The sequence below is a fragment of the Streptomyces sp. SD15 genome (assembly GCF_054462255.1).
Genome location: NZ_JBTLMO010000048.1, coordinates 1 through 55,406 on the forward strand (window position 1 = coordinate 1; position 55,406 = coordinate 55,406).

General features: G+C 67.8%; 53 protein-coding genes, 2 tRNA genes and 2 pseudogenes (1 of these 57 running past the window's edge). 30 read left to right on the forward strand and 27 right to left on the reverse strand.

Annotation, left to right across the window (positions count from 1 at the left end; all coding sequences use genetic code 11):
• Positions 1-76 precede the first annotated feature (76 nt).
• The 8 genes from ACX28W_RS34205 to ACX28W_RS34240 form a co-directional block, all read right to left on the reverse strand.
• Positions 77-634: a hypothetical protein gene (locus ACX28W_RS34205; RefSeq protein ID WP_459003890.1), complete on the reverse strand. Its 558-nt coding sequence runs from the start codon at positions 632-634 to the stop codon at positions 77-79.
• A 41-nt stretch (positions 635-675) separates the two neighbouring features.
• Complete coding sequence (locus tag ACX28W_RS34210) at positions 676-945, reverse strand: hypothetical protein (RefSeq protein WP_459003891.1); 270 nt, start codon at positions 943-945, stop codon at positions 676-678.
• Positions 946-1,187: 242 nt separating this feature from the next.
• A complete protein-coding gene (locus ACX28W_RS34215) occupies positions 1,188-1,790 on the reverse strand; it encodes a sugar O-acetyltransferase (RefSeq protein ID WP_459003892.1) in 603 nt (200 codons plus the stop codon).
• 19 nt (positions 1,791-1,809) lie between these two features.
• Positions 1,810-2,322, reverse strand: coding sequence for a nucleoside deaminase (locus tag ACX28W_RS34220; RefSeq protein ID WP_459003893.1), 513 nt, complete (start codon positions 2,320-2,322; stop codon positions 1,810-1,812).
• Positions 2,323-2,362: 40 nt separating this feature from the next.
• Positions 2,363-2,908, reverse strand: a complete 546-nt coding sequence (locus tag ACX28W_RS34225) for a hypothetical protein (RefSeq protein WP_459003894.1) — start codon at positions 2,906-2,908, stop codon at positions 2,363-2,365.
• Positions 2,905-4,530, reverse strand: a complete 1,626-nt coding sequence (locus ACX28W_RS34230) for a hypothetical protein (RefSeq protein WP_459003895.1) — start codon at positions 4,528-4,530, stop codon at positions 2,905-2,907. The genes ACX28W_RS34225 and ACX28W_RS34230 overlap by 4 nt, the downstream gene beginning before the upstream one ends.
• Positions 4,531-4,804: 274 nt before the next feature.
• Positions 4,805-5,002, reverse strand: a complete 198-nt coding sequence (locus tag ACX28W_RS34235; RefSeq protein ID WP_459003896.1) for a DUF397 domain-containing protein — start codon at positions 5,000-5,002, stop codon at positions 4,805-4,807.
• Positions 5,003-5,848, reverse strand: a complete 846-nt coding sequence (locus tag ACX28W_RS34240) for a helix-turn-helix domain-containing protein (protein WP_459003897.1) — start codon at positions 5,846-5,848, stop codon at positions 5,003-5,005.
• Between the two features lie 219 nt (positions 5,849-6,067).
• Between ACX28W_RS34240 and ACX28W_RS34245 the strand changes: the two genes are divergently transcribed.
• A complete protein-coding gene (locus tag ACX28W_RS34245) occupies positions 6,068-6,700 on the forward strand; it encodes an ATP-binding protein (RefSeq protein WP_459003898.1) in 633 nt (210 codons plus the stop codon).
• A gap of 60 nt (positions 6,701-6,760) precedes the next feature.
• Here the strand turns inward: ACX28W_RS34245 and ACX28W_RS34250 are convergent, their stop codons facing one another.
• On the reverse strand, positions 6,761-7,672 hold the full coding sequence (locus ACX28W_RS34250; protein WP_459003899.1) for a helix-turn-helix domain-containing protein: 912 nt from the start codon (positions 7,670-7,672) through the stop codon (positions 6,761-6,763).
• A 256-nt stretch (positions 7,673-7,928) separates the two neighbouring features.
• Here ACX28W_RS34250 and ACX28W_RS34255 point away from each other — a divergent pair, with 256 nt between their 5' ends.
• The 4 genes from ACX28W_RS34255 (at position 7,929) to ACX28W_RS34270 (ending at position 13,407) form a co-directional block, all read left to right on the forward strand.
• The gene (locus tag ACX28W_RS34255; protein ID WP_459003900.1) at positions 7,929-8,624 is read left to right on the forward strand and encodes a hypothetical protein; all 696 of its coding nucleotides are present in this window, start codon (positions 7,929-7,931) and stop codon (positions 8,622-8,624) included.
• 27 nt (positions 8,625-8,651) lie between these two features.
• Positions 8,652-10,085, forward strand: a complete 1,434-nt coding sequence (locus tag ACX28W_RS34260; RefSeq protein ID WP_459003901.1) for a ParB N-terminal domain-containing protein — start codon at positions 8,652-8,654, stop codon at positions 10,083-10,085.
• On the forward strand, positions 10,082-11,899 hold the full coding sequence (locus ACX28W_RS34265; RefSeq protein ID WP_459003902.1) for a DEAD/DEAH box helicase: 1,818 nt from the start codon (positions 10,082-10,084) through the stop codon (positions 11,897-11,899). Before ACX28W_RS34260 ends, ACX28W_RS34265 begins: the two co-directional genes overlap by 4 nt.
• A 155-nt stretch (positions 11,900-12,054) precedes the next feature.
• Positions 12,055-13,407: a DNA cytosine methyltransferase gene (locus tag ACX28W_RS34270; RefSeq protein ID WP_459003903.1), complete on the forward strand. Its 1,353-nt coding sequence runs from the start codon at positions 12,055-12,057 to the stop codon at positions 13,405-13,407.
• Here the strand turns inward: ACX28W_RS34270 and ACX28W_RS34275 are convergent.
• The 5 genes from ACX28W_RS34275 to ACX28W_RS34295 form a co-directional block, all read right to left on the reverse strand.
• Positions 13,336-13,800 carry a very short patch repair endonuclease gene (locus ACX28W_RS34275; protein WP_459003904.1) on the reverse strand — a complete coding sequence of 155 codons (465 nt, stop codon included), beginning with the start codon at positions 13,798-13,800 and terminating at the stop codon, positions 13,336-13,338. The two genes, ACX28W_RS34270 and ACX28W_RS34275, sit on opposite strands and share 72 nt — an antisense overlap.
• Before the next feature lie 137 nt (positions 13,801-13,937).
• Positions 13,938-16,934, reverse strand: coding sequence for a Z1 domain-containing protein (locus tag ACX28W_RS34280; protein WP_459003905.1), 2,997 nt, complete (start codon positions 16,932-16,934; stop codon positions 13,938-13,940).
• A 54-nt stretch (positions 16,935-16,988) separates the two neighbouring features.
• Positions 16,989-18,542, reverse strand: coding sequence for an ATP-binding protein (locus ACX28W_RS34285; RefSeq protein ID WP_459003906.1), 1,554 nt, complete (start codon positions 18,540-18,542; stop codon positions 16,989-16,991).
• A 498-nt stretch (positions 18,543-19,040) separates the two neighbouring features.
• Positions 19,041-19,460, reverse strand: a complete 420-nt coding sequence (locus ACX28W_RS34290) for a DUF3592 domain-containing protein (protein ID WP_459003907.1) — start codon at positions 19,458-19,460, stop codon at positions 19,041-19,043.
• Between the two features lie 40 nt (positions 19,461-19,500).
• Positions 19,501-20,517, reverse strand: a complete 1,017-nt coding sequence (locus ACX28W_RS34295) for an SEC-C metal-binding domain-containing protein (protein ID WP_459003908.1) — start codon at positions 20,515-20,517, stop codon at positions 19,501-19,503.
• Between the two features lie 258 nt (positions 20,518-20,775).
• On the opposite strand from ACX28W_RS34295, the gene ACX28W_RS34300 reads away from it, so the two are divergent.
• The gene (locus ACX28W_RS34300; RefSeq protein WP_459003946.1) at positions 20,776-21,594 is read left to right on the forward strand and encodes a class E sortase; all 819 of its coding nucleotides are present in this window, start codon (positions 20,776-20,778) and stop codon (positions 21,592-21,594) included.
• Between the two features lie 37 nt (positions 21,595-21,631).
• Here the strand turns inward: ACX28W_RS34300 and ACX28W_RS34305 are convergent, their stop codons facing one another.
• Positions 21,632-23,038: an MFS transporter gene (locus tag ACX28W_RS34305; RefSeq protein WP_459003909.1), complete on the reverse strand. Its 1,407-nt coding sequence runs from the start codon at positions 23,036-23,038 to the stop codon at positions 21,632-21,634.
• Positions 23,039-23,158: 120 nt separating this feature from the next.
• Here ACX28W_RS34305 and ACX28W_RS34310 point away from each other — a divergent pair, with 120 nt between their 5' ends.
• The 10 genes and pseudogenes from ACX28W_RS34310 (at position 23,159) to ACX28W_RS34355 (ending at position 29,602) form a co-directional block, all read left to right on the forward strand.
• The gene (locus ACX28W_RS34310; protein WP_459003910.1) at positions 23,159-23,686 is read left to right on the forward strand and encodes a winged helix-turn-helix transcriptional regulator; all 528 of its coding nucleotides are present in this window, start codon (positions 23,159-23,161) and stop codon (positions 23,684-23,686) included.
• A gap of 26 nt (positions 23,687-23,712) precedes the next feature.
• Positions 23,713-24,030 carry a DUF6412 domain-containing protein gene (locus tag ACX28W_RS34315; protein ID WP_459003911.1) on the forward strand — a complete coding sequence of 106 codons (318 nt, stop codon included), beginning with the start codon at positions 23,713-23,715 and terminating at the stop codon, positions 24,028-24,030.
• Positions 24,031-24,174: 144 nt separating this feature from the next.
• Complete coding sequence (locus ACX28W_RS34320; RefSeq protein WP_459003947.1) at positions 24,175-24,882, forward strand: YidC/Oxa1 family membrane protein insertase; 708 nt, start codon at positions 24,175-24,177, stop codon at positions 24,880-24,882.
• A gap of 798 nt (positions 24,883-25,680) precedes the next feature.
• The gene (locus ACX28W_RS34325) at positions 25,681-26,019 is read left to right on the forward strand and encodes a MerR family transcriptional regulator (RefSeq protein WP_459003912.1); all 339 of its coding nucleotides are present in this window, start codon (positions 25,681-25,683) and stop codon (positions 26,017-26,019) included.
• An 82-nt stretch (positions 26,020-26,101) separates the two neighbouring features.
• On the forward strand, positions 26,102-26,254 hold the full coding sequence (locus tag ACX28W_RS34330; protein WP_459003913.1) for a hypothetical protein: 153 nt from the start codon (positions 26,102-26,104) through the stop codon (positions 26,252-26,254).
• Positions 26,255-26,257: 3 nt separating this feature from the next.
• A pseudogene (locus tag ACX28W_RS34335) lies at positions 26,258-26,505 on the forward strand (cold-shock protein).
• 249 nt (positions 26,506-26,754) lie between these two features.
• Positions 26,755-26,958 carry a cold-shock protein gene (locus ACX28W_RS34340; protein WP_459003914.1) on the forward strand — a complete coding sequence of 68 codons (204 nt, stop codon included), beginning with the start codon at positions 26,755-26,757 and terminating at the stop codon, positions 26,956-26,958.
• Positions 26,959-27,279: 321 nt separating this feature from the next.
• Positions 27,280-28,794 carry a DEAD/DEAH box helicase gene (locus ACX28W_RS34345; protein WP_459003915.1) on the forward strand — a complete coding sequence of 505 codons (1,515 nt, stop codon included), beginning with the start codon at positions 27,280-27,282 and terminating at the stop codon, positions 28,792-28,794.
• Positions 28,795-28,836: 42 nt separating this feature from the next.
• The gene (locus ACX28W_RS34350; protein ID WP_459003916.1) at positions 28,837-29,241 is read left to right on the forward strand and encodes a CBS domain-containing protein; all 405 of its coding nucleotides are present in this window, start codon (positions 28,837-28,839) and stop codon (positions 29,239-29,241) included.
• Between the two features lie 49 nt (positions 29,242-29,290).
• Complete coding sequence (locus ACX28W_RS34355; protein ID WP_459003917.1) at positions 29,291-29,602, forward strand: SCO5918 family protein; 312 nt, start codon at positions 29,291-29,293, stop codon at positions 29,600-29,602.
• A gap of 110 nt (positions 29,603-29,712) precedes the next feature.
• On the opposite strand, the gene ACX28W_RS34360 is transcribed toward ACX28W_RS34355, so the two are convergent.
• Positions 29,713-30,072 (reverse strand): hypothetical protein, encoded by a 360-nt coding sequence (locus ACX28W_RS34360; RefSeq protein WP_459003918.1) that lies wholly within the window; start codon positions 30,070-30,072, stop codon positions 29,713-29,715.
• 389 nt (positions 30,073-30,461) lie between these two features.
• On the opposite strand from ACX28W_RS34360, the gene ACX28W_RS34365 reads away from it, so the two are divergent.
• Complete coding sequence (locus tag ACX28W_RS34365; RefSeq protein ID WP_459003919.1) at positions 30,462-31,109, forward strand: dihydrofolate reductase family protein; 648 nt, start codon at positions 30,462-30,464, stop codon at positions 31,107-31,109.
• 19 nt (positions 31,110-31,128) lie between these two features.
• Here ACX28W_RS34365 and ACX28W_RS34370 read toward each other — a convergent pair.
• Positions 31,129-31,420 (reverse strand): annotated as a pseudogene (locus tag ACX28W_RS34370) (IS630 family transposase); the annotation flags it as partial.
• 504 nt (positions 31,421-31,924) lie between these two features.
• On the opposite strand from ACX28W_RS34370, the gene ACX28W_RS34375 reads away from it, so the two are divergent.
• A complete protein-coding gene (locus ACX28W_RS34375; protein WP_362075989.1) occupies positions 31,925-32,800 on the forward strand; it encodes a fumarylacetoacetate hydrolase family protein in 876 nt (291 codons plus the stop codon).
• A 204-nt stretch (positions 32,801-33,004) separates the two neighbouring features.
• On the opposite strand, the gene ACX28W_RS34380 is transcribed toward ACX28W_RS34375, so the two are convergent.
• Both ACX28W_RS34380 and ACX28W_RS34385 read right to left on the reverse strand, forming a co-directional pair.
• Positions 33,005-33,469, reverse strand: a complete 465-nt coding sequence (locus tag ACX28W_RS34380; RefSeq protein ID WP_459003920.1) for a heme-degrading domain-containing protein — start codon at positions 33,467-33,469, stop codon at positions 33,005-33,007.
• Positions 33,466-34,560, reverse strand: a complete 1,095-nt coding sequence (locus ACX28W_RS34385) for a Gfo/Idh/MocA family oxidoreductase (protein ID WP_459003921.1) — start codon at positions 34,558-34,560, stop codon at positions 33,466-33,468. Before ACX28W_RS34385 ends, ACX28W_RS34380 begins: the two co-directional genes overlap by 4 nt.
• Before the next feature lie 59 nt (positions 34,561-34,619).
• On the opposite strand from ACX28W_RS34385, the gene ACX28W_RS34390 reads away from it, so the two are divergent.
• Entirely contained in the window at positions 34,620-35,801 is a 1,182-nt protein-coding gene (locus ACX28W_RS34390) for an ROK family transcriptional regulator (RefSeq protein WP_459003922.1), read from the forward strand.
• A gap of 100 nt (positions 35,802-35,901) precedes the next feature.
• Here ACX28W_RS34390 and ACX28W_RS34395 read toward each other — a convergent pair whose 3' ends face one another.
• Positions 35,902-36,828, reverse strand: a complete 927-nt coding sequence (locus ACX28W_RS34395; protein ID WP_459003923.1) for an RNA polymerase sigma-70 factor — start codon at positions 36,826-36,828, stop codon at positions 35,902-35,904.
• A 180-nt stretch (positions 36,829-37,008) separates the two neighbouring features.
• Between ACX28W_RS34395 and ACX28W_RS34400 the strand changes: the two genes are divergently transcribed.
• From ACX28W_RS34400 to ACX28W_RS34425, 6 genes are all read left to right on the forward strand, one after another.
• Positions 37,009-37,485 (forward strand): carboxymuconolactone decarboxylase family protein, encoded by a 477-nt coding sequence (locus tag ACX28W_RS34400; protein ID WP_459003924.1) that lies wholly within the window; start codon positions 37,009-37,011, stop codon positions 37,483-37,485.
• A gap of 262 nt (positions 37,486-37,747) precedes the next feature.
• Positions 37,748-38,626, forward strand: a complete 879-nt coding sequence (locus ACX28W_RS34405; protein WP_459003925.1) for a hypothetical protein — start codon at positions 37,748-37,750, stop codon at positions 38,624-38,626.
• A gap of 144 nt (positions 38,627-38,770) precedes the next feature.
• Positions 38,771-39,550 (forward strand): HAD-IIA family hydrolase, encoded by a 780-nt coding sequence (locus ACX28W_RS34410; protein WP_459003926.1) that lies wholly within the window; start codon positions 38,771-38,773, stop codon positions 39,548-39,550.
• 141 nt (positions 39,551-39,691) lie between these two features.
• Positions 39,692-40,276, forward strand: a complete 585-nt coding sequence (locus ACX28W_RS34415) for a hypothetical protein (RefSeq protein ID WP_459003927.1) — start codon at positions 39,692-39,694, stop codon at positions 40,274-40,276.
• 1 nt (position 40,277) lies between these two features.
• A complete protein-coding gene (locus tag ACX28W_RS34420) occupies positions 40,278-40,943 on the forward strand; it encodes a class F sortase (RefSeq protein ID WP_459003928.1) in 666 nt (221 codons plus the stop codon).
• Between the two features lie 492 nt (positions 40,944-41,435).
• A complete protein-coding gene (locus tag ACX28W_RS34425; RefSeq protein WP_459003929.1) occupies positions 41,436-42,470 on the forward strand; it encodes a glycoside hydrolase family 6 protein in 1,035 nt (344 codons plus the stop codon).
• A gap of 154 nt (positions 42,471-42,624) precedes the next feature.
• Here ACX28W_RS34425 and glxA read toward each other — a convergent pair whose 3' ends face one another.
• The 3 genes from glxA to ACX28W_RS34440 all read right to left on the reverse strand — a co-directional run bounded on the left by glxA (position 42,625) and on the right by ACX28W_RS34440 (position 47,204).
• Positions 42,625-44,562 carry a radical copper oxidase GlxA gene (glxA, locus tag ACX28W_RS34430; RefSeq protein ID WP_459003930.1) on the reverse strand — a complete coding sequence of 646 codons (1,938 nt, stop codon included), beginning with the start codon at positions 44,560-44,562 and terminating at the stop codon, positions 42,625-42,627.
• A complete protein-coding gene (locus tag ACX28W_RS34435; protein WP_459003931.1) occupies positions 44,559-46,580 on the reverse strand; it encodes a glycosyltransferase family 2 protein in 2,022 nt (673 codons plus the stop codon). The genes glxA and ACX28W_RS34435 overlap by 4 nt, the downstream gene beginning before the upstream one ends.
• Before the next feature lie 550 nt (positions 46,581-47,130).
• Positions 47,131-47,204, reverse strand: a tRNA-Lys gene (locus tag ACX28W_RS34440).
• Between the two features lie 383 nt (positions 47,205-47,587).
• Between ACX28W_RS34440 and ACX28W_RS34445 the strand changes: the two genes are divergently transcribed.
• From ACX28W_RS34445 to ACX28W_RS34465, 5 genes are all read left to right on the forward strand, one after another.
• A complete protein-coding gene (locus ACX28W_RS34445; protein WP_459003932.1) occupies positions 47,588-48,259 on the forward strand; it encodes an NlpC/P60 family protein in 672 nt (223 codons plus the stop codon).
• Positions 48,260-48,469: 210 nt separating this feature from the next.
• Positions 48,470-49,657, forward strand: a complete 1,188-nt coding sequence (locus ACX28W_RS34450) for an SPFH domain-containing protein (RefSeq protein ID WP_459003933.1) — start codon at positions 48,470-48,472, stop codon at positions 49,655-49,657.
• Between the two features lie 179 nt (positions 49,658-49,836).
• Positions 49,837-50,451 carry a lytic polysaccharide monooxygenase auxiliary activity family 9 protein gene (locus ACX28W_RS34455; RefSeq protein WP_459003934.1) on the forward strand — a complete coding sequence of 205 codons (615 nt, stop codon included), beginning with the start codon at positions 49,837-49,839 and terminating at the stop codon, positions 50,449-50,451.
• 162 nt (positions 50,452-50,613) lie between these two features.
• Positions 50,614-51,087, forward strand: a complete 474-nt coding sequence (locus ACX28W_RS34460) for a DUF3592 domain-containing protein (protein ID WP_459003935.1) — start codon at positions 50,614-50,616, stop codon at positions 51,085-51,087.
• Between the two features lie 75 nt (positions 51,088-51,162).
• Complete coding sequence (locus ACX28W_RS34465; protein ID WP_459003936.1) at positions 51,163-52,821, forward strand: AMP-binding protein; 1,659 nt, start codon at positions 51,163-51,165, stop codon at positions 52,819-52,821.
• 147 nt (positions 52,822-52,968) lie between these two features.
• Here ACX28W_RS34465 and ACX28W_RS34470 read toward each other — a convergent pair.
• From ACX28W_RS34470 to ehuD, 4 genes are all read right to left on the reverse strand, one after another.
• Positions 52,969-53,042, reverse strand: a tRNA-Lys gene (locus ACX28W_RS34470).
• Between the two features lie 89 nt (positions 53,043-53,131).
• Positions 53,132-53,890: an IclR family transcriptional regulator gene (locus ACX28W_RS34475; protein ID WP_459003937.1), complete on the reverse strand. Its 759-nt coding sequence runs from the start codon at positions 53,888-53,890 to the stop codon at positions 53,132-53,134.
• Between the two features lie 227 nt (positions 53,891-54,117).
• On the reverse strand, positions 54,118-54,894 hold the full coding sequence (gene ehuA / locus ACX28W_RS34480) for an ectoine/hydroxyectoine ABC transporter ATP-binding protein EhuA (RefSeq protein WP_459003938.1): 777 nt from the start codon (positions 54,892-54,894) through the stop codon (positions 54,118-54,120).
• A gap of 10 nt (positions 54,895-54,904) precedes the next feature.
• Positions 54,905-55,406: the 3' portion of an ectoine/hydroxyectoine ABC transporter permease subunit EhuD gene (gene ehuD, locus ACX28W_RS34485; RefSeq protein ID WP_459003939.1), read on the reverse strand. Its footprint extends 149 nt past the window's final position; only the last 502 of its 651 coding nucleotides appear in the window; its start codon lies beyond the right edge, outside the window; the stop codon is at positions 54,905-54,907.

The window sequence follows — 55,406 nt, forward strand, 5'->3', positions numbered from 1 at the left end:
GCCAGCTCCCACCCGCCGGCAAGATCTGCACCTGACAGAACCCCACCCGCCCGACCGCCGGCATGCCGCCCCGGCATTAGTGGGACAGGAGTGCGTCGACGGGGTCCAGGAACCAGTCCAGGGGGGATTGCGCTCCCGTGCCGAAGGCCGCCGCAAGGGCGTAGCCGATCGCCGCGTCCTGTGGCAGCACCTTCCCGCCGCGCTTCCACTCGGCTTCCGCCGAGCCGTCGCCACTCGAGGTCAGCACCCCGATCCGGCGCCTGTCCTTCAGCAGCTTGCTGTCGGCCGGGGAGCATGGCACCAGGCGGTAGGCGGCACCGCCGTACGCCACGTCCACGCGGTAGGAGCGGCGCGAGATCCATCCCCTGGCTGGCGTGATGCGGGCGTCCTCACCGGCCACGGTCAGCACCAGCCGGTCGGCGTCCCGTGTCCCGATGGGGACGTGTTCGTTGACCTTCGCCCCCGCAAGGCGGCGCAGTTCGGCCCGTGGAATCTCCTCCCCTTCGACCGTTAGCGTGCCGTCCTCGGCGTCCAGGCGGATGCGGATCTCTCCGTAGACGGCATCCTGAGCGGGGCCGGAGCGAGGACTGGGGGAGGGGACGGGCTCGGGACTGGGGAAGGACGGGTCGTCCATCAGAGGTCAAATCTTTCGGTATTGACGGCTCACAGCCATGGTCACATGCTGACGAGCACGTCCGCCGTTTTCGGAGTCCGGGGGACGGGTTCATATCCGCGCCCTATTTCTCCGAAGGTGACCTCACGGTCCTCCGCGTCCCACCAGTAGCGGTTGCGTACTAAACCGTTGTCGGCGGTGCGGATCCTCCGGAAGCGGACGCTGTGGTCTTCGGTCGCGCTCAGGACCGTGATCGGGACGCTGACGAGCCCGAACGAGATAGCGCCGTGAAGATGCTCGCGGGCATGGCACACCTCCGGTGCCCCGAGCACTACCAGCCTAGGAGCTTTGTCACGGCCCGGCACGAGCACGGCCAGGCGCTCGCCGCGGGCCTAGTAGGGGCGGCTCCGGTGGACGACGTCCTGGACCTTTATACGGCGGTCAATGCGCGACACTCCCGTATAGATGCCCCGCGCAAGGCAGGGGGCGACCTCGCCGTGGAGGGGCATCCAGGCGCCAGGGGCTGCTTCCCGCCCGCGGCGACTGTGCCACCATCTCGGTCGAAAGCGCGAGGCTAACGCCCGGCGGTACGTGTTGTGAGATCTTCGTCCGTGATGGGGCGGAGCACACGGCAAGGAGTTCCGACCGCGACGGTCATGGGGGGAATACTGCGGCTGACGACGCTGCCGGCGCCGATGACCGATCCGTATCCGATACGGACGCCTGGGAGGACGACCACGTTGCTGCCGATCCAAACCTTGTCCTCGATCACGATCGGTTCCGAGAACCGCCCGTAGTCCACGCGCCGCGAGGGATGCACCGGGTGTCCCGTCGTGGTCAGTGTCACGCTGGGTGCGATCAGCACACCGTTGCCTATACGGATGTCCACGTCATCGACAAACGTGAGGTTCACGTTTCCGAAGAAGTCGTCACCGATGTGGACGTTGCTTCCGAACCCGGCGTGAAACGGCGGCAGCAGCACCGTGCGTTCTCCGACCGACCCGAAGATCGCAACGAGCAGCGATCGACGCTTTTCCGTTTCGCTCGGTGGGGTGTGGTTGTACTCGAAGATCTGCTCCGTGCGGCGCTGAGGGGCCTGGAAGGCTGCTTCCGACTCGGTATAGACAAGCCCCTTACCGATCCGGGCCAGGACTTCTTCCTCATGAGCTTGCGACACAGCAGAACACTCCGGTTGCTCAGAGTTTAGGTTCGACGGGGGAGGGGAGTTTGTTTGCCCAGCTCGCGAGAGCCATGGTCGCGAGCTCACGGATTTCACCGCCGAAAGCGGTCTCCGTGAGGAGGGTCCGTTCGGCGTTGGGGAGCGCGAGCTGGCGGTAGAACTGGAGGTCTTCGAATCCGTTGACGGCAACGTCATGGCTGGTGGCAGCGTAGACGAGGCGAGGAACGCGGGCCCAGTAGCAGGCGACCAGGCACATGGGGCAGGGCTCGCTGCTTGCGTACATCACAGCGTCTTCCATGAGATGGCGCCCGAGTTTGGTACCGGCGTTGCGCAGGGCCATGACTTCAGCGTGGGCGGTGGGGTCACGGAGCTCGACGACTGAGCTCGTGCCGGTGGCGATGACTTCCCCTTCGATGACGATAAGGGCCCCGAAGGGGGTCTTGCCTTCGTCTTCGAGGGCGTGACGGGACAGGTCGATGGCCTGAGTGAGGAAGATGTGGTCCTGGGGGGCCTCGGGGGTGTCGGGCACCTTGTCTCCAAGTATCCAATTGAGCTGGTTGCGGGTGCACTTACATGTATATGGAGGGATCAGCGTCGCCGAACGGGCCATCCAGATCCATGTCGTAGCCGGTGAGGGGGGTAGTGGCGCCGTCGGTGTCCACGGTGTGCAGCGCCATTCCGGCTTGGTGGCGGTCGGTCCAGTCGCCGTTTCTTAGCAATTCGACCATATCCGGGATAGGGGGCCCGGACTGGTCTCCGCGGAGGATGAGGCGATGGATGCGGGGTGCGGATGGGCTGGCGGAGCAGAGCAGGAGGTTGGTGGCGGACAGGCGGTGGTGCCATTCGTTGAACGCCCGGTCGATGCCAGCCGGCCGGTAGTTGGCGTCGGGGGTGAGGGGAAGGTTGTGCAGGATGATGCGAGTGACGGTGATTCGGTCTCCGCGGCGCAACTGGGCAGTCATGAGGACCTGGTCGACTTCGTTGCGGAACGCCGTGAGTTCGGGCTGGAGCCAAGCCTGGTCGCATTGCACGACCACGGCGGCGGTCACCTCGGCGGCCTCAAGGTCGGCCAGGCGTTCGCGCCAGGCAGTCACGTCTATGGCGGGAGTGGTCACGTCCCCTCCCGAGTGTGGGCGCCCACCAGCTGAAGAACGTTCAGGCCGATGGTGATGGCCTCGACGGGGTCGGTTTCCGCGGCGGCTCCCGGCAGGACACGGGCGGCGAGGCCAGCGGCGGCAGTCAGGACCGGGAGGGGGAGTGCGTTGAGGAAGGCACGCAACTCCGCGTCGCTGTCGCCGGGGGCGAGCGGCGCCAGGCGACAGGCGATGGCAAGGATCAACGCGGTCGGCCGCTGGTGCGGCTCGACGAGCGGAACGGGCACGCGGTAGGTCCGGTTACTCCGTGACCTGCGTATCTCCGCGGCGGGAGCACCGGGAAGGTCGGCGCGGCTGACGAGGCTCAGAAGGGCTTCGCGGGCTTGCGCGGCGGTGGTGAAGTAGCGGTGGGTGGCGAAGGTGCGCAGGTAGGCCCCCAACAGCTGGTGATCGGGCGTGAATTCGGGACGGATCAGCTCCGGCGGGTGCGGCAGACGAGCGTCGCGCAGGGTGGCGAGTGCGGTCACGGAGACCAGGGCCCAGAAGTGGTCGTACTCCGCTTCGGAGCCGAAGGCGCTCCGGGAGGCGTCCGCTTCGGGCGAGGACACGGCATCCGCGCCGCCGTACAGGGCCTGGCGCAGTTGGGTGAGGATGGAGGCGCCGTCCCAGTAATTCCCCATGAACTTGGTACCGGTGAGGATTTCGTACGCGCCGTACAGAGCGCTGGCCTGGTGAGCGCCATGGAACTCGGTGAAGTCGCCGCTCCACAGGAGCACTTGGAGCGGTCCGGTGAAAATGGTGCCGAGTTCGTCACGCGTAGTGGCCGACTTGGGATCAGGATCGACGCAGCGCAGGATCTTCAGGCGAGCGTCGGTGGTGAGGGCGACGAGTTCACGGGCGGCCCGGTTGGAGGCCACGCCACGTACCGACATCAGCAGCGCGGTGTTGGCGAGCCAGGCCAGGTAGCGGCTGAGCGCGCCCAGGGGCGGAGCGGGGTCGGGCAGCCGACGGCAGTGGCGGATGACCGAGTCGACCAGTGCGTGGGCGCAAGCGCTGACCTGGACAGGGTCGGCGCCGCCGGCCAGCGTGGCGCGTGAAAGACGGTGCAGGACGTCGAGGTGGACGGTGATGGCGTCCTGGGCGGCAGCCGGAGGCACCTCCGACTCCACCAGTTGGTCGACAAGATCCCGGATCGCGGTCGGGTCGTTGCTGGTGCCGGCCTGGCTGACGGTGCCCAGATAGGAGTTGATGACGGGGTCGTTCTTGAGCTCGTAGAAGAAGGAGCCGAAGCCCGTCCCCTGGCGGGCCAGAGCCCCGGCCAGGGTCCGGCGCAGCAACCGATTGCGGCCGCCGATGCTGGCCAGGCCGAAGAGCTGTAGGAAGGAGAAGACCCCGAAGATGTTGGCCAGGAGGAACAGCAGCGCGCCGTAGGTGGCGCTGGCGGGGTTGTCGCCGAGGAGTCCGCAAGCCGTGAACAAGGCCGCGAACCAGCCGATGAGCACCCATTCCCTGAAGGCGATGTGGCTGTCGATCGCGCGTAAGGAGGGCCAGGAGCTGGCCGCGGAGAACGTAAGCGCGAATATGACCGCCTCACCGGTCAGTAGCGTGGCGAAGAAGGCGATGCTGAACTGGGTCGCATCCACGACGTCGTCATGGCTTCGTGGATGGTGGAGTGCGACGAGGCCGAGCGCCACGGCGCACACGAACAGTGCTAACTGTCTCCACGTCTGCACCGCTGCCCCGTTCGACTCCCGGACCTCACCAGCAGTGCCCAACTCTTCCAAGGAACAGTGATGTTGCCAACTGGGCGTCCGGTCCTGGCGTGCAGTGATGGCTGGATGGTGTCTGATCGCCGCGGGGACCCTGTGGCTCCGCCTGAGGGAGAGAGTTACGGGCTGGGGAGTGCTGTCCTTCCGGTCACCTCGCCGATGCGGTAAGGAACTTGTGCCACGCCTCGGCCGACACCGCGACACTGGGACCATCTGGCCGTTTGGAGTCCCGTACAAGGACACCGGCCGATACGAACGCGGCCTCCACACATTCGGTCGCGTTGCCGCCGCTGTACGACGACTTGAACCAGACGGGCTCGGAGACGGGCTGGGGACCGGAGGACATTCACAGCTCCTTGCGGGCGTGATGGATCATGGCGGAGGAAGCCTCCATGTCCAACGCTTGCGCCTGGAGGTACTCGAACGCAAGTCTGTATCGCTCCAGTTCCTCGTCCTTCTCCAGGAAGAGCGAACCGGTGTGGAAGTCGACGTACACCACATCGAGGGCCGGTTCGGTCCCGCCGACGATGACGAAGCTTCCCAGTGCGGCAGCATGGGCTCCCTTGGCGAAAGGCAGCACCTGAAGCGTGATGTGCGGAGACTCGTTCGCTTCCAGCAAGCGGTCGAGCTGCTCCTGCATAATCTGGGGTGACCCGACGACGCGGCGGATCACGGACTCGTCGAGGATCGCCCAGAGGCGGAGCGGCTTCGGGCGGTCGAGAATCTGCTGCCGCTTCATGCGGATGTCGACCAGGCGCTCGATCTCTGTTGCTTCCAGGGGTACTTCGTTGGCCTTCTGCAGCGCTGTGCTGTACGCGCGCGTCTGGAGGAGGCCTGGGACATAGACACACGCGAAGTGACTCTCGCGTACCGCTTCGTCCTCAAGCGTGAGCAGCAGGTTCATGCTCTCCGGGATGGAGTCGGCGAAGGAGCTCCACCAGCCTTGCTGTCTGGCGTTCTTGGCGATCCCGACAACGGCTCTGCGCTCGGCGTCAGTTGCCTCGTACTCACGGCACAACGCATCGATGACGAGCCACTTGACCGGTCCGGCTTGGGTCTCGTACCGGCTTACTGTCGCCTTGGATACGCCGACGAGCAGCCCGGCCTCCTCAAGAGTGAGCCCCTTGCGGGCGCGCAACTTGCGCATCATCGCGCCTAGTTGGCGGCGGCGGGTTGTGGTCCGTTCGGACATGCGGCTCCTTCGCCATGAGCCGGGCGGCAGGCCCGGAGATCCTCAACAGGCTAGGCAGCCGGCAGGCGGCCCCACCATCAGATTCACTCGATGGATTCTCGTGAGAAGTTACACGGCAAGACTTCTCCGTGCCATGCTCCTTTCTTAGATCGCTACGCAGTGCAGCCGTACGGACACGGCAGGCGCAGCATGTGCGTGGCCAGGGAGGGAGGAGTGGCCATGCCTGGCTACGAAGTCACCGAACCTCGACTCCGCTGTGTCCTGCCTTTCGAGGCGGTGCCGGCGGAGGTGCGCCTGCTCCGGAGAGCTGCCGCGCAGCAGCTGGGCCGTTGGGGCGTGCTCGCCGCTACCGACGAAGCAGAGTTGCTCGTTACGGAGCTGGCAACGAACGTCGTCAAGCACGTCGGCGAAGGTGCCTCAGCAACCTTGATCCTTGAGTGGTTGGGGGAGCGGCTCCGGCTTGAAGTCCACGACAAGAGCCCGCTCGTGCCGTCGCTCGGGTCGGTGGACTGTGACAAGGAGTGCGGTCGCGGCCTGCACCTGCTCGCGGCGTTGGCGGTGGAGTGGGGAACGGTCCTGACCGCGGCGGGTAAAGCAGTCTGGTGTGAGATCTCGATCGGTTCCGGGGAAGCTTGTCAGCGCATCGAGCGGGCCGTCCGGACGCTTGAGCACTATCAGGGGCCCAGCGACAGCCATGCGCCTCGCGGTAGGAAGCAGGAAGTGGGCCTTGAGGAGTCGGCGGTTGAGTTGATTGCGGACCTGCTGCACTGGACGGCTGCGTACGGCTTGGACCCGGACGACATCCTCGACCGGGCTCAGATGCACTATGAAGCTGAGGCAGAGGCTGCCTGACGCCCTCAAGGCACCCCGTTCCTTAAGCGGGCGCCACCTTATGGACTCTGGCGCCGGCGGCTATCTCAGCGCTGCTCGCAGTACTGCGCCGGCGTCATCTGAGGCACCCTGCTCATGGAGTTCCAGAGCTACCCGCAGGATGTCCTGATCTCCTTGGTCCCGGCCATAGATATGGATCAAGTTGTCGGCCAGATGGTTCTGCCGCTGTTGCCGGAGTGTGAGCAGGACGAGTGCGGTCTCGGCTGGGCTGAGGACTTCCGTGGTTTGGCGCAGCAGGGTCAGCGCAGCGTCCTGCCTGCCGCGCCTGTCCAGGTCTTCTGCCTGTGCTGCTAGCTGACGTGCCGCCGTCATGTTCTGTTGACTCCGCTGCCGGTCCCCCCTTCGGCGGGGGACCGGCAGCGGAGTTCGGGAAGCTTGAGCCGCCAGACGTGCTTGCAGGCCGGCTTTAGCCGCGTCCAGTTCCGCGACGGCCGCCCGCAACGCTGCGGCTTCGCCCCTCAGTGCATCGAGTTCTGCAAGGTCTTCGCGCCGGTCGCATGCCAAACAGGCGTTGCGGAGCTGCCGTGTGAGCGAATCGATTCTCTTGCTTAGGTCGGCACACGTGCTGCAGCGTCGTCGTTCGGCTGCTGCAACGGCGCGGCGGGTCATCAAGTCATCAAGGGTCACGCTGATGCTCTCGTCACTCCCGGTGTCGGAGCATGCTGCTTTGTGCAGGCTCTCGATGAACTCCCAGTCTGGGACTGTCTGGCCGCTCAGGAACCGGGACAGTGAACTCGGATTGCTGTGCAGACGTTTTGCTACTTCCGCTTGAGTAAGTGCTCTATTTCCCGTTTCAGCTGAAATGCTCGGTTTGAGTCGACGGCATAGGCTCTGGAGGCCCGTGGCGAGTGCCCGCTTGCCAGGGGGAACGTCACTGCGGAACTCCTTGTCTATCCACCCGCGTTCGGCAGAGGTTCCCTCGACTGGCGTCATGCTGCTCTGCCTCTCCGTCCCGTCCCGACCCGTTCCAACTCCCTGCGGTGTCCTGGTAATTGTGCATGACGGGTCAGGAAGGACTCTTGCGCTTGCTATTTCGCGAGCAAGCGTTCTGATGCTGGACTTTCATTCGGCCTGTAGTGCCAAACTGAATGAGCCGCCCGAGAAGCGGGGGACGCTGATCCACGTAAGCGCTACCAGGTGCCTCGTGGTCCAAAGCGGTGCGCTGTACACGACTTGACCGGAGGTGCTCATGGCATTGCCGTCTTATCGGGACGTGAAGGGGAGCAAGGCGCAGGCGGCGCTGTGGCTGATCACGGTGGTGGGGGAGGGGAACATCTTCACCAAGGCTCAGCTGCGTGAGGCCTTCCCGGAGGTCGCGCAGATCGACAGGCGGCTGAGGGACCTCCGGGATCACGGCTGGAGGATCGACACGAGCCGTGACGATCCCTCTCTGCTCCAGCAGGAGCAGCGGTTTGTGACCCGCGGGGGCGACGTATGGATTCCTGGCCAGTCGAAGGCGCCGAAGCACAAGGGGAGTCTGACCGCCGCGCAGCGCGCGAAGGTCCTGCACGATGACAACAATTTGTGCCGGTCGTGTGGCATCGGTGCTGGCGAGGCCTACGAGGACGGCGGAGGCATCGAACTTGCGAAGCTGAACGTGTCTCGCCGTAGCGTGCTGCACGCTGATGCAGCCGAGGAGCATCAGCTTGTGACCGAGTGCAAGCGGTGTGGGGTTGGTGGAGGTCCTGACCGTGAGGTCGACCTCGGGGCGCTCCTGGACCTCGTGGAAGACCTTGCCCCGCTTGAACAGAGGCTCTTCGCCAAGTGGATCGCCGCTGATCAGCGCACGTTCAGCCCGATTGAGAAGGTCTGGGGTATCTACCGGACCCTGCCCCAGGAGTCCCGTGCCGCCGTGACCCAGGCCATCAACGACGTGATCGATTAGTAAGAACAGGCAGAGGACGGGGAAGTCATGCTGCGGGAATTCCCGCCGCCGCCGCGTGCGGCAGAGTTTAGCGAACTGATCAAGAAGAGGCTTGAGGAGGTGAGGGGCGCGGGAGGTACCCGGGAGACCGTCACCGTTGACTGGAACGGACAGCAGACGCATGTCGATGTGATTGACCTTCCGCTCAACGGGCTCTACCTCAATCCTGGTACGCACCGGATCCGTGCCCAGCGCACCCACAACCCTGCGAGGGATGAGGTCCTGGAGAAGGAACCGTTCGGTGACGATGCCCAGGACTACTTGCGTTCACTGCTGCAGGCCCGGCCGACGAACCCGGACTCGCGGGACCCCGAGTTCGACAAGTTGAAGGAAGACCTGCTCAAGTTCGGCCAGAATGACCCCGGGTTGGTCACACACCACGGCGTTCTGGTGAACGGCAACACTCGAGCCGTCGCGTTGAGGGAACTCGGCGCGCAGTCGATGCGTGTGGGAGTGCTGCCGCCGTCGTTTATCCAGGCGGACATCGACGCCGTTGAGCTGGCTCTCCAGCTGCGTCTCGATCAGCGGCGTGCTTACACGTACATCAACCGGCTGATCGCGATGGAGGAGCAGGCGTCGCTGGGGCGGACGCCTGAGCAGATCGCCAAAGAGTTCCGCATCAGGACCTCGACGTACCACCAGGAACGGTGGATCCTCAGCACGATCAAGGAACTGAACGACCGCAGCAAGAGCGGTGGGGGCGTGGCGCTGCGACTGGTCGACTGGGAGGGAGCCCAGGAAAGCCTTAAGGAACTCCAGCGCTTGTACGTGAAGCTGGAGACCCTTGATCGCGACCAGGCGGAGATCCTGAAGGAGTGGCGGCTGGCGGCGATCCTCCTGGACTTCTCGAAGACGGATGTGCGGCACATTGACGAGGAGTTCCTGAACCAGGGGTATCTGAGCCAGGTACTGCCGGCGGATCTGGTCGAGCACGGAGCGGCTGCTCGACCGGAGGCCGTGTCCGTCCCTGGCCTTGGTCTGGACGTGCCGGCGGCGTCGTCGGCGGTATCGACGGCCCGGGCTCTGAACGACCGGATCCTTCGCGCGGCGGCCACCGTTCGAAGCGCGGAATCGGAGCTTTCGGACAGCGACAAGGCCAAGGCGCAGGCGCTGCTCGACGAGGCGAAGAACGCGTTCGACAAGGCCATCGATAGCCATGGCAGGGATGCTCGCGTCCGCAAGCGTAAACAAATGGCCCCGGCTCGCCTCATCGACGCCTGTGCCAACATCGACCAGTGCGTTACCGACCTCGTCCAGGCCCGCACCTCGAACAGCCTGGACGAGGAGGCCTTCGACGAGGCCGTGCTCAAACTCCGGGACAGCCTCCGCAAGCTTGCCCAGCAGGCAGGGCGTGGCATCCCGAACCCTGGTGATGGGGTCTCCTGGCTCCTTGCGGCCGCGGCTGCTGAGGGCCTCCAGTGACGGAGAGCGCAACGGAAACGTCCCTGCACCTGGGGTTCGACGCCGCACGCACGCGTGTGGTCCTGAAGACCACTGATCAGTACAGGCAGGATCTTGTCCAGCTGGCCGCCCGGTTCCGTACCGGCGGCCAGCTGGGCCCGCTCACCGCCTCGGTTGCCCTTGACGAGCTCCTCACAGATCTTGGTGTCCTCAGTAGCTGGCCCCACCACGTGGGTGTCGAATGGGCGCCAGAACTGCGGAGTCTTGTGGCTGGCGTGGTCCAGGACGCCAACACCGTCAAGGGCCGCTTGGCCGGCTCCGAGACGTACCCGGAAGTCGCATCCAACGATGTCCTGAACATGCTCGGCGACACCTGGGAAGCCGAACTCAACACGTTTCAGCGCCGGGACATCGCGAAGCTGCTCTCGCTGGGGCATGGGGCCAACTTCAGCGTGCCCGGAGCGGGCAAGACTCGCGTGGCGCTTGCTGTGTATGCCGCGCAGAAGGTTCAGCGGAAGGTCAGCAGAGTTCTGGTCGTCTGCCCTAAGTCTGCCTATGAGTCCTGGCGTTACGAGACCGCAGTGTGTTTCAGCTACCCACTCCGGACCCATGTGCTCGATGGTTCCTTGGATCAGTGGGCGGAAGTGCTGATCGTCAACTACGAGAGGCTGGATCGATCGCTGTCTTTGCTGGCCGGCTGGTTGAAGTCGGCTCCCTCAATGATCATTCTTGACGAAGCGCACAGGATGAAGCTCGGAGCTCGCGGCACATATGGTGCAGCTTGCATGGCGCTCGGCCCCCTGGCGGAACGCAGGTTGATCCTGACTGGAACGCCGGCGCCGAACGGATCCAAGGATCTGGAGAACCTGCTGGGCTTCGTCTGGCCAGGCCATGGGCAGCGCACGGTGGTACAGGCCGTCGCAGGTGGCGACCTTGCCTACGCGAGCACGGTCCTCAGGCCGCTGTTCACCAGGACAACCAAGCAGGAACTCGGCCTGCCGCCCATGAGACTGCGGACGCGGTACGTCGATATGCCGGACCTGCACGCCGAGATCTACAGCTCGCTGGTGAGTGGCATGAGCGGAGGTGCCGCTCGCGAAGATCTCAGCTCCCTCGGCAAGTCAGCTCTGCGCCTCCTGATGGCGGCGACGAGCCCGGCTCTCCTGGTGGAGGGTGGCAGCCGCTACGAGCCGCTGGTGTACCAGTTGCCCCCACTGGAGATCCCTGCGGGCAGTTCGCTGTACTCACTGATGCAGAACCTGCCTGACCATGAGGTATCGCCCAAGTACAAGGAAGTGGTGGCCATCGTCGCTGAGAACGCCGAGCGGGGCCGCAAGACGCTGGTCTGGACGACGTTCGTACGCAGCTTGACGACCTTGGCGCAGATGCTGGAGAAGTACTGTCCAGCAGTGGTGTACGGGGGGACACCGGACCGGGATGAGCAACTGCGACGCTTCCGTGAGGACCCCAGCAGCATGGTGCTGATCTCCAACCCCGCGACCCTGGGCGAGGGCATCAGCCTTCATCACGTCTGTCACGACGCCGTGTATGTGGACCGCGACTTTATGGCCGGACGTTTCCTCCAGAGTCTCGACCGGATCCATCGCCTCGGCCTGGCTCCCGATACCGAAACACGGGTCACAGTGCTTGCAGCGCGTAACACAATCGATGAGGTAGTTGAGGTACGGCTCGATCAGAAGCTTGAGTTCATGGGCAAGATCCTTGACGATCCTACGGTGCAGCAGCTCGCCGACCTGGAGGAAGAGCCCTCGGTGGCGGCCGGTCTCGCGCCGAGTGACATGGAGGCGCTGCTGCGTCACATGGGTAGCAGATAGCTCTGAGTGACGTAGCTCGTGGCTCCAGACCCGGCGGGAGCCGGAGACCCGGGGGAATGCGAGACTCCTGGGTATCAAGTGTCCAAGAACCGGTGCGTGATCACGGTCTCTGGGACACTTGAGATCTGTTTTGAGTCACTCCCGGAAGGAGCGCCATGCGCGCCAGCGGCCGCCAGCGTCCGCAGTTTGCCCAGCCACTGACCTCTGTGGAGATCTGTGCCGGGGCAGGCGGGCAAGCCGTTGGACTGCACAACGCCGGGTTTGATCACTTGGCCCTTGTTGAGTGGGATCCGCACGCTGTACGGACGCTCAAGGCGAATGTGAGTGGCTGGCCAGGGTGGGATGAGCAGCATACTCAAGCTCTCGAACCCATGGATGTGAAGGAATTCCTCGGGTCTAAGGCGCATGAAGGCCTTGGGCTTAAGAAGGGGCAGCTCGACTTGCTGGCCGGCGGCGTTCCGTGCCCGCCGTTTTCCCTCGCGGGAAAAAGACTGGGGAAGGATGACGAGCGTGATCTATTCCCCGATGCTCTTAGGATCATCAGGGCCCTCATGCCTAAGGCGGTCATGATTGAGAACGTCCGGGGAATTCTCGAGCCCCCCGAGGTTTTCATTGACTACCGTCGGGATATCCTGGATGAACTTCGCGAGCTTGGCTATGTGGTTCCCGAAATTCAAAGCGATCATTCAGCTGACGAGCAGGATCAGGTCATGCGTCAGGTCTGGCGCAGGATGGACGCAAGTAAATTCGGCGTTCCCCAACTCCGGCCCAGGGCTATCTTGGTTGCGATTCACGAAGATGCTCTGAAGCGTTCTGGCGTTGAGTTCTTGTGGCCTACCGAACTTGATGGAAAACAGGCGACAGTCGTCGGTGAACTTGCCGAGAGTATGGAGACGCGCTGCCGAGAGTTCTGGAGCAAGAACGAGTACGGTGAGCGGGCGAAGGCTGGTCAACGCACGGGCAGGCAGGTTTACCGGGACTGGCTCCGCAAGGCCACTGAGGCTGCCGAGGCTGGCAAGGGGGTTGCTCCTACCCTGGTCGGAGGCTCAAAGAAGCACGGTGGTGCCGACCTCGGGCCCACCAGAGCCAAGCGGGCCTGGGAATTTCTGGGGGTTGACGCAATGGGTGTCGCGAACGATCCAATCGAGTGCGACCCGGGGCGTGATCTCTTCCGTCCTGCTGGACCCATGCTGACTGTCGAGCAGGCTGCCATTATCCAGGGGTTCCCGCCCGGATGGAAATTCCAGGGAAAGAAGACGGCCAAGTATCGCCAGGTAGGAAACGCCTTTCCCCCGCCAGTCGCTGAGGCGGTTGGGCGGGCCATTGCTGCTGTTCTGCGGCCAGAGCAACGGGAAGAGTTGCTCAAGAGCTACACGATGGATACCGGTCGTGCCGCGCTCCGCACGCCGCGCTCGGTGCAAACGGCGTTGCCGGTTTCAGCTGTTCCCCAAGTCCGCCGCCCGGCGGCTAATGACCGTCGCGGCAATCTTACTGGCGCAGACGTCTGATGGCTCGTGCTCCCAGAAGCGGAGCACGAGCCATCCGGCCTGCATGAGGCGCTCGTCGGTGTCACGGTCCCGCTCGACGTTGCGTACGACCTTTTCCGACCAGTATCCCGAATTCGTTTTGGGCGGAACGTAGTGTTCGGGGCATCCGTGCCAGTAGCAGCCGTCGATGAACACAGCCACCTTCGCCGGACGGAACACCATGTCGGCCGTTCGGCGAAGGTCTGGCAGGGGCCGGGCAGCAACGCGAAAGCGCAGCCCTTGGGCATGGACGAGTCGCCGGATCAGCCTTTCAGGCTTCGTGTCACGGCTGCGGATCGCCTGCATATTGCGGCGACGAGCCGCGGACGAAGCCCAGGAGCCTGCTGGCGCTTCCCACTGGGGATCATCGGGCACGCCTCAGAGCGTAGACCCAAGCGGGCCGTTGCGGAGCAGGTGCGGCTGTCGGCGACGACCAAGGCCGAGGCCGTCTCACGCAAGCGTTGAGGCCCACCCGGGTAGCGGGTTGGCCTCAACGCTGAGGCAGTCAGAACTCAGGACGAACCAGCTGGGATCGTTGCCGCATCGACGTATCGCGAGCTCTTGGCGCGAAAACGCACAAGACCACGGTCTGCGCTCACTGCTGAGGCCGGCGGGATCAAGGTGAAAGCCATCACGATCTTCGACGGATCGGCGGCACCGCTCCGGACGACCGCCTGCACGTCGCTGTGGCTGTCTCCCTCCACGACGGGGTACAGGAGCATCACTCCCGTCGTCGCCCCGATCCCGGCGCTGTGAACAGGCCGGGTCTCCGGCGGCGAGGACGCCCCGTCGATCAGGCGTTGAGCCGCGGTGCGGTGTTCCACGCTGGCAATGCGGCCGAAGGAGGTCTTGCCGGTCTGCCGGCTTCGGCGGACCAGAGACAACGGCAGCGAACCGAGCACGCTGGCCTCCACGCGCGTGCTCGCGGCCAGACGAGGTGATATGACCAGCCAGTTATCCACCTTGGCGAGCGTGCCGTCAAGCTGCCTGAGATAGGTCAAATGGGGGTCGAAGTGCCCGTCGCGCTCCCATTCGAGCTGAGAAAGCGCGCTGACAAGCTCACTGTGAGAAACCGTGCCCGTCAGTGCCTCGAAACTCCGCGTGAGCGAACTGGAGTCATCCGGTGGATTACTGAACGTCGTCGGGGTTGCGTTGAGCGAGTCCAGCAAGGGGCGCCAGCGCTCAGTGTTCCGCTTCAGCGTCGCGTTGTTCACGGGGTACGACGCGGGCTCGATGGGACGGCCAGGGGAGCGGATCTCCACCAGCTCCGCGTTGAACATCTTGTTGCGGGCCGAAGGCCTGATCCAGGGCAGGTGCTGTGCCACGAGCGGCGGCACCTGCATGGGCGTGATCTGGGGCTGTCCGTCGACTACCACGGCGTACTGGGCCAGCTGCTCCCGGAACGTTTCCTCGTCGCGGCAGATCGCTTCGTAGGCCTCGTACAGATCGGCGTACCGGTTGCGGCCGAATGGCTCCTCCCGCCCGATGTAGAGACGGACCAGGTCTCGGTAGCCAGGCCGGAATCCGAACCAGCGTCCCATCTGCATCAGGGTGTCCGCTTGCTGAGTGGTGCGCCGGTAGTAGGTGGTGGTCAAGCCTTCCACGGTGAAACCGCGAGAGAGCTTCGTTCCGCCCACGAGGATCTTCCAGACGTGCTGCGTCCGGTCGAAGTCGAGGTTCAGCTGATCGAAGTAGCGGTCTGAGTCGCCGTTTACGACGATGACCGGCTGACCGCCCGAGCCGATGCGGTGATGCGCCTCGTATATATAGGCGCGCAGTTCCTCATAGGAGGCAGGAGCGGGTAGGTCTGAGGCGCGTGCCTCACTGACCGGAGCGAAGTCCGAAGCCCACAGTGCGGCAAGGCGTTCGTGGCCGGCGGCCGAGCTGTAGCCCGCCTGATGCCACATGGAGTTGATGAGCAGCGCGAGTTCCGCGTGATCGTCCCTCCGCACCGACTGATGAGCGAGCATCGTGTGATGCCGGAACGGACCGTCTGGCACGCCGTGGTCAGCCCGGTAAAGCTTCAGCGCGCCAGACAGGACGAAGGCGTCCATGGCTTCCTGTAGACGGTCCCCGGTCGACTCGTAGATGTCTCTGATATGCGCCTTCTCCTGAGAGTTGGCGTACGTGCGCTCTTCCCTGGGTATCGCCGAATCCAGATCGTGGAAGTCCTGCGCGCCCATGTACCCAGAGGGACGAGGAAGTGAGATCAGGAAGTCGCTGGGGAAGATGTCTTCGTCGTCACCAGGATCGATGAAGACGTTGGCGAAGGGCGTGGCTGTGTAGCCCACATACTGCGCGCGCGGAAGCAGCTTCAGGAGCTGAGAGATCAGCCCGTTGATGGACGTGCGTTCCGTGCTGCCTTGTTCCCACCTCTTGGGGTCCAGGGTGTTCACGGATGCCTGGTCGGACTCGTCATCGATGATCAGGGCAGGCAGCTCTCCGAGCAGTCCGTGAATCTGCTTGAGGTCCTTGACGAGTTTGGTCAGAACGGACTTGTTCTTCTTCACCACCAGGATGCGGGCGGCCGCGTGGTGGAGGTTCGCCTGATCATGCAGCGGACGGGTCGGTTCACGCTTCTCGAACTCAAGGGCCCGGATACCTTGCGCCAGGCTCTTGTAGTCGTTGTCCCGAGTCGTCAGCCGCTCGATGTCGAACGCGCCGAGCACGGACGGGCGTGCTCCGTGCTGGACGAACTCGTGCCAGTCCGAATCGTCGTCGCCGATGTAGTCCACGCCGACCAGGGAGTCGAGGTCCGTGATATCGGCGCCCCGCAGGATGTTCTCCTGCCCGATCAACTCCATGTCGAGACGGCGCTGGGTCTGAGCGCGCAGCAGGTTAAGGGTGCCGCCCAGCACGATGACGAGGCGGTAGCCGGCGTCGATCGCCTTGGCGGCGACACCAGTGAAGTTGGCAGTCTTCCCTGACTGGACATATCCGACGACCAAGCCCTTCGCCTGCCGGGCCGTCTCTTGCTCTGGATCGGTGAGGCGTTCGACGACTGCCCGGCTTGCCTCGTCGAGGCTTGCGATCGCTGCGTCGGACCAGCCCTTGTCACGGAGTTTCTGCTCGTACGACGTCCAGTAGAAGGAACGGGAGGCTGCCCGCTCCGGGGTGTACCAGGGGGTGAAATCACGCGTGATCACTGTGGGGCCCGGGATCTTCGCCACTGGTACGGCGTCATCCAGCGCCTTCCGCAAGTCACTTCCGAACCGGAGCCGGTCGTACACGGCTGTACGCCGTTCTTCGGTGCGGGCGGGGATGGCGAGTGCCCACTGAGGATCCTCGGCGAAGTCCCAAGCTGTGAGGTGACGACTCCACAGAGCTCTGAGGGCCTCGTCGCCGCCGACGAGATAGGCGCGAAACAGGTCCTCACTCAGGTCAGCGTCCGGATAGTCCTCGTCTGCGGCAAGGGCGGCCCAACGCGCGAAGTGCCGGGGAACACTCCCCATACCGGCCAGGGCATAGGTGTGAATCTCAAGGAGCGCGGTGGCTGGGGTGTCGCTCATCTGAAGTCCTCAGTCCGGATCAGTGGTGAATCAGGAATGGCTGTGCTGCAGGTGTCAGGAGAATGGCTGCGCACGCCGCGTGCGCTGCGCTTCCACTGAGGACAGGAGGATGGTGTTCCAGTAGTCCAGGCGGTCTTGGCGGCTGCGCTCCCAGCGCCCGAGCCCGAAGCAGTCCTCAAGAAGCAGATACAGCAGGGTCTTTGTCACGGGGGCGTCGTTCGCTCCACCACGCCTGCCGTCGTTGAAGTCGTCCCGGTACGCCTTGTTGAGGATCACGGCATTTTGCTCACGGTCTAGGCCGAAGAACTGGTCGGGGGGAAGAGTGCCCCAGGTGAAGGCGATCGGCTCTTCGCCTGGCTTCTCAGGCAGCTCTTCCTTGATGACTCGCTTGACCTTGGGATCCAGGCCCTTTCCTGGGGGAGTGACGGGCTTGCGTACGATCTCGTTACGCCTCGAACCGTCTCTGTAGGCAGTCTCGGCGTCAGCCAGGTAGTTCCGGAAGTGGCTTCCACTGGAGTCCGTCGCCTTGTCGAGGGCATCAGTGAAGGCCGGAGTGACAGTGACTCTCTCCTTCTTCACGTCGAGGCTCAGGACGTTGTTCTCGCGAGACGGAAGATCGACGGCGACCCGCGCTAGAACAAGGTGCCCCTCAGGATTCCGCCAGCCGTTCCACCCTCCCGCCTGTACGAGGCGGTCATTCCGGTAGAAGTAGAAACCTTGTCTCTCGGTGAGCGAGCCGATCTGGCGGAAGCCTGCCTGCTTGGACTTGGCTGGCCAGATGTGGGCGGTCAGGCGGAGGTCTCCCAGCCCTTCCACCGGGGCTGTGAAGTTTCTGGGGTAGCCCGCTTTGCCCGGCACCTTGTACCCGAAGGGGTCCAGGGCTTCAACAGCGATGTGATCCACTTCCTCGCCCAGGCCTTGCTCTCCGCTTCCCACGTCCCATACGGCAATGTCGAGCTTCAGGCCCCGCTGCAGATACCGGTGGAGATAGAGGCCGAGGTGGGTCTCAAGGCGGGCGATGGCCTTCGACAGGAACTGGTCGCTTTGGCCGCGCGCGACTGTCTCGAAGGCCCGCACGCCATCCCAGCGCACGACGGTTCCCTGCCACTCGATGATCCCGTCGTAACGGTCTACGAGCTCCTGCGCGTACCGTGGGTCGACGGTGTCGCAGCGGAAGCTGTCTGCGATGCCCTCAGCCGTGAGGCGGCGCCCCGCAGCGCGGCTTCGCCTTGTGCGGCTGACTATGGTGAGTGAAGAAGCGTGAGAAAGCGAAGCGGCTTTCAGGCCAGTGCCGTACATGCCGAGGGCGCTCTCGCTGTAATCACGGCGGTGCCCCACCGTCATCGCGGCGTCGAGCCCTTCTTCGTCCATGCCCTTGCCGTTGTCGACGATCAGCAGCGTGAGGATCCGATCGCCATCGCGCAGGAAGTGCACGACAATCTTGTCGGCCTTGGCATCAATGGAGTTGTCGATTAGGTCAGCGACAGCGACCTCGAAGCCATAGCCCTGGTTGGTCAGAGCCCTGCCGTAGCCCGCGTCTGGCGGCAAGTGTGTGCTGCCAGTTGTAGGTACGTCGTACTGCCAGTCGGCGCCGGACTTGTAAGGCATGCTTCCTCAAATGCACAGGTCAGGGCCTGCTTCGAAGGTAGCAGCCCCTTACATCCAACAGACGGTGAGTGTGACCGTACTGCAAAGGTTGGACATAGAGGGAGTTGGATGCCGAACAGGGGCGATAAGTCCCTTATTTGTCAAAGGCTTTGGCCGTGGATGCTTCTTATTTATCCCATCTTGTGGGCATCGGTTACCTCTGTCGGATCGTACAGATCTGGTGTGGTTCTGGGGGAGTTGGTGTGCCGTGGTGAGTTCAGGTACATGTTGGGGTCGGCCGCTTCTTGGGCGGTGTCGAGCTCCCGCGGCCCGCCTCCGGCGCTTTACTTCGTTGCGCTGCGTTCCGAGTGGCCTTCGGCGATGGCCCTTCGGGTCACCCTTGACCCGGGCCGCTCCAGTACGGAGGGCAAGCGGGCGGGCGGCTGGGAGTGGGGGGAGTGCTTGAGGCGGTTCGTGGTGGATCGCTCGGTGGGCGTAGGCCCTGGGGCTCGGGGTTCGTCAGATGAGCGCCCACACCGCCAACCCCACCCCGAACAAACAGAGCAGCACCCCGTTCACCACGTACGTTCCGGGGTTGAACGTCTGCTGTGTGCGGACGACGACCACACGGCGGGGGTCCTCCGGGTCGTACCGTGCCACCACCTCGAAGCCCACCCACAGGGAGTGCAGATCCGCGTTGAGTGGAGCCCGGCGATAGGTCTGGTTCCTCGGGCCCGCCTGGTAGCGGATCTGGGGAGGGTGAAAGGTCGGGCCCTCGTGGCGTGGCCCGCGGACGACCTCGCCCTGCGTGCGGGAGCCCCGCACACCGAGCAGCCGTACGCCCCTGCGCTCGCGGAGGCCGCGGCGGACGACGCGGAGGCCGTAGGCCAGCCACCCGGCGGCGAAGAGGAAGGCGAACGTCAGCCACGGCTGGGACATGTCCGCCTCCCCCCGTCGGCGCTCCTGAAGTCAGGTGCTGTTACGCCTCCGCGCCGTGACACTCCCCATAACCCCGCCCCGAGCCACACCAGCACCCGCTCCCCCTCTGCGGCGGCCAAGCCTCCGCTCGTCCCCGTGCCGCCAGCGTCGTCGCGTACTGCGGCAGCAAGTCGGAGTCCCCCGGCGAAGCCCCTTCCGATGCCGCGAAGGCCTCGTACGACGGGGCCGTCCCCGTCACGATGCCCAGATTCGGGGTGCCGGAAGCCGCCAGTTCGCGCAGGGAGGCCTCTATCGTCGCGAGGTGCAGCTCATGGGTGGGGTACTCCTCCGCCAACGAGGGATACGCGGCCACCAGCTCCGTCAGCTCACCCGTCGGCCAGTGCAGGACCGCTACCGGGAAGGGGCGGGAGAGGGCCTCGCGGTGGGTGCTCAGCTCGGCTCGTAGGCGGGAGATTTCCGCCTGCAGTTCCGCCGGGTTGTCGGAGCCGAGGGACCAGACCCGCTTGGGGTCGTGGAGTTCGTCCAGGGAGACCGGGGACGTGTGGAGGGTGTCGGCCTGGGTGTCCCAGTTGTCGTGGGACCGGCCGAGCATGCGGCGGACGCGGTGGCGGCCGAAGAGGACGGGATAGGTGGCGTACGGGGGCTCCGGCACGTCCGTGAGGAGCAGCTGGGCGGCCTCGGTGAACGTCTCCTGCGCCGCTTCCAGCTCGTCGTGGGACTCCAGGGCCTCGGCCACGATCACCCAGGGGGCGGGGTCCCGGGGGGACGCGGCGCGCACGCCGTCGATGATCGCTCGCGCCTCGGCCTCGTGGCCGTACTCCCACAGGTTCGCCGCCTTGAGGGCGCGGACCAGGTGGGGGCGCTCCAGGGGGGCGGAGGACGACAGGAGGCGGTCGTAGAGCGCGGTGGCGCTGGGGCGGTCGCCGGACAGTTCGAGGTGGGCCGCGGCCTGCACGAGCAGGTGTTCGGCGTCCTCGGGATAGAGGCCGGCAGTCCGCTCCAGGCGCGCTGCTTCGGCGTTGTGGTCGACGTGCTCGGCAGACGTGTCGGGGCGCATGGGGGACACCGTACTGCCGATGTCGTACGGGGGAGAGATACCTGCAGGCCAGCGGGTGACCTGAGAGTGGCAGAGCCCGAGGGGAGGCCCGGATTCCGATCGGCCGGCGCCTGGCGGGAGCGGTCGGGTGGGCGGTGGCGCCGGGTGAGGTCAGCCGATCTTGTCGGGGACGGGGCGCTCGTGCTCCGTGTTCGTGGCTGGTGAGTTGAGGACGCAGCCCTTATCGTGCGGGCCCGGTCGAGGAGGCGAGGCGTGCGTATGCGGGCTCCGGGGATCGTGCATCACGGCACTCGGCGGCGGCGGGCCGCGTACCGGCGTGTGCTGTGGGGTGGGGGTGAGGTTCTCGTCACCTTCGGGGTGGTGCTGCTGCTTCTTGTCGTGCATCAGCTGTGGTGGACCAATCGGGAGGCTCGGGAGGGGGCCGAGAGGGAGGTCCAGGCGCTGGAGCGGGAGTGGGGGAGAGGGGATGAGGAGGGGGCGAAGGGGGTCGAGGGAGTGGAGGGAGCGGAGGGGGGTGCGGATGCGGGCCGGCCGTCCGGATCGCCGAGTACGTCCAGCGGTGCGCCTTCGGTCACCGGGTCCGGGGGGTCCGCCTCGGTCGAACAGAGCCGGAATCCGCCCCGTTGGTCCCAGGCCTACGCCATCCTCTCCATCCCCCGGCTCGGCCTCCGCGTTCCCGTCGCCGAGGGTGTCGGCAAGCGGGACGTGCTGAACAAGGGGTACGTCGGCCACTACCCGCACACCCAACAGCCCGGCCAGGCCGGGAACTTCGCGCTCGCGGGGCACCGGAACACGCACGGTGAGCCGTTCCGGTACATCAACCGGCTCCGGCGCGGTGACGAGATCGCCGTCGAGACCGAGGGCGCCCGCTACACGTACGTCGTCGACAAGACCCTGCCACAGACCTCCGCGAGCGACGGCAGCGTCATCCGCGAGGTGCCCCGCAGTACCGTCCGGCCCGCCTACGGGTACAGCGAGCCCGGGTACTACATCACCCTCACCACCTGCACGCCCGAGTACACGTCCAGGTATCGGCTGGTGGTCTGGGGGAAGCTCACGTCCATGCGGCCTCGCTGAGGAGCCCCGTAACCCCGTAGCCCCGTAGCCCGTTGCGTCACCCGCGCTCCCTCAGCGCCAGCACGCTCACCCCCGCCACCACCGCCAGCCCCGCCGAGACGGCGATCGCGATGTCCGCGCCGTGCGCGAGCCCACCGGAGGACGTCACCAGCGCGATGGTCACGGCGACGCCGGCGCACGACCCGATGTAGCGGAACGTCTGCTGCGCGCCCGACCCCATCGCGGCGCGCGTCGCGGGGACGGATTCGACCGCGAGGAGCGGGAGGGCGGCGTTGAGCAGCCCGCTGCCCACGCCGGCGACGATGAAGCCGGGCAGCAGCCGGGTCCACGAACCGGCGCCGACCGCGCCGAGCATGGTCAGAACGCCGACCGCGTGCAGCGCGAAGCCGAGGACGAGTTGGTGGCGCGGCGAGACCCGGCCCGCGAGGCGCCGCACATGCAGGGCGACCACGAAGGCCAGCCCGGCCCAGAGCAGGGTCAGCCACGCCGTGTCCAGCGCGGACAGGCCCAGCGCCTGCTGGAGCAGCGCCGGCAGGAAGCTGAAGAGGCCGATCACCGCGAAGCCCGTGAACAGACCGCCCGCGGAGGAGGCGAGGAAGCGCCGGTGCCGGAGCAGACCGAGGTCGATCATGGGCGTACGGCTACGGCGCTCGACCAGGACGAACACCGACGTCAGCACGAGGAACGCCGCCAGCAGGAGGCCCACCGACGGGCGCAGCCAGCCGTCGCGGCCCAGGGTGAGCGCGGCCACCAGGGCGACGAGTGCCAGGCCGAAGGTGACGGCTCCGGCCAGGTCGGGCCGGCCGCCCCGGGGCGCCTTGGACTCGGTGAGCGCACGGGTGCCGAGTCCGGCGACGGCCAGCGCGACCGTGCCCAGGACGGCGTACGCCGCCCGCCAGTCCAGCGTCGAGGCGAGCGCCCCCGCGAGCAGCGGGCCCGCCGCGATGCCGCCGCTGACGAACGCGCCCCAGACGCCGGTCGCGTGCAGCCTGCCGCGCGGGGTCGGGAAGGCGTGGACGAGCAGGCCCAGGCTGCTCGCGAGGATCGCCGCGCTCGCCGCGCCCTGGGCGACGCGGGCCAGGGTGAAGAGCCAGGTCGAGGTCGCGAGCGCGCCGAGGGCGGTGGTGATGCCGAGTGCGACGGTGCCGGACAGGAAGATCCGGCGGCGGCCGTAGTCGTCGGCGAGGCTGCCCGCGACCAGGAGCAGCGCTGCCAGGCCCAGCGGGGTGCCGTTGAGCAGCCAGGCCTGGGCGGAGAGGGGGGTGTGCAGCGCGGCGGCGGTCTGGGGGAGCGTGACCATCGGGGCGGTGTACGTCATCAGGGCCACGGCGGTGGCGGCGCTGGTGAGGGCGAGGGTGAGGGTCGCGCGAGGGGTGCCGTGCGCGGCAGGCGCGTCGCGTGCCGTGTCGGCGGACGTGACGGCGATGCGATCGAGCTGTGCCATGACCTGCCCTTCAGACTTTGGGGGGGTAGGTTCAGTCATCGAACCTTCTGTGTGGGACGACCGTAGCATCCTAGGTTCGGTCACTGAACCAACAAGTCGGAAAGTGGCTACAGTGGGGTCATGGCTCTCGGCAAGGACTACGCGACGCAGGAGTGCTCGATCGCCCGCGCGCTCGAGATCGTCGGCGAGCGGTGGACGCTCCTCGTCGTGCGCGACGCGCTCTACGGCGTACGGCGCTACAACGACTTCCTCGTCCACCTCGGCATCCCGCGCGCCGTCCTCGCGGCCCGCCTCCACACGCTGACCGCCGAGGGCATCCTCGAGAAGCGCCGCTACCAGGAGTCGCCGCCCCGCGACGAGTACGTCATCACCGACCGCGGCATCGCGCTCTGGCCCACCGTGCGCTCACTGGGCATGTGGGGCCGCCGGCACATCGACGAGACCCGGCTGCGCTACTTCCGCCACGCGACCTGCGGCACGGAACTGGGCCCGTACGGCGAATGCCCCGCCTGCGGAACTCTCGTACCTGTCCCGGACGTTGAGATGGTGCCGGGCCCCGGACTCGATCCGGACCCGGTGGATCCGGTCAGCCGGGCGCTGCTCAGGCCGAAGCGGCTGCTCCAGCCGATCGAAACGGGTCCTGCGTAGCGGAGGGGGAGGGGGAGAAGCGGGCGATGATCCGTGTCTGGGCGACCACGCGCCCCGCCGCCGTGCTGCTCGTACTCCTTCTCGCTGTCGCCGTGCTCGACACCGGCAGCCTCTCCGCCGCGGTCGCCGTGGCGTTCGCCGCGACCGCCGCGGCCGGCTCCGCACTCGCCGCCTGCGCCCTCATCGCCGCGCGCTGCGCGCCCGCCGTCCCGCGTACGCGCATACGGACAGCCATACGAGACCGAGAGCACCGCACGGCCTTCCTGCCCCAACGCGATCCCGACGCGGCGGGGCGTAGGCGCCCCCGGGCGCCGGGGTGTGCCCTCCCGGCGATCACCGCGTAGGTCACCCCCCTTCTCCATCTCCCTGGTGACCTCGCGCGGGTCGTCATGCCGACATCTCCTCGACCCGGCACGACGAGACCCCCGGAGGGCTCACCCATGTCCACATCCATATCCGCACCCATGCCCACATCCATGTCCGCGTTCATGTCCGTCTTCGCAGGTCTGGTCGAGCAACTCGCCGATCTGCTCCAGCCGTTGTTCCATGCCTCCGCGGCAGCCGCCGCGATCGTCCTGTTCACCGCGCTCGTACGACTGCTCGTGCACCCCCTGTCCCGGGCGGCGGCGCGAGGGCAGCGGGCCCGGGCCGAACTCCAGCCGCGGATCGCGGAGTTGCGCAAGAAGCACCGGAAGAATCCCGAGAAGCTGCAGAAGGCGGTGCTGGAGTTGCACGCGCAGGAACGGGTGTCGCCGCTGTCGGGCTGTCTGCCCAGCCTGCTTCAGGCGCCCGCGTTCATCCTCCTCTACCAGCTGTTCTCCAGCGCGACGATCGGCGGCGAGGCCAACGCCCTGCTCGGGCACGAGCTGTTCGCCGCGCCGCTCGGTGACCGGTGGGTGGACGCGCTGGGGAGCGGGGGAGTGTTCGGGGCGCAGGGGCTCGTGTATCTCGGGCTGTTCGCCGTCGTCGCCGCGGTCGCGACCTTCAACTACCGGAGCGGCAAGCGGATGATGGCTGCCGCCGCTCCGGTGGCCGGGGGTGAGCAGGTGCCTGGGCTGGGGACGGTCAGCAAGTTCATGCCGTTCCTGTCCTTCTTCACGCTCGTCACCGTCGCGGTGGTGCCGCTGGCCGCCGCGTTGTATGTGGTCACCAGTTCGACGTGGAGCGCCGTGGAGCGGGTGGTTCTGTATTCGTGAGTGAGTGAGTACCCGTTCAGTGGTCGAGGTCGACTATCTCTCTGCCTGGCTCACGGAAATCTATGTCGGCCAGAGTAGACATTGGACGGTGGTGTGGTTATGGTTTCTCTCGTAGCCGAGATCGAGCAAGGCCCGGCAGAGATGAACTGCCGGGCAGCAGTACCGCAGTTGCGGTTCGCAGGACGGTGCGGTGGTGGAGTTCCGAAGCCAGGGTTGTTGCAGGACGGCGACGGGACTGACGACCGAACCGGGTGGCCCGCAGTGATCAGGGGCCGCCGTGAGCAGTACCGCAGTTCACGCAGTAGCAGTTCGGTAAGTGCAGTTCGCAAGTACCCGGCAGTGAAGTCAGTGAGCAGCACCTCGGTGAAGGCGTCGGCTGCGGACGCGCGCACCGGGAAGTTCGGCAGTGGGGTTCTAAGCCAGAGCAGACGCAGGACGGGCGACGGGGCTGGCTGTCGAAGAGTGGCGCTGTCACAGGCCACTGAGCAGTTCGCATCACCAGCAGTACGCAGTACCCCGCTTGGTAAGTGATTGATCCCAGAGGGAAGAACGGAGGAGCCAGGCGCCATCAGGATCGCCCGGGCGGAAACCTTGAGCCCGGGTACCGCAGGACATCGATAGTGAGGTGGTCTCCGGTCAAGCAACCGCGATCCCCGCGCCCCCGACAGCATCTTGGTCGGGTCTGCGGAAACAGAAGGCCGGCGCAGTATCAGGGTCGGCAGATGGTGTAGCAGTTCCTTCGGGGCCCTGGTGCCATTGGCACCAGGGCCCCTCCACGCGTTCCACAGAGAGGTGCAAATGACAGCAGGCGACTCGTTCGGCCGTCTCGATGACGACGACTACCCCGCCTACACGATGGGCCGGGCCGCCGAAATGCTCGGCACCACCCAGGGCTTCCTCCGCGCCATCGGTGAAGCCCGCCTCATCACCCCGCTCCGCTCCGAGGGCGGCCACCGCCGCTACTCCCGCTACCAGCTGCGCATCGCCGCCCGCGCCCGGGAACTCGTCGACCAGGGCACCCCCATCGAGGCCGCCTGCCGCATCATCATCCTCGAAGACCAGCTCGAAGAAGCCCAGCGCATCAACGCCGAATACCGCCACGCCGCCGCATCAGAGAACCCGATGACCGCGGGCTGAGGTGGTGCGTGCCCTCTGGGCACCGCACACACCTGTCGGGAGTGTGGCGCGTCGCATGGGTCGTTTTCTGTGGTGACAGGCTGTGCGGACGCGTGGCGTCTGCGTCAACTGCCATGGTCAGGAAGTTCCCTTCGCCCACGCCTTCGTCGTGGGCGTTCTGCTGTGGCGGAGGAGCCAGGCGACCGCCTCCGTCTGCCGCATGGCGTGGGAGGCGTTCATCGACTCGAAGGCATGAGGCATGGCTACGGGAACTGTGAAGTGGTTCAACGCGGGAAGGGCTTTGGCTTCATCGCCCAGGACGGTGGCGGCCCGGACGTGTTCGCCCACCGCACGGTGATCAACTCCTCGGCACACGTGAACAGGGCCGCGCAGCAGCAGCAGCGCTGCGCGGCGGTTGTGTCCTTCGAGCCGCAAACAGCGACCGCTCTTCCTGGAAGGCTGCGTTCCGGGTGGATCAATATCTATGACCGCGAGACGAGAGTTTAATGCGCCGCGCGGGCAGTGTGTTTACTGCAACGAGCAGAGCGGAATTATTAACCGTACACAGGCCGCTACCGCATGCTACTGTCGATCTCAGTTGCAGTCGTGGTTCCCAAAACTTCAACGCCTTCGTCGGTATTTTCAGCCGCGGGAAGCGTTTTATATTTCCGGTCATCCTCCGGGCGGGGCATCATCGCGGCGACCCGGTATCCGTGGATTGCGGGTCCCGGCGTACTGCCCCAAAGGAGATATGACATGGCGTCTGGCACTGTGAAGTGGTTCAACGCAGCCAAGGGTTTCGGCTTCATCGAGCAGGACGGTGGCGGCGCTGACGTGTTCGCCCACTTCTCGAACATCGCCGCCCAGGGCTTCTGCGAGCTGCTCGAAGGTCAGAAGGTCACCTTCGACATCGCGCAGGGCCAGAAGGGCCCGACGGCCGAGAATATCGTTCCCGTCTGAGCACTGACGCGCACTTCGTAGCTGGAGCCCGCATCCCTCGGGGTGCGGGCCCCAGCTGCGGGAATTCCCCGAGGCTTCCCCTGTGGGACAACGCCACCCGGGATCCCTCTCCAGGAATGCGGGCCTCTTTACATCTGCACCCGTCGACGTCCTGGATTTCACGTCCGCATGACGTCACCCATTTCATCGCCTGCACTCGCACCGGATTCACCGCAGGCCAGATCTGCTTTCGCATTCCGTTCGGCCCGTTCTTGTAATTCCCCGCGCTGCTCTTCCGCTGCGAGAATTCCTTGATGCGTGCCGTATCAAGGAAGGTTCTGAATGAACCCCTCGCGTACGAACAACCGCTCCTCCCGCACCCGCAGCCGTACCGGCGGCCCCGCTTTCGGCTCCGGCGCCGGTTCGCACCGGGGCAGCCGCTTCGGCGCGCCCGCCCCGAGCCGTTCCGGAGGGCCGAGCCGCCCGGGCAGCCAGGGTCGGCGGCCCGCGGCGGTCCAGGGCGAGTTCGCCCTGCCGAAGACGATCACTCCAGCGCTGGCCGCCGTCGAGGCGTTCGCCGACCTCGACATGCCCGAGCGGCTGCTGGCCTCGCTCACCGCGCAAGGCATGAAGATCCCGTTTCCGATCCAGGGCGCGACCCTGCCCAACACCCTCGCGGGCCGCGACGTTCTCGGTCGCGGACGCACCGGCTCAGGCAAGACCCTCGCCTTCGGCCTGGCCCTGCTGGCCCGCACCGCCGGACAGCGCGCCGAGCCCTGCCGGCCGCTGGCCCTGATCCTCGTGCCGACACGTGAACTGGCACAGCAGGTGACCGACGCTCTTACCCCCTACGCCCGCTCGGTGAGGCTGCGCCTGGCCACCGTCGTCGGCGGAATGCCGATCGGCAGGCAGGTCAGTGCACTGCGCCGTGGTGCCGAAGTCGTCGTCGCGACGCCGGGCCGCCTCAAGGACCTCATCGACCGGGGTGACTGCCGGCTGAACCAGGTCGCGATCACCGTCCTGGACGAGGCCGACCAGATGGCCGATATGGGCTTCATGCCCCAGGTCACCGCGCTCCTGGACCAGGTACGCCCCGAGGGCCAGCGGATGCTGTTCTCCGCCACCCTCGACCGCAACGTCGACCTCCTGGTCCGCCGCTACCTCACCGACCCGGTCGTCCACTCCGTCGACCCGTCCGCAGGCGCGGTCACCACGATGGAGCACCACGTCCTGCACGTCCACGGCGCCGACAAGCACCGGACGACGACCGAGATCGCGGCGCGCGAAGGCCGGGTGATCATGTTCCTGGACACCAAGCACGCCGTCGACCGGCTGACGCAGGACCTGCTGAACAGCGGCGTGCGGGCGGCCGCCCTGCACGGCGGGAAGTCGCAGCCGCAGCGCACCCGGACCCTGTCCCAGTTCAAAACCGGGCACGTCACCGTGCTCGTCGCGACGAACGTCGCGGCGCGCGGCATCCACGTCGACAACCTCGACCTCGTCGTCAACGTCGACCCGCCGACCGACCACAAGGACTACCTCCACCGCGGCGGCCGTACCGCGCGGGCCGGCGAGTCCGGCAGCGTCGTCACCCTGGTCACCCCCAACCAGCGCCGCGACATGACCCGCCTCATGGCAACCGCCGGCATCGTCCCCCAGACCACCCAGGTCCGCTCCGGCGAAGAGGCACTCAGCCGGATCACCGGCGCCCGGACCCCCTCCGGCATCCCCGTGACGATCACCACGCCGGTAACCGAGCGGCGCAAGCGCAGCGCGGCCCCACGCGGCCGACGCAGCCCCGCTTCGGCTGCCCGGCGCGTGACCGTGCGCCAGTCCTCCTTCGACGCAGCGGCCTAGTTCATGATCAGGAAATTGACCCGTCTCTGCAGGAGGCACGTTTTGACACTGGTTCAGATGCAACCCCGCACGGCGAGCGCCGCTCCCGCGCACAGGACGGTGGCCGACGCCATGGACACGGCCGGACCTCAGGTCTGCGACGACATGACCATCGAGGTGGCCCTGTCCGTCATGGCCAGTGCCCGCACCGAGCACCTGCTCGTCTGCGACAACGACGGCCTGTGCACCGGTTTGGTCACCCAGGCCCAGCTCGCTGCTGTCCGTGACAGCTCCGCGTACACGGACCGGGTCCAGCTGCGCGACATTCTCGACGACCGCGGGCCGTTCACCCCGCCCGTGACCACGATGGCCGAAGCCAACCACGCGATGCGCGGCCGCCGGCTCGGTGCCCCGCCTGTCGTCGACGAGCAGGGCGGTGCTCTGGGCGTCCTCGCCCTGGCCCACTGAACCGCCTCACCGCGGCAGAACCATCCCCCTCTTCTCCCTGTGAGGCATCATGCGCTGTGTCATCGCCCGCTTCCCGTTCGACCTCACCAAGAGCGGCGTCCTGGAATCCATGAAGGGCGTCAAGCCCGAGCAGTGCATCGGCGAGTCCGTGGTCATCGGCCGCCGCACCTACCCCGTCAAGCAGGTCGGGCAGGTCATCACAGGCCAGGACCGCCGCGATTTCAGCGCCGGCGAAGTCCTCCGGGCCATGCGCCGGCTCGGCTTCACCTGCCCCGGCCTTCCCCACGCCGCCGCACCCACGCGTGTCCTCAGTCCGTTGCAGCAGGCTTCCGCGATGCTCGGCGCCCCTGCTGCCGTCTGACCGACGGGCAAGCGCGAGCCGCCACCAAAACAGCAGTGAAGGTCCGACCGGGATGCGCCGGTCGGACCCTCAGCGTGTACCGAGGGGTTCCTCAGCGCGCAGTGGCGGGGTCAGTGATCGGAGTAGCTGAAGTCGCCCATGGTCCAAGCACTGACATCATCGATCGCCACGCGGTACATCCCGCCCGTCTCCGGGATCCCCACCGTGCCCTGCAGAATCCGCGCCACATGGAAATGCAGATGCGTGGGCGGCCCCACCTCACGCGTCGTAGCGGTGAAGACGGCGGAGAAGTCGCTCAGGCGGGCCGAGTCCGCCAGGACCTCCGACACCCGCTGCCTCCAGACTGCTTCGGGAGCCAGCCGACCCGTGATGACAGCACCACCGGCGACCACGGTCAGAGACATCTGATTGCTGTGTCCGGACTCCACCAGGGTGGCGACGTCAACAAGCAGTTCGTCAGGCTTCGACATGAGGGACCATTTTAATCACCGTCCGTCCGGTCGGCTTGAGCAGTGGTGCTCCATGCGACATGCAAGATCGAACTGCGCAGACGAGGACGGCGCGGACCACTGCGTTCCTTCATCGCCCGGCTAGTGCTCTGACCGGGAAGGTTCGCCGGGTTGGCGGTTGGAACGGTTGGATGGGCGGTGATGTCCGTTGCGACGCATGTGAATGGTCGCGGCGGTCACCCCGGTCGATGCCGTCCGCGTCCGCCACGGCCACACCGCCAGCGGGGCCGCTTCCTGACGCGCCTTGGAAAAAGTTGCGGGCCGCTGTCGATCCGGCCACGTCCCGTTCGACGTCATGATGTGCGGCGCCTCGCCACACGATGACGCGACAGAACCTGACGAGGAAACACGTGGATCAACTGCTGAGAGTCATGAACTTCACCGTCTCGAGTGACGGAATCGGTGCCGGTGAGGACCAGAGCCTTGAGAGTCCGTTCGGCCACGCCGTCGACCCGGCGAGGCTGTTCGCCTGGGCCGGAGCCACGGCGAGCTGGCCCATGCGCACGGATCCTGGGGGGAGCCGGGGCCTCGACGACTATTTCACGCGAGACTTCGCACGCAACATCGGTGCCGAGATCATGGGCCGCAACAAGTTCGGGCCCCAGCGCGGGCCCTGGCAGGACCATGAGTGGCGCGGCTGGTGGGGGGAGGAGCCCCCGTTCCGCACGCCGGTGTTCGTCATGACTCACTACAAGCGTCCGTCGTTCACGCTCTCCGACACCACGTTCCACTTCGTCGACGGCGACCCGGCCACGGTCCTCGAACGGGCGCGGGAAGCGGCACAGGGCAAGGACGTCCGGCTCGGCGGCGGGGTCACCACCATCCGGCAGTTCCTTGATGCTGACCTCGTCGACACCATGCATGTGGCGGTCTCGCCGGTAAAGCTCGGGTCCGGACTACGACTCTGGGAGTCCCCCGATGAGCTGCTCGACCGGTTCCACCTGGAGGTCGTGCCCAGCCCGAGCGGCGTGACGCACCACCTGTTCTGGCGAAGGTGACGCGAGGGCCCACTCGAGTTCAGGCTGCGACGGCGAGGGGGCGTCCGCCCCATCGGATGCCCTTCTCGCTGCGGATGCGGGCGCGTTCCTTGCGTTGGGCGGCGAGTACGTCGGGGTGGCGGGCGTTGGCGTTGCGCCAGCGCAGGTAGCGGTGCAGGGCCTGGGTCTGCGCGGGATGGCCTGCGGTGGTGGGAGTTGGCCAGGGTGAACTGCCGCAGCGGGCCGAAGTGGGCCTCGATCGGGTTGGCCCAGGAGGCGTAGGTCGGCGTGAAGCACAGCTCGACCTTGTTCTTCTTCGCCCAGCGGCGGACACCCGGTTCCCGCCGGCCGAGGCCAGCAGCATCATCGCGCGCCGGTAGCGCACCGAACTGGTGCTGCCGCGGCGCACGATCTGCTGCAGCTTCTGCCCCTCCTGGTCGGTCAGTCTGCCCACACGGACAGGCTCAGCCACCGCGCCTCCACCGGTCGAACGGACGTCACCGCACATCCAACCGCCACGACCACCGACCCGGCGAACCTACGTGGTCACAGCACCAGCCGCCGCACACACATGCAGCGCTAGGGCCTGTCCGGCGGATCAGGTCGCAGGGAAGCAACGGCGCCTGATAATCGCCGGTGGGCGTGCCAGGCCCCGCGTCTGCGGCATGATCCGCCGGACAGGCCCTAAGGAAGAAGGGACAGCGGTGGTGGTGGCGGGCGGTCCAGTCCGTGAACGGGGTATTGCGGACTGGACCTTGAGATTGGAGGATCGACCAGTCCTCCGATGGCTGCACCCGTCGGCGGCTGCCCGCGCTCGATCGAGGGAGATTGTGACCATGAAGCTGCTGCGAGTCGGTACGGCGGGGGCGGAGCGGCCCGCGCTGCTCGACGCCGAGGGAAACCTCCGGGATCTGTCGGGCATCGTCCCGGACATCGACGGGGCGCTGCTCGCCGATGGCGCGGCGCTCGGCCGGATCCGCGCGGCCGCCGAGTCCGGTGGGTCCGGCGATTCCGGTGGGCTGCCGGTGCTGGACGCGGACGGGCTGCGGATCGGGCCGCCGCTGGCCCGGATCGGCAAGATCGTGTGCATCGGCCTGAACTACCACGACCACGCGCGAGAGACCGGGGCCGAGCCGCCCGCCGAGCCGGTGATCTTCTTCAAGGCGGCGGACACGGTGGTCGGCCCGCACGACACGGTGCTCGTGCCGCGCGGGTCGGTCAAGACCGACTGGGAGGTGGAGCTGGCGGTCGTCATCGGCCGTACGGCCCGCTACCTGGAGTCCCATGAGGAGGCGCTCGCGCATGTCGCCGGGTACGCGGTGGCGCACGACGTCTCCGAACGCGAGTTCCAGATCGAGCGCGGCGGAACCTGGGACAAGGGCAAGAACTGCGAGACGTTCAACCCGCTGGGGCCGTGGCTGGTGACGGCGGACGAGGTGCCGGACCCGCAGAACCTGTCGCTGAGGCTCTGGGTCAACGGTGAGCTCAAGCAGGACGGCACGACCGCCGAGCAGATCTTCCCGGTCGCGGAAGTGGTGCGTTATGTAAGCCAGTTCATGACGCTTTACCCCGGCGACGTCATCAACACCGGGACGCCGGCGGGGGTTGCGCTCGGGCAGCCCGATCCGAAGCCGTTTCTGCGGGCCGGGGATGTGGTCGAGTTGGAGATCGGGGGGTTGGGGCGGCAGCGGCAGGAGTTCAAGCAGGCGTAAGCGCTCTGCTGGGTTGGCTGGAGGGCTTGGGGTGCTGCGGGTGGGTTGTCGGCTGCGGGGGCGTCGTGGCTGGTCGCGCCCCGCGGTGGAGCCGCATATGTCACGGCCCCGCGCCCCTGTCGGGGCGCTTCAGCTGGCCTGGAATGTTTGGCTCCGCCGCATATGTCACGGTCCCGCGCCCCTGTCGGGGCGCGGGTGTGTGCGTCAGCTGCGCAGGAACTGGTCCAGTGCCGCTACCACCATTGCGTGGTCCTCGACCTGGGGCAGGCCGGAGACGACGACCGTACCGATGACGCCTGCTCCCTCGACCGCGAGGGGGAACGCGCCGCCGTGGGCCGCGTACACGTCGGGGTCGAGGCGGGCGGACTCCTCGAAGGTCGTGCCCTTGGCGCGGAAGCGGGAGCCGACGAGGAGTGAGGAGCAGCCGTAGCGCTCGACGACGCGGCGCTTGCGGTCGATCCAGGCGTCGTTGTCGGGGGTCGAGCCCGGCAGCGCCGCGTGGAAGAGCTGCTGGCCGCCGCGGCGGATGTCGATGGCGACGGGGGCGTCCTGAGCCCGGGCCAGCTCGACGAGGAGCGTGCCCAGGGTCCACGCGTCGTCGTGCGTGAAGTGCGCGAGCACCAACCGGCGCTCCTGCTCCTCCAGTTCGGCGATCTCCGACGCGCTCACAGCGACACCACCGCGCCTTCGCGGGCGGAGCGGAGGGCCGCCTCCAGGACGTCGAGGGCGGCCGCGGCCTCGTGCGCGGTGACCGGGTTCGGGGCACCGTCGCGCAGGGCGGCGGCGATGGCCGCGTAGTACGTCTGGTACGCGCCGGGGAGCGTGGGCTCGGGGCGGCCGCCGCCCGTGAGTGGGGACTCGCCGGAGCCGACGCGGCCCCAGAGGGACTCGGGTTCGACTCCCCACTCGGCCTCGGTGTCCGGCCGCTTACCTTCGCGCAGGTCGGCCTCCTGGGGGTCGAGGCCGTACTTCACGTAACCGGCCTGCGAGCCCAGTACGCGGAAGCGCGGGCCGAGTTGGGCGGTGGTCGCGGAGACGTAGAGGTGGGAGCGGACGCCGTTCTCGTGCGTGATCGCGAAGAAGGTGTCGTCGTCGGTCAGGGCGCCGGGGCGGCGGATGTCCGACTCGGCGTACACCGAGGTCGCGGGGCCGAAGAGGACGAGGGCCTGGTCGACGACGTGGCTGCCGAGGTCGTAGAGGAGACCTCCGATCTCTGCCGGGTCGCCGGACTCGCGCCAGCCGCCCTTGGGCTGCGGACGCCAGCGCTCGAAACGGGACTCGAAGCGCCATACGTCGCCGAGCTCGCCCTCCGCCACCAGCTTGCGGAGGGTCAGGAAGTCGTTGTCCCAGCGGCGGTTCTGGAAGACGGAGAGGAGGAGTCCGCGCTCGTCCGCGAGTGCGGCGAGCTCGCGGGCCTCGGCCGCGGTGCCGGCGATGGGCTTGTCGACCACGACCGGGAGGCCGGCCTTGAGGGCGGTGGTGGCGAGCGGGACGTGGGTCTTGTTCGGGGACGCGATGACGATCAGGTCCAGCTCGTCGGCGCGCGCCCAGAGGTCGTCGGGCGTGGCGGCGAACCGGACGCCGTCGCCCAGCTCGGCGCGGGCCTGCTGCTGCCGCTCCGGGTTCGAGGTGACGATCGTGTCCAGGGTCAGACCCTCGGTGGCGGCGATCAGCGGGGCGTGAAAGACGGAGCCCGCGAGGCCGTAGCCGATGAGGCCTACGCGCAGGGGGGAGCCGGGGGCGGAACCTGTACCAGTCATGCTTCCTGTCATGGCTCCACTTTCGCAACGCTGTTGCCAAAGTGCAAGCGCGGGGGACAATGGCGTACGTGAACAGGACCGATGCGGGTGCGGGTGCGGTTGCGGGCGCAGGAGAGGGGGCGGGAGTGAGCTTGGCGGGGGTGCGTGGTCCTGGGGCGGAGGCGGGCGTGAATCTGCTCGGGTTGCGCACACACAACGCCGCGCTCGTGCTCGACCTGCTGCGTACGGCCGGGCCCGCCGGCATCAGCCGCCTCGAACTCGCCGAGCGCACCGGGCTGACCCCGCAGGCCGTCAGCAAGATCACCGCTCGGCTGCGGGCGGACGGTCTGGCGGCGGAGGCGGGACGCCGCGCCTCGACCGGCGGCAAACCGCGTACCGTGCTGCGGCTCGTCCCCGAGGCCGGGCACGCGGTCGGGCTGCACCTCGACCGGGACGAGCTGACGGTCGTGCTCTGCGATCTCACGGGTGCGGTGGTCGCCGAGCGGAGGGCTCCGCTCGATCTGGGGGCCGGGGCGCAGGCCGTCGTCGAGGAGGCGGCCAAGGAGGTCGAGGCCCTGCTCGCGGGAGCGGGGGTGTCCGTGGTGGGCGTCGGGGTCGCCCTGCCCGGGCCCCTCGATCATGTGCGGGGCGTGCTGCACCGGGTCACCGGGTTCCCGGAATGGGACGGGTTCGCGCTGCGGGACGCGCTGGCGGGGCGGCTCGGGGTGCCGGTGGTCGTGGACAAGGACACGAACGCGGCGGCGTTGGGGCTTGCGGTGGGTGGCGTCGGGGGCTTCGTCTCCTTCGCCTATCTGCATCTCGGTACGGGGCTCGGGGCCGGGCTCGTGATCGGTGGGGCGGTGCATCGGGGGGCCCGCACCGGCGCGGGGGAATTCGGGCATCAGGTCATCCAGTTGGACGGGCCCCCGTGCGGCTGCGGCAACCGGGGGTGCATAGAGGCGCTGTGCCTCGGTGCGGTGGCGCGCGGTGCCGTGGACGAGGCGGCGCGGGTGCTGGGGGCGGGCGCCGCGAATCTGGTGGGGTTGTTGGACATCGACCTGGTGCTGCTCGGCGGACGTACCGTCGCGGTCCACCAGGAGGCGTTCGTACGGGGTGTCGGTGCGGTTCTCGACGAGCGGGCTCGGCGGGAGGGGGCGGACGCGGTGGTTCCGGTGCGGGTCGCTCCCGGTGGGGCGCGTGGGGTTGCGGAGGGGGCGGCGCAATTGCTGTTGGCGCCGTTGTTCGGGCGGGGGGAGGGGTGAGGCTCCTTCGGGCTCGGTGGCTCACCGCTGTTTTCGTCGGACTCGGTGGCTCACCGCTGGTTTCGTCGGACTCAGCGGCTCACCGCTGGTTCCTTCGGACTCAGCGGCTCACCGCGGTCTCCCGCTCGATGCGCGACAGCTTCTCGGGATTGCGCACGACGTAGAGTCCGCTGATCAAGCCGTCGTCGATCCGCACCGCCACGACGTCGACCTCTCCGTTGAGCCGGATGACCAGAGCCGGACCGCCATTGATCTGCACCGGCTCGACCGACGCCTCGCGGCCGATCCTGGGCAGACCTTCAGCCAGGACGCGGGCCACCTGGTCGGCCCCCACGATGGGCCGCAGCACGGCCTGCCTGACTCCGCCGCCGTCACCCACGAGGACCACGTCCGGCGCGAGCAGATCGAACAGGCTCTGCAGATCGCCCGTTTCGATCGCCCCTTGGAACGCCTCGACCGCACGGCGGGCCTCAGCTGTGGAAACGACCCCGCGCGGTCGGCGCGCCGCGACGTGCGCCCGCGCCCGATGGGCGATCTGGCGGACCGCGGCCGGGTTCTTGTCGACGGCTTCGGCGATCTCGTCGTACCCCAGAGCGAACACCTCGCGCAGCACGAACACCGCCCGCTCGGTCGGCGTGAGCGTCTCAAGGACCAGCAGCATCGCCATCGAGACACTGTCGGCCAACTCGACGTCCTCGGCCACGTCGGGCGCGGTCAGCAGCGGCTCGGGCAACCAGGAGCCGACGTAGGACTCCTTGCGCCGACCGAGCGTGCGCAGATGGCTCAGCGCCTGCCGCGTGGTGATCCGGACCAGGTAGGCACGCTGATTCCGCACGGTGTCGAGATCGACGCCCACCCACCGCAACCAGGTCTCCTGTAGGACATCCTCGGCGTCGGCGGCCGAGCCGAGCATCTCGTAGGCGACGGTGAACAGCAGGTTGCGGTGGGCGACGAACGCCTCGGTGACGCGGTCCATGCGGCCGCCACGAGCGACCGGCTCGGGTGTGTCCGTTGTTCGCTCGCTCATCGCCGGCTCCTGCCCGTTCGCTGTCGACTGGCCATGCACGAGACGTCGGTCCCCACCGCTTTGTGACACCCGCGATCGGTGGCGTACGTCACATCGCCGCGCCGTCACAGGGATCGGGTCGTCGGCATCTTGTGGTCGTTCAGTGCGGCAGCGCACAACACCACGAGTGAGGACGAAGCGATGGAATCCCGTTTCAACCTGTTCGACAGCCCGACCGCCGCGAAGGTCGCCAAGCGGCTCTACAACGCCTCGTCGGCCCTGGAAGCGTCGACGCTGCCGAAGACCCTGCGGGAACTGGTGGGGGTGCGGGTCGGCCAGATCAACGGCTGCGGTTTCTGTGTCGACATCCACACCAAGGAGGCCGCGGCCGCCGGTGAAACCGCGCTCCGGCTCAACCTGGTCGCCGCCTGGCGCCACAGCACCGTGTTCACCGAGGCCGAGCGGGCCGCGCTGGCGCTCACCGAGGAGGGCACCCTGCTCGGCGACCACGGCGTGTCCGACGAGACGTGGGCCGAGGTGCGCAAGCACTACGACGACGATCAGGTCGGTGCGCTGGTCTGCCTGGTCTCCCTGCTCAACGCGGCCACCCGGATGAACGTGATCGTGCACAACCCGGGGGGTTCGTACGAGCCCGGCATGTTCGCCGCGCTCGACTGACCGGCAGACGACTCCCCGCCCGGCCGGGGCCCTGTCCTACGGGCCCCGGCCGCCTGCCGGTTGGGGGGGAGGCCTGGACGGCCTCGTCCTCAAACGCCGGACGGGCTAAAAAATATCGCCCGATGGGCTGAAGAATGCCGCTCTGCGGGCGTGATGGGCCGGGGTCGGTGTGGGGGGCGTGGCAGGGTCGGAGGGGCCGCCGTTGCCCGGTACCGCCTGACGCTCCCGATCCCTACCGCCCTCGATCGGCAAAGGCCCCCTCATGCGACTGCGAAAGTCCGTTCCCTTCGCCCTGACCGCCGCCGCCCCCGCCCTGGGTCTCGCACCCGCGTCGGCCCCCGCCCAGGCGCTCACCCCCGTGGGCGCCGCCGAGAACCTCCGCCCCACCTGCACCGCCCCGGACACCCGCGCCTTCCCCATCACGACCCGGATCCACGGCGGCCCCGCCGTCTACGACGTCGGCGGCGACTTCCGGACCTGGTACATCGACCTGACCAACACCACGGCGAACACCTGCGGCAACATCCACCCGATCGTCGTGCTCGTGGACGACCTGCGGTCGTTGCGGCCGGAGCAGACGCGGCTGGAGTTCTACGACGGCGAGCGCGCGCACCCGGTCGCCTTCGAGAAGAGCGACGCCGACGAGAGCGTGGGGGCCTTCGACGACGGTTTCCCTGGGTTCACGGTCGGCCCGGGCCGGACGCTCACCGTGAAGGTCAGGCTCTCCGTGACCTCCGACGCCGCCGTGCCGAACGACGTCGTCGCCAACGCGGCCGTGGTGCAGCGGCACAACAACGACGGGGACTGGGTGGGGGAGTCGAACGACTATCGGTTCCGGATCGATGAGGAAAAACGCGTGGCGGGCGAGCGCGACGGCGAGGAGGGCGGCGATGACGCCGGCGATGACGACAGCGCTACCAGCACAGCCACCGACAGTGGCGAAGTCCGCGGCGCTGACAGCCAAGCCGAGCCGGACGCCGTACCGGACGCCGCGCCACAGCAGACGCCGTCCTCCGACCAGATGGCCAGCACCGGCTCGGGCGCGCCGCACGGGTTGACCGCCGCGGCGAGCGCCGTCCTCTTCGCCCTCGGCGCCGCCCTCGTCGCGGCGTCCCGCTGGTTCAGGGCAGGACGCCGCTGAAGTCGCCGAAGTCGCTGAAGTCGCCGAAGCCGATGAGACCTTGCGCCCCGGCCCCGATCCCCTGGGGAACCGCGACCGGAAGCTGATCGCCGACGATCGCTAGGCTGGGCTCCCGCAGCACGGCGTAAGGCAGGAGATCGGTACATGGCAGACCGCAAGCCCATCGCATCGTGGCTCACCGACATGGACGGTGTGCTCATCCACGAGGGTGTGCCGATCCCAGGCGCCGACGCCTTCATAAAGAAGCTGCGGGAATCCGGGAAGCCCTTCCTGGTGCTCACCAACAACTCCATCTACACCGCCCGTGACCTGCACGCCAGGCTCCGGCGCATGGGCCTGGACGTGCCGGTCGAGAACATCTGGACCTCCGCCCTGGCCACCGCCAAGTTCCTGGAGGACCAGCGCCCCGGCGGCACGGCGTACGTCATCGGCGAGGCGGGCCTGACCACCGCGCTGCACGACATCGGGTACGTCCTCACCGACCACGAACCGGACTACGTCGTCCTCGGTGAGACCCGCACGTACTCCTTCGAGGCCATGACGAAGGCGGTCCGGCTGATCAAGGGCGGTGCCCGTTTCATCGCCACCAACCCCGACGAGACCGGTCCCTCCACCGAGGGTCCGCTGCCCGCCACCGGCGCTGTCGCCGCGCTGATCACCAAGGCGACCGGCAAGCAGCCGTACTTCGCGGGCAAGCCGAATCCGCTGATGATGCGGACGGGCCTCAATGCCATCGGCGCGCACTCCGAGACCAGCGCGATGATCGGCGACCGTATGGACACGGACGTCCTGGCCGGACTGGAGGCGGGGATGGAGACGTATCTCGTGCTGACCGGTCTGACCACGCGCGAGGAGATCGAGCAGTACCCCTTCCGGCCCTCCAAGGTCGTGGACTCGATCGCGGACCTCGTCGACCGCGTCTGACCGCTCCCAAGACGCCCCGAAGACCGCCCCGAAGACGCTCTGAAGAACGCTCCCAAAACACACGTACGGAGCAGTCGTGGGCGCCTCAGGATGCGCCGAACGGTCCCAAGGAGGAGTCTCCAGGTGTCTGGAGGTTTCACGATGGGTTCATGGCGACTCACTCTCTGTGCCGGGGCGGTGGTCGCGGCCGCGCTGACTCCCACCGCGTACGCGGCCGATCCCCACGACTCGGCGGTCCCGACCGACTCGACGGGCGTCTCCGTGACGCCCGTGTCCCCGGCCCCCGGCAGCGACATCCAGCTGCGGGCGCTGGGCTGCGCGGGGCGGATCGGCACCGCGGTCTCCGGGGCGTTCGTCGCGGACGCCCGGCTGACGGGTGAGGGTGGCGCGCTCGTCGGCGAGACGCGCGTACGCTCCTCGCTCACGCCCGGCACGTACGACGTCAAGGTCAGCTGCGACGGCTACGACGACAAGGTCAAGGGCGCGGTCGCGGTGGCTCGACAGGCCGGCGCGACCCCGAAGGCCCCTGCAGCCCCCATGGCGCCCGCCTCGCCCGTCGCCCCCGTGCACGCGGGTGGCGGCGGCACCGCCCACTTCGCCTCCGTCGACGCCCGGGAGACCGGCCCCGGCACCAAGCAGGCGGTGATCGGCCTCGTCCTCGCGAGCGCCGCCGCAGTGGCTGTGGCGCTGCGCGGTGCCCGCCGGGTCCGTGGCAACGCCGAGTGACATGGCCGAACGCGAGCGTTCATCCGGCGCCGGGCGCCTGCTGATGGGTGTCGCCTGGGCGATGCTGCTGGTCGGGCTGTGGCTGTGGGGCCATGAGGTGTCCGACATACGGCATGGGATATCGGCGCCGACGACGGGGGACATCGCGGCGGTCGGACGGCCGCCGGAGGTGCGGCTGCCGCCCGCGCTGAAGCCGTTGGGGAATGCCACACCGCAGCGCATCGACATTCCGTCGATGGGGGTGCAGGCGCCGGTCGTGGGGCGCGGACTCGATCCGCAGGGGGCGATCGATCCACCGCCGTTCGACCAGCCGGGCGTGGTCGGCTGGTACGCCGCCGGGGTGCGGCCGGGAGCGGCCGGAACCGCGCTGTTCGTGGGGCACGTCGACACCGAGACCCGGCCCGCGGTCTTCTACAAGCTCAGCGCGGTGCAGCCGGGCGAGACGGTCCGGGTGGTCCGCGACGACGGGACGGTCGCCGAGTTCACCGTGGACGACGTCCAGGTCTTCTCGCGCGACCACTTCGACGCCCAACAGGCTTACGGGCCAAAGGAGTCGGGGCGGGCGGAGCTGAGGCTCGTCACCTGCGGCGGCACCTTCGACCGGGCGAGTCGCACGTATACCGCCAACGTGGTCGTGTCGGCGTACCTCACCGGCGAGGGGCTGTGACGGGCGGCTCCCCGCTGCCTGCTCCCGCTACCCGCTCCCACAACCTGGCCCGGTCGACGACCCGCTCCCCCCGGGAGTCGTCGACCGGGCTGGTCCTCGACCGCGGGCGCACGGGCTGCGGGAGTAACCCGGCGTCCGGCGCGGGAGGTTCTGGGACCGATCCGAAAGATCATGGCTGGCTACAGATGACGACAACTGGCCGGGGGCCGGGGCCGTTTGAGGCAACTCTAGAACGGATGAGCGTTTTGGCCTAGAGGGTGTTTGACGCCAAGTCGACAGCGCATGGCTCTGTGTGATGTGTGCAGGTGGAGGGTGTATCGGGAGGCTTCACCGAAGGTCCGTCGAGCCCTCGAAGCCCGCGACGGCTCCCGTCGCGACCTCGGTGCGGCACCGCGCTGTAACAGCTCTCCGACAACACTCCGGCGATCTCGTGGCGAGGCGACACCTATGTCACGATTGACCCTTAGGACAGTGCACCCGAGGGGGAGTTGCATGTACGGCAGTAGGGGGGCCGGAGCTCGGGCGTCCGTGGCAGTGGCGGGGGCGGCACTGCTGCTCGCGGGGTGTTTCTCCTCGGGAGGCGGCGACAAGAGCGAAGATAGCGGCGGTAGCGACAATTCAGGGGCCGGGATCACACAACAGCCCAAGAATTCGGACCCGTTCTGGGTCAATCCGGCCGGGAACGCGGCGGAGCAGGTCGCCACGTACGTCAAGGCGGGCAAGGAGGCCGAGGCCGAGCAGATCCGCAAGATAGCCGAGCAGCCGACCGGCGAGTGGATCGGGCCGGAGAATCCGGAGGCGGAGGCGCGTGGTTTCACCGAGGCCGCGGAGAAGGCCGACCGGGACGCGATCCTGGTCCTCTACAACATTCCGCACCGCGACTGCGGCCAGTTCTCGCAGGGCGGCGCCGCGGACGGCGACGCCTACCGGGAGTGGATCGACGGGGTCGCCCGCGGTATCGAGGACCGGCCCGCGACGGTGATCCTCGAGCCGGACGCGATCCTGCACCTGGTCAACCAGTGCACCCCGGCCGAGTTCCAGGAGGAGCGCTACTTCCTGCTCAAGGGCGCCGTCACCAAGCTCAAGTCCTTGAAGAACACCAAGGTGTACCTGGACGCGGGCAACGCGGGCTGGGGGCACCCCGACCAGATCTTCGACCCACTGAAGCAGGCCGGCATCGACGAGGCCGACGGCTTCTCGGTCAACGTCTCCAACTTCTACTCGACCCAGGACTCCATCGCGTACGGCAAGCAGTTGTCCGCGAAGGTCGGCGGCAAGCCCTTCGTGATCGACACCAGCCGCAACGGCAACGGTCCGTACACGGCCGGTGAGGCCGACGAGAACTGGTGCAATCCGCCGGGGCGGGCGCTGGGTGAGAATCCGACGACCAAGACCGCCGATCCGCTGGTCGACGCGTATCTGTGGGTCAAGCGGCCGGGGGAGTCGGACGGGGAGTGCAAGGGAGGGCCCAAGGCCGGTCAGTGGTGGGCCGATTACGCGTTGAAGCTCGCGAAGGCCAGCGACTGAGGTCGGGGGCGCGGGTGGTTCGGCGGGTGCGGGTGCGTTGGGGCTTGTCGCGCCCACGCGGCGGAGCCGCACAATGTCACAGCCCCGCGCCCCTAGGTGGGTTGGGGGCGCCCTTCTTGCGGAGGGCGCCCCCAGTCACGTAACCCTCAAAAAATCAAGGCACCTTGACCCACTGTGCCTTGCTCGGTGTGCCCTGGTCGTCCGTGACGAAGAGCATGTACCAGCCGGACTCGACCAGGTTTCGGTTCTTCGGGACCGTCACCGTGATGCCGTTCTTCGTCTTCTTGAAGTCCAGGGCGATGGACTTCTGGTCGACGTCGGTGACGTGGGTGGACGCGCTCGGGCGGATCAGCCGGGCCGTCTTGATGGACGTCGCGTGCTGCGAGGTGAACGTGGCCGAGGCGCCGCGCGCGATCGTCTTCGGGCCGCCGGAGAGCGAGGGCTGCGCGTCGCGGAAGAGGTACGGCGGCGTGTAGATCTCGATGCGCTGCTCGAAGGTGGCGGGCTTGGTGTTGGCCTTGTCCGCGTACAGCGAGTTGGAGCCGAAGAACATCACGCGGCCGTCGGGCAGCAGGATCGAGCCCGAGTGGTAGTTGCGGCCCACCAGGGGGTCGGCGACCTGGTCGAAGGTGTTCGACGTGGGGTTGTAGATCCGCGCCTGGAGGATGTTGGAGTCGCTGCGGCCGCGGTAGTCCTCGGAGCCGCCGGAGACCAGGACGGTGTCGTCGGGCAGGATCGAGGACTGCGGATAGCGGGTGCCCTTCTCCAGCTCGGGCCCGTCCACGAACTTCGGGTTCTCGTCCATGAGGTCGATGAGCCGGGTCTTCTTGCTGGACAGCTTGGACTCGCCGACCCCGCCGCCGCCGATCACCATGTACTTCTCGTCCTGCGCGGGCGGCAGCAGCACCGTGCCCGCGGTCTCCATCATGTTCGGGTCGCTCAGCCCGGGCAGCTCGGTGAACTTGTTGCTCTCCAGGTCCCAGACGCCGGGGTCGCGGCCCACGTCGTCCGGTCCGTAGCCGGCGTTCGCGCCGGAGTAGAACAGCTTGCCGTTCTGCATCAGGGAGATCGCCGGGTAGGTCGGGAACTGCCGGACGCCCTCGGTGTAGGTCCACTTCTTGGTCCTGGGGTCGAAGATCTCGTTCTTGCCCGGGACCAGCTGGCCGATCTCGTCCAGACCGGAGAGGCTGAGGATCTTGCCGTCGGACAGTGTGGTCAGCGTCGGGTACCAGCGGGCCTCGTTCATCGGGTCGACCTTGATGTACTTCTCGGCGACCGGATCGAACTCGTAGGCGTCCTTGATCCCCTGGAAGTCCTTCTTGTCCAGGGCGAGCTTCTGCGCGATGCCGTACGTGTTGCGGGCGTCGGAGCCGGTCAGGCCCTGGATCCGGTAGTTGTCCTGCGTACCCGTCTCGTACTTCTGGCCGCTCTTCTGCGCCTCGACGTAGATACGGCCGAGGCCCGGGTCGTTGCGCAGGAACTTGCCGGTCGCCTTGTCGAAGACCTTCTTCGCGCGCGGGACGAGCACCGGGTCCTTGGAGACGAACGTCTTGCCGTTCTCCTTGCCGGTGAACTTGGTGCCCGCGGGCAGGGTGATCGGCTTGTCGGGGTTCTCGTTGTGGACGATCATCAGGCCGCCGGCCTTGGTGACGTCACCCTTCAGCGTCTCGTACCGCTTGGTGCCGCCGGCGATCAGCAGATTGCCGTTGGCGAGTTGCGTGTGGCCCGTGCAGAACAGGTCGCTCGGCGTCGGCACCTTCTTGATGGTCTTCTTGACCGGGTCCCAGATCCGGGTGTCGAACTGCTTCGCGTCGAAGTTTTCCTGGTTGTTGCCCGAGCCCGCGATCAGCAGCACCTTGCCGGTGTGCAGCAGGGCGGCGTGGATCGTGTTCTGCCGGTACTCCTCGGGGAACTCGACGATGTCCCAGTGCCCGTTGGCGGCTTTGTACTCGGGCTTGTTGATCGTGTACTGGTGATATTGCTCCTTGCTGACGCGGTACACCCACGGCCCGTTCATGCCGGCGAGAGCGAGCACCACCGCCCCGCCTATCGCAAGACGACGAGCACGGCGGCGACGGGCACCGTCTTTCATTTCTTACGTCCCCCAAGGGCGATCTGCATGGTCTGGTCATTGCCGCCCTGAGCCGAAGCCCAACTGGGCTTGTGCTGCGGGGCATGCGGCGCGTGTGGGGCATGCGGTGCATGCTGCTCCTGCTGGGGCACGGACGAAGGGGCTCCGGACGGCTGGGCCCCGGACGGCTGGGCCACGGAGGGCCCCGCGGGCAGGACCGCGGTCTCCTCGGATGCGGCCGACACCGGGGGCTTCTTCTTGGCCTGGCGCAGAGTCCAGCGCCAGGCCAAGATCGGCGACGCGGTGATCAGCAGGGCGAAGCAGGCCCAGATGATCATCGCGGGGTGGGAGTGCCCGAGCAGGAATCCGGCGACGATCGAGCCGGCGAAGACCAGAATGAAGAACAAGTGGATCCGGAAGGTTCCGAACAGCGTGTCCGGGCTGGCCGAATCACCCTTGGGGGTCACCACGAACTTGCTCTTGCGGCGCAGCACGGCGTCCATCAGCGAGCGGGCGTAGATCGGCGCGGAGAGCGCCGACATCATCATGCCCGCGACGCCGCCGGAGCCCTCGGGCTCGTGCGGCGAGACGTTGTGCCGGCGGTTCCAGACGTACAGGCCGATCTGCAGCGCGGACGCGTTGCCGTACAGCATCAGCCAGACCGTCGGGTCGATGTCCACGCCCGAGGCGCCCAGGCCCAGGAACAGTGCGCAACTCAGCGCCGCGAGGATCCAGTTGAGGGCCGACATCGGGTAGAAGATGATCATCATGGTGTAGTTGAAGAGCTTGCTCGGCGGCAGCGAGTACCAGCCCTTCCAATACTGCTTGAGGATCGTCTCGTACGTCCCTCGCGACCAGCGCAGCTGCTGGGTGAAGAAGTCCGTCCAGGCGTTCGGACCCTCGCCGACCGCGAGCACGTCGGGCGTGTAGACCGAGCGCCACTTCTTTCCGGTGGCGGGGTTGCGGTGGCGGTGGATCTCGAAGCCGGTCGCCATGTCCTCGGTGATCGAGTCGTACAGACCGCCGATCTGCTTCAGCGCCTTGATGCGTACGGCGTTGGAGGTGCCCACGAACATCGGCGCGCCGTAGGCGTTGCCGGCGCGCTGGATCAGCGCGTGGAAGAGGAACTGCTGGGACTCGGCGGCCTTGGTGATGGGGTTGTCGTAGTTGCCGTACACCTGCGGGCCGATGACGAAGCCGACGTCCGGGTCGCGGAAGAAGCCGAGCATCCGCTCCAGGTAGTTGGGCAGCGGTACGTGGTCGGTGTCGACCGAGGCGAAGAAGTCGTACGCGTCGCCGTGGGCCTCGAGCCAGGCGTTGTAGTTGCCGTGCTTGGTCTTGGCGCGGTGCGGGCCCTTGGCCTGGTTCCACTTCGCGACGCCCTTGCGGGAGAAGTGGTGCACGCCCAGGCGCTCGCAGACCGCCTTCACCTCGGGGTCGTCGCCCTCGTCGAGGAGCCAGATGTGCAGAAGACCCCGGTGGCGCAGCTTGACGGCCGCCTCCAGGGTCTTCGTCACCATGGCGAGGGGCTCCTTGCCGGGCACGAAGGAGGTGAGGAAGGCGACTCTGGTGCCGGTCTCGGGCACCACGGGGATGGGGTCGCGGGCGACCAGGGTCGCGTGCGCGTTCGACAGCACGTTCATGCAGCGGAAGAACTCGATCAGGCCGATCGAGACCAGCATCACGATGTCGAGCGTCGGCAGGAAGTCGTAGGCGGGGTAGTCGCGTTCGGTCCAGTGGTCGGGCTGGAGCAGCCAGCCGAGCAGGATCAGCGAGAGCAGCGGCGCCGCTCCCAGCATCAGGGCGGCCCGTATGCGGTGCGGCTCCTGGGACAGCAGCGTGCGGTACTGCACCTTGTACGGCTTGGTGGGATCGGGCTGTGTGAGGGGTCCCGCGAGCCGACTGTAATGCTCGTAGTCATATCTCGGCAGGGTGTTCTTGATCCTGCGGAATCCTCCGGTCCGGTGTCCCGGCATCCTGAGCTGTGTCGTTTCTGACGGGTCGAAGTTCTGCCGGGCGCCCGTCGGCGTCGACGTCATGAGTCATCCCCCCGCACGCACGATCGAGTGCGTGTTCGTCGGTTCTTGGCGCCCGTTGGGTCCCCCTTGACCGTCCCGGACGCATCGCTGGCCGGCCGGCGTCTCCACGTCATCCACACCCTATGGACATGGAACGACGGCCTTCCGGTTGCATGATGCCCCCCTCGGCATCTGTTCGCGAACGGGGCCCCCAACCCCCCATGCGCGCAACCGGTCCGAGCCCCCAACTGTCAGGTATCGACAGTCCCTTGAAGCCCAGGGTTCTACGCGGTTCATCATGATCGCAAGATGCGAAACGCGGTGTTAACCGGTCATACGCGCTAATTGGGACGCGTGTGCGAGGATGAGGTCACTGTCCCATACGCCGCATGCATATGCCGCGCCTCTCGTGTCCCGCCCGCGTGCCTCGTACGTACGTCTCGTACGCCCTCGCTCGTACGTCCTCAGGCGTACGCCTCTCCGTACGCCCCCGGGCGCACGCCTCCCCTGCGTGCCTCCCCTCCCCGTACGGCGAAGGGCCCCTCACTGTGGTGAGGGGCCCTTCGGTCGGTGCGCCGCCAGGGACTCGAACCCCGGACCCGCTGATTAAGAGTCAGCTGCTCTAACCAACTGAGCTAGCGGCGCGCGCTGACCCGAGAACTTTACCCGACCGGGAAGGGTGCTCCCGCACCGCGGACCCGGGGTCCGGCCCTCTCCGCATGCGGCGCTACCGGGCCGGGTACATCATTCGGACCGTCAACATGCGACACCGGAGGACAGTTGAGAAACTGGCGCGTGTGCAGAAGTGCGGAGATTTCCATCTGGAGTGTGAGGGGAATCGCATGGCGGCTCCGGTATTCGAGGAATTCGATCCCGCGAGCGGTTGCGATTGCCCCGGATGCGTGCACGGGCGGTGCGCCCTGCCCTGTTCCTCTTCTTCCTCTTCTTCCTCGTCCTCCGGCCCGGTCGGCCGTCCGGCGGCACGGGGAGCGCCGGCGCCGGCCGCGGCGGCGGGCACGGTTCTGGCCGTGGGGCAGCCGATGCCCGCCGTGGCGGTCGCGTACGGACTCGCACGGCCGGGCATCCCCGCAGGTGAGGAGCCCGACACCCCGCAGGGAAGCAAGGCCCCGCTGCACGGAGCGGGCGGAAAGCCGGCTGCGCCCGGGACGCCGGGAGGCAGGGTCAAGGTACCCATGACCACACGGGCGGAGATCATCAACCGGGCCAAGAAGGGGGTCGCCGCGCAGGTGCCGTACAGCAGGTACGCGCACTGGCCGGACGGATACCGGAAGGACTGCTCGGGCTATGTCTCGATGGCCTGGAACCTGCCGGGGAACGAATGGACGGGCAGCCTCGGCACGTTCGGCGTACGCATTTCCCGCGATCGGCTGCAGCCCGGCGACATTCTTCTCTTCCGCAATATGGCGGATCCCGAGAAAGGCTCGCACGTCGTCCTCTTCGGCGGCTGGACGGATTACACCCACACGTATGACATCGCCTACGAACAGACCCGCCGGCACGCCCGCAGGCAGGCCACCCCGCACAGGTACTGGCGCAACTCGGACCGCTATGTGCCCTACCGCTACAACAGGCCGGCCGGGAGCGCGGGTGTGGGCCCGGGTGCCGTCCTGGGCGCGGGGGCGAAGACCACGCCCTCCGGTTACCCGGGGCCGGAGACGTGGCGCCGGCTCTTCTCCTGACGCGGGCGGAACCGCGGCAGGACCGGGGCGGGGGCAGGGCTGGGGCCACGACAAGACCGGGGCCACGAGGCGGTCGGGGTCACGGCACGTCGGGATCGCGGCACGTCGAGGTCACGGCAGCTCGGGATCGCGGCACATCGAGGGCGCAGCACCTCGGGATCGCCACACGGTCGGGATCACACTTCCACGCGCGGAGGCATGGAGGCACGTATGACAACGACTACTTCACACACCCCGGACTCCGAAGGGGCGCCCTCCCGGCCCCCCGGGTCCAAGGGGCCGTCCGAGGGCGTCGGCACCCGGTCCGCCCGGCTCATCCAGAACGAGTCGACCACCGAGATCCCCGTCCACCTTCTTTTCCGGGACGACCCCGAGCCGGTGTCCGTGCCGCCCGCGCCCGCCGTCGTGGGGCGCCGGCGCGGGACCGGAGAACAGCCCCGGATCCGGCGGCCCGCGCCGGGCAGCGCGCCGCGCCCGGTGCCGGAGGTCGACCCCGAACTCGTGGAGCGCCCCGCACGGGTGTCGTCCGGAGTGGCGGGTGTGCTGGCCGGGGCCTGCGGTCTGGCCGGATGTGTACTCACCTCATGGTGGGCCGGTGTGCTGCCGCCGGCCGCGATGCGGGGGCTCGCGCTGCCCTGGTCGCCGGGCGCCGGGCTCGGGCCCGCGCAGTGGGCCGGGTACGCCGGGGCGGGCGCGCTCGGCCTGTTCGGCTTCGGCGGTCTCGCCCGCGGCCGGACCGGACGGGCCTGGGTGCTCGGCCTGTTCGGGGGGTACTGCGGCACGGTCCGGCGCACCGGGCTGCTGTGGATCAACCCGCTGGTGCGGCGCCGCCGGGTCGACGTACGGCTGCGGCACTGGCGCAGTGAGCCGATGTCGGTCGTCGACGCGAACGGGGTCGCGCTGCGGGTGGTCGTGCTCGTCGTGTGGCGGGTGCGGGACACCGCGCGCGCCACGCTCGGCGTCGAGGACCATCTGGCGTATCTGCGCGAGTGCGTGGAGGCGGCGCTGTCACGGGTCCTCTCGCGGCTTCCGGCCGAAGCGCCGCCCGCCGTCATCAAGGACGCGGCGACGCTGCGCAACACGGACGCGGTCGGCGAGGCGCTGACCCGGCTGGTCGCCGCGGACACGGCGCCGGTCGGCCTGGAGGTGTTCTCGGTGCAGCCGACCCGGATCGAGTACGCCCCCGAGATCACGGCCGTGATGCAGCGCCGCCGGATCGCGGCCCTGGACGCCCAGTGCCGCGACTCCGTGCTCACCTCCGTCGTCGACTCGGTCGAGGACACGGTGACCCGGCTGACCATGCGCGGGCTGGTCGAGCTGGACGACTACGAACGCAAGGCGTTGGTGAAGGACCTGACGGTGGCGTTCTGCACCGGGCGCAGGGAGGACTCGTCGTGAGCGGGGTGGACGGGTTCGTGAGGGCGACGGACGGGTTCGAGAGCCGGCCGGACAGATTTGTGATTGGTCTGGACATGTTCAACGCCTGCCAATAATCTGGGACTTGGTCTAGACCTGGAAATCACGCGCGCGGCTCACGGCTCACGAGAGCCTCCCCCACGTCCTCCAGGAGCGGCAGCATGCGCATACGGACGACCAGAAAAGCGAAGTGGTACGCGGCCGTGCTGGGCCTCACCACCGCGGGAGCCTTCGCGCTCTCCGCGGGCGGTGCCAGCGGTCACGGCTACACCGACCTGCCCATCAGCCGGCAGAAGCTCTGCGCCAACGGCACGGTCACCGGCTGCGGTGCCATCCAGTACGAGCCCCAGAGCGTCGAGGCGCCCAAGGGCTTCCCGGCGGCCGGTCCCGCGGACGGCCAGATCTGTTCCGGCAACCACACCAACTTCGGCGCGCTGGACAAGCCGACCACCCCCTCGGGCGCGGCCTGGCCGACGACCAAGGTCACCGGTGGGCAGAGCTACACCTTCCGCTGGCAGTTCACCGCGCGGCACTCCACCACCGACTTCCGGTACTTCCTCACCAAGACCGGCTGGAACCAGAACCACGCCCTGGCCCGCTCGGACCTCGACACCACCCCGTTCCTCACGGTCCCCTACAGCGGGCAGCCGCCCGCGACGCTCTCCCACTCCGGCACCCTGCCGAGCGGAAGGAGCGGACACCACGTCATCGTCGCGGTCTGGACGATCGCGGATACGACGAACGCGTTCTACGCCTGCTCGGACGTCACGTTCTGACCTCCCTCGGGTAGCGTCCGCGTGCGTCGTGATCGATCCCGGTCTCGGCGCACGCGGTTTCCGTGTGATGGTCCAGTACGGCTGAAGGTTCTGAGCATCCCTTGAGGCGCCGGCGCACCTCGCGCGGGTAGGTTCCCCACACATCGGAATCGGGGGAACGTCATGGACTTCTTCTTCTATCTCGTACCCGCACTGATCATGGCCGGGGCCGTCTTCATGGCGACCACGGTGATCCGCCGCTCCCTGGACATGCGGCGGGCCTGGAACAGCGGGCTGACCGCGGAGGCGCGCTGTCTGCGCTCGTACACGACGACCAGCGGCGGCGCCGGGGACACCTCCGTGTCCACGACACTGCATCACGTGTACGAGTTCAGGACGCGCGAAGGGCGCACGGTCCGCTTCGAGGAGTCGAACGGCCCGGCGACGATCGTCGAGGGCGACATCGTCACCGTCCACTACACCGCCGAGCGCCCCGACAAGGCCACGGCCCACACGCCGAGCCCGGGCAGGCTGGCGGCGGGCGCGGTGTTCATTCTGGTCCTCTGCGGGGTGATCGTCGTCTTCTGCGTCGGCTTCATGGTCGGGGTCCACGGGTTCTTCTCGACGGACGACTCCTTGATGGGCGACGGATTCTAGGAACGGGACTCCTTGAAGCCCTCTTGGGGCAAAGGGGCTCCCTATCTGATGGTGCGTCAATTATCGTGCGCCTCCATGGGGTCCAAGAGGAGTACCGTCGCGGAGCTCGTACAGGAGCGGTGGGGCGATCACCGGCCGGGGCTGTGGTTCGAGGGGCGGGTGCTGAGCCACCACCGGGTGGCGGCGGGCGCGGCGGCGCGGGCGGCGCTGCTCGCCGAGCTGCTGCCACCGGGCGCCGCGCCGCACGTCGGCGTACTGCTCGACAACACTCCGGAATATCCGCTGTGGCTGAGCGCGGCAGCCCTCGCCGGTGCCGCCGTCGCGGGCGTCAACCCGACCCGGCGCGGCCCCGAACTGGCCCGCGACATCCTGCACGCCGAGTGCCGCGTCCTGGTCACCGAGCGGGCCCACCTGCCCCTGCTCGACGGCCTCGAACTCCCCGGCGTACGCGTCCTGGTGACCGACACCGAGGGGTACGCCGACCTCCTCGCGTCGTACGAGGGCGCGAAGCCGGACGCCTCCTCCGCGTCGGCGGACGACCGCCTCCTCCTGTACTTCACGTCCGGCTCGACCGGCGCCCCCAAGGCCGCGATCTGCACCCAGGGCCGGCTGGCCGCCGCCGGACGTTCGCTGGCCGACCAGTTCGAGGTGCGCCCGGACGACACGCACTACATCTGCATGCCGATGTTCCACGGCAACGCGGTGATCGCCGACTGGGCACCCGCGCTGGCGGCGGGCGCGGGGATCGCGCTCAGACGGCGCTTCTCGGCGTCGGGGTTCCTCGCCGACGTACGGGCGTGCGGGGCGACGTACTTCACCTATGTGGGCCGTGCCGTGCAGTACCTGCTGGCCACGCCCGCCCGTCCCGACGACCGGGACAACCCGCTGCGGATGGGCTTCGGGACGGAGGCGGGCGCGGTCGACGCGGCCGCCTTCGAGCGGCGGTTCGGTGTGCGGCTGGTGGAGGGGTACGGCTCGTCGGAGGGTGGGGCCGCCATCCGCTGGACACCCGGCACTCCCGTGGGTGCGGTCGGACGGGCGGCACCCGGGGACGACCTCGCCGTGGTCGACCCGGAGACGGGCACCGAGTGTCCGCCCGCCGCCTTCTCCGCCGATGGACGACTCCTCAACGGGGCGTCGGCGATAGGGGAGTTGGTGAACCGCGGGCCCAACCCCTTCGAGGGGTACTGGCGCAACGCGGCGGCGGACGCGGCCCGCAGGCGCGACAGCGGGTACTGGACCGGCGACCTCTTCTACCGCGACGCCGACGGCTTCCTCTACTTCGCCGGACGCACCGACGACCGGCTGCGCGTCGACAGCGAGAACCTCGCCGCCGCGATGATCGAGAACATCCTCGCCCGGTACGAGGACGCCGCCGCCGTGGCGGTGTACGCGGTGCCGGACGCGGTCGCCGGGGACCAGGTGATGGCGGCGATCGGACTCAAGGAGGGGGCCTCCTTCGCCCCGTCCGCCTTCGCCGAATTCCTGCGGGCGCAACCCGACCTGGGGACCAAGATGGCACCCCGGTACGTCCGGGTCGTGGAGCGGATGCCGGTCACCGCGACCAACAAGATCCATCGGGTGGGACTCAGACGCGAGGGGTTCCGGTGTGCGGACCCGGTGTGGTGGCGGCCGCCGGGGGAGTCGGCGTACCGCGGGCTGCGGGCGGCGGACGTGGAGGGGCTACTGGCCGAGTACCGGGCGCGGGGGCGCGAGGAGCTGCTGGCGCGGTAGGGCGAGGGAGGTAGAGCGGGGGAGGTGGGGCGGGGAGGCATCCGGGGACGTATTGCCGGCCCGGGTGCTCAGCGAGTTCGTCAGCCGTGAGTGAGTGCGGGGGGACGCAAGAAGGCCCCCCACGATGTGGAGGGCCTTTCTCGGTTGTGCGCCGCCAGGGACTCGAACCCCGGACCCGCTGATTAAGAGTCAGCTGCTCTAACCAACTGAGCTAGCGGCGCATGACCCTCGCCTCCCGCTCTCGCGGTCGGCGACAAAAGAAATACTACCTGGTCCGCAGGGCTGCTTTCGACCACGAAACGGCGAGGACCTAGAGGGCGAGGGACAGGAGGACCGGGGTCGCTCCCCGGTTCAGCGTGTCCGCGGCCTGCCGGAGCCGGTGCGCGTGCTCGACCGGGAGGGAGAGGGCGAGGCAGCCGACGGAGGAGCCGGCCGTGATGGGGACGGCCGCGCAGACCGTGCCGACCGCGTACTCCTGGAGGTCGAGCACCGGCACCGTGGGCGGCTGGGCGTCGAGCCGGGACAGCAGCAGCCGCTCGTTGGTGATGGTGCGCGAGGTGAGGCGGGCCATCCTGTGGCGGGAGAGATGGTCGCGGCGGCCGTTCAGGTCGAGCTGGCCGAGAAGGCTCTTGCCGATCGCGCTGGCGTGGGCCGCGGAGCGGAAGTCGACCCACTCGTTGACCGCGGGGGTCGCCGGGCCGTCGGCGTACTGGCTGATGTGGATCTCGCCGTCGACATACCGGCTGAGGTAGATCGCGGCGCCGACCGAGTCGCGCAGCCGGTCGATGGTCTGCTGGAGCTTCTCGCGCAGTGCCTGGTCGCGGCCGCGGGCGGAGCCCAGCCTGGCGAGGGCGGCGCCGGCGACGTACGCGCCGTCGGTGACCTGCTCGACGTACCCCTCCCGGCGCAGCATCCGCAGCAGCGTGGTCAGGCGCTCCGTGCCGAGGCCGGTCTGGCGGGCGAGCTCGGCGTCGGTGACGCCAGTGGATTGCCGTGCCACCAGCTCCAGGACGCGGAGGGCGTCCTGGGCCGAGTGGTACGGCGCGGTCGGCTCGTTCATCAACGCCACAGTTTCCCCCTGAGCTTCTTGGCCACGCCCGAAAGGCGCGGCCCGTACAGCTGGGCCTCTCCACGATAGCCGCCAAGAGGCTTACGGGGAGGGGATGTTGACGAGTTCGTCGGCGCGTTCCGGAGCCCTCAGCAGGCGCGCGACACTCTGGCATATGCCAGAGTCATGGCTCAGAGGGCATGCCCCACGAGCCGGACCTCGCACCTTGCCGCGTTCACTCCTTGCAGTCACAGGACCGCGCTGAGGAATTCCCGCGTTCGTTCGTGTGCCGGATCGCCGAAGATCTGCTCCGGCGGACCGGATTCGATGACCCGGCCGGAATCAAACATCAGTACTTGGTCCGATATGTCCCGGGCGAAATTCATCTCATGGGTCACGCAGAGCATGGTGATGTCCGTGGTGCGGGCGATGTCACGGAGGACATCGAGGACCCCCGCGACCAGTTCGGGGTCGAGCGCGGACGTCACCTCGTCGAGGAGCAGCACCTGTGGCCGCATCGCCAGCGCCCGCGCGATCGCGACCCGCTGCTGCTGGCCGCCGGACAGCCGGGTCGGACGCTCGTCGCACTTGTCCGCGAGGCCCACCAGGTCGAGCAGCTCGCGGGCCCGTGCCTCCGCCTCGTCCTTGGACAGGCCGAGGACGGTGACGGGCGCCTCGGTGATGTTCCTGAGCACGCTCATGTTCGGGAACAGGTTGAACTGCTGGAACACCATCCCGATCTTCTTGCGGACCTCGCGGATCTGCTTCTCGTCCGCCGGGAAGAGCCGCTCCCCGGCGACCGTGATCGTGCCCTCGTCCGGCTTGACCAGCGTCATCAGCAGCCGCAGGATCGTCGTCTTGCCGGAGCCGGACGGGCCGATCAGCGTGACGTGCTTGCCGGAGTCGACGCGGAAGTCCAGCCCGTCGAGGACGGTGTTGTCCCCGAAGCGCTTGGTGACCTTGTCGAAACGGATCAGCTCGGCGCCGTCCACCGGGGGATTGGCGTGCGCGTCGGGTTCTTTCATCAGAGGGGTGTCAGCGGACAAGACGTCGCTCCAGAACTCGCAGAAGAAGGGAAGCCGGATAGGAAATGAGGATGAAGGCCACGCCGACGACCGTGAGCGGCTCGATGAACTGGAAATGCTGCTGCGAAAACAGCTTCGCCTCACCGAGCATGTCCAGCACGGTGATCACCATCAGCATCGGGGTGTCCTTGAGCATCGCGATGACGTAGTTGCCCAGCGCGGGCACCACCCGGCGGATCGCCTGCGGCAGGATCACCGCGGCCCAGGTGCGCCGCACGGGCAGGCTGAGCGCCGTGGCCGCCTCCCACTGGCCGACGGGCACGCCCTCGATGCCGGCCCGGTAGACCTGCATCGTGTACGTCGAGTAGTGCAGGCCGATCGCTACGACACCGGTGGTCAGCGCGGAGAACGTGATGTTCCACTCGGGCAGCACGTAGAAGAGGAAGAACAGCTGCACCAGGAGCGGGGTGTTCCTGATGAACTCGGTGACGACGCCGACCGGCCAGCGCACC

What these genes read in the sequence shown, in the direction of transcription:
- ACX28W_RS34310 (WP_459003910.1), top strand. Translation starts at nt 23,159, where the DNA reads ATGGCTCTCGGCAAGGACTACGCGACGCAGGAGTGCTCGATCGCCCGC.
- ACX28W_RS34305 (WP_459003909.1), bottom strand. Translation starts at nt 23,038, where the DNA reads ATGGCACAGCTCGATCGCATCGCCGTCACGTCCGCCGACACGGCACGC.
- glxA (WP_459003930.1), bottom strand. Translation starts at nt 44,562, where the DNA reads ATGAAAGACGGTGCCCGTCGCCGCCGTGCTCGTCGTCTTGCGATAGGC.
- ACX28W_RS34355 (WP_459003917.1), top strand. Translation starts at nt 29,291, where the DNA reads ATGCGCTGTGTCATCGCCCGCTTCCCGTTCGACCTCACCAAGAGCGGC.
- ACX28W_RS34450 (WP_459003933.1), top strand. Translation starts at nt 48,470, where the DNA reads ATGACAACGACTACTTCACACACCCCGGACTCCGAAGGGGCGCCCTCC.
- ACX28W_RS34320 (WP_459003947.1), top strand. Translation starts at nt 24,175, where the DNA reads ATGTCCGTCTTCGCAGGTCTGGTCGAGCAACTCGCCGATCTGCTCCAG.
- ACX28W_RS34300 (WP_459003946.1), top strand. Translation starts at nt 20,776, where the DNA reads ATGCGGGCTCCGGGGATCGTGCATCACGGCACTCGGCGGCGGCGGGCC.
- ACX28W_RS34340 (WP_459003914.1), top strand. Translation starts at nt 26,755, where the DNA reads ATGGCGTCTGGCACTGTGAAGTGGTTCAACGCAGCCAAGGGTTTCGGC.
- ACX28W_RS34405 (WP_459003925.1), top strand. Translation starts at nt 37,748, where the DNA reads ATGCGACTGCGAAAGTCCGTTCCCTTCGCCCTGACCGCCGCCGCCCCC.
- ACX28W_RS34435 (WP_459003931.1), bottom strand. Translation starts at nt 46,580, where the DNA reads ATGACGTCGACGCCGACGGGCGCCCGGCAGAACTTCGACCCGTCAGAA.
- ACX28W_RS34375 (WP_362075989.1), top strand. Translation starts at nt 31,925, where the DNA reads ATGAAGCTGCTGCGAGTCGGTACGGCGGGGGCGGAGCGGCCCGCGCTG.
- ACX28W_RS34250 (WP_459003899.1), bottom strand. Translation starts at nt 7,672, where the DNA reads ATGACGCCAGTCGAGGGAACCTCTGCCGAACGCGGGTGGATAGACAAG.
- ACX28W_RS34410 (WP_459003926.1), top strand. Translation starts at nt 38,771, where the DNA reads ATGGCAGACCGCAAGCCCATCGCATCGTGGCTCACCGACATGGACGGT.
- ACX28W_RS34285 (WP_459003906.1), bottom strand. Translation starts at nt 18,542, where the DNA reads ATGCCTTACAAGTCCGGCGCCGACTGGCAGTACGACGTACCTACAACT.
- ACX28W_RS34255 (WP_459003900.1), top strand. Translation starts at nt 7,929, where the DNA reads ATGGCATTGCCGTCTTATCGGGACGTGAAGGGGAGCAAGGCGCAGGCG.
- ACX28W_RS34455 (WP_459003934.1), top strand. Translation starts at nt 49,837, where the DNA reads ATGCGCATACGGACGACCAGAAAAGCGAAGTGGTACGCGGCCGTGCTG.
- ACX28W_RS34465 (WP_459003936.1), top strand. Translation starts at nt 51,163, where the DNA reads ATGGGGTCCAAGAGGAGTACCGTCGCGGAGCTCGTACAGGAGCGGTGG.
- ACX28W_RS34240 (WP_459003897.1), bottom strand. Translation starts at nt 5,848, where the DNA reads ATGTCCGAACGGACCACAACCCGCCGCCGCCAACTAGGCGCGATGATG.
- ACX28W_RS34395 (WP_459003923.1), bottom strand. Translation starts at nt 36,828, where the DNA reads ATGAGCGAGCGAACAACGGACACACCCGAGCCGGTCGCTCGTGGCGGC.
- ACX28W_RS34245 (WP_459003898.1), top strand. Translation starts at nt 6,068, where the DNA reads ATGCCTGGCTACGAAGTCACCGAACCTCGACTCCGCTGTGTCCTGCCT.
- ACX28W_RS34400 (WP_459003924.1), top strand. Translation starts at nt 37,009, where the DNA reads ATGGAATCCCGTTTCAACCTGTTCGACAGCCCGACCGCCGCGAAGGTC.
- ACX28W_RS34425 (WP_459003929.1), top strand. Translation starts at nt 41,436, where the DNA reads ATGTACGGCAGTAGGGGGGCCGGAGCTCGGGCGTCCGTGGCAGTGGCG.
- ACX28W_RS34205 (WP_459003890.1), bottom strand. Translation starts at nt 634, where the DNA reads ATGGACGACCCGTCCTTCCCCAGTCCCGAGCCCGTCCCCTCCCCCAGT.
- ACX28W_RS34360 (WP_459003918.1), bottom strand. Translation starts at nt 30,072, where the DNA reads ATGTCGAAGCCTGACGAACTGCTTGTTGACGTCGCCACCCTGGTGGAG.
- ACX28W_RS34280 (WP_459003905.1), bottom strand. Translation starts at nt 16,934, where the DNA reads ATGAGCGACACCCCAGCCACCGCGCTCCTTGAGATTCACACCTATGCC.
- ACX28W_RS34260 (WP_459003901.1), top strand. Translation starts at nt 8,652, where the DNA reads ATGCTGCGGGAATTCCCGCCGCCGCCGCGTGCGGCAGAGTTTAGCGAA.
- ehuA (WP_459003938.1), bottom strand. Translation starts at nt 54,894, where the DNA reads ATGAAAGAACCCGACGCGCACGCCAATCCCCCGGTGGACGGCGCCGAG.
- ACX28W_RS34385 (WP_459003921.1), bottom strand. Translation starts at nt 34,560, where the DNA reads ATGACTGGTACAGGTTCCGCCCCCGGCTCCCCCCTGCGCGTAGGCCTC.
- ACX28W_RS34420 (WP_459003928.1), top strand. Translation starts at nt 40,278, where the DNA reads ATGGCCGAACGCGAGCGTTCATCCGGCGCCGGGCGCCTGCTGATGGGT.
- ACX28W_RS34295 (WP_459003908.1), bottom strand. Translation starts at nt 20,517, where the DNA reads ATGCGCCCCGACACGTCTGCCGAGCACGTCGACCACAACGCCGAAGCA.
- ACX28W_RS34270 (WP_459003903.1), top strand. Translation starts at nt 12,055, where the DNA reads ATGCGCGCCAGCGGCCGCCAGCGTCCGCAGTTTGCCCAGCCACTGACC.
- ACX28W_RS34345 (WP_459003915.1), top strand. Translation starts at nt 27,280, where the DNA reads ATGAACCCCTCGCGTACGAACAACCGCTCCTCCCGCACCCGCAGCCGT.
- ACX28W_RS34235 (WP_459003896.1), bottom strand. Translation starts at nt 5,002, where the DNA reads ATGTCCTCCGGTCCCCAGCCCGTCTCCGAGCCCGTCTGGTTCAAGTCG.
- ACX28W_RS34290 (WP_459003907.1), bottom strand. Translation starts at nt 19,460, where the DNA reads ATGTCCCAGCCGTGGCTGACGTTCGCCTTCCTCTTCGCCGCCGGGTGG.
- ACX28W_RS34390 (WP_459003922.1), top strand. Translation starts at nt 34,620, where the DNA reads ATGGCGTACGTGAACAGGACCGATGCGGGTGCGGGTGCGGTTGCGGGC.
- ACX28W_RS34325 (WP_459003912.1), top strand. Translation starts at nt 25,681, where the DNA reads ATGACAGCAGGCGACTCGTTCGGCCGTCTCGATGACGACGACTACCCC.
- ACX28W_RS34315 (WP_459003911.1), top strand. Translation starts at nt 23,713, where the DNA reads ATGATCCGTGTCTGGGCGACCACGCGCCCCGCCGCCGTGCTGCTCGTA.
- ACX28W_RS34460 (WP_459003935.1), top strand. Translation starts at nt 50,614, where the DNA reads ATGGACTTCTTCTTCTATCTCGTACCCGCACTGATCATGGCCGGGGCC.
- ACX28W_RS34415 (WP_459003927.1), top strand. Translation starts at nt 39,692, where the DNA reads ATGGGTTCATGGCGACTCACTCTCTGTGCCGGGGCGGTGGTCGCGGCC.